Source organism: Streptomyces nitrosporeus, from assembly GCF_008704555.1.
Classification (GTDB): Bacteria; Actinomycetota; Actinomycetes; order Streptomycetales; family Streptomycetaceae; genus Streptomyces; species Streptomyces nitrosporeus.
Genome location: NZ_CP023702.1, coordinates 1,026,489 through 1,084,159 on the forward strand (window position 1 = coordinate 1,026,489; position 57,671 = coordinate 1,084,159).

The following is a 57,671-nucleotide window of genomic DNA, read 5'->3' on the forward strand; positions in this document are numbered from 1 at the left end:
GGACACGTGCCGCGGCGGCGTGGGCGCCCGACTCGGCGTACGTGTCACGGGCGCGGGTCAGCGCGGCCACGGCCCGCTGCTTCCGGCCCGCCGACAGCAGTGCCCTTCCGAGGTCCGCGGACGCGGCCGCGCGGACCAGCGCGCGGGGGCCGGCGTCGAGCAGTTCCACGGAGCGTTCGAGCATGGCGAGATCGTTCTTCACGAGCCCGAGGGCTTGTGCCGCGATACCCGTGGCGGTCGGCACGGCGGGGTTGCGTCCGGCATGGGCTTCGGCCTGTGCGGCGAGGTCCTCGGCAAGCTCGTGGTCCCCGGCGCTCAAAGCCATGCGTACCGCGGCGTCGACCCAGTCGCGCAGGAGCCGCCAGCGCATGAAGTCCCCTACCTGCTGCACCTGCCGGACCTTGGCGGCGGAAAGGCCCGCGTCCCCGTCCGCCTCGGCGTGGACCGCTTCCAGAAAGAGCACCGCTGCGGTGTTGCCCGGGTTCGGCTTGGCCCCCAGCCTTTCCCGCGCCGCGTTCAGATGCTCCCGCGCTGCTTCCCGGTCACCGCGCAAGAGCGCGATCCGCGAGCGGATCACGCGTCCGTTCACCTGCTGGACGGGGACCCGCACCTCGTCCTCCAGGTGTTCCATGGTCAGGAAGCCGGCGTCGGCGTCGTCGAGCCGGCCCAGGCCGAGATCGTGCTGTCCCTGGGCCCACAGCATCATCGCCTGACGCGGCGCCCCCGCTTCCGTCGCCTTCAGGAGCAGTCGTCGCCCGGTCTCGAAGTCGTCCATGTGCAGGTGCGCGACGATCTCCTCGGGCAGGAAGGCGGAATCGACGGCGCTCAACGCGGCGAAACGTTCCAGTGCGAGCGCGTTCTCACCGGCGTTCTGCGCGATCTCACCGAGCGCGGACAGGGCCAGGACACGCGCCTCCCGGTCACCGGTCGCGGCGGCGTCACGCAGTGCGGTCTCGCCGGCCTCGCGCGCTGCGGCCAGGTCGTACTCACGGGACAGAGCGAGGGTGCGCAGGGCGGCCAGCCTCGCCGCGATCTCCGGGAGGGCGCCGCCCAGGGCGAGGGCGGCTTCGGTCCGGCGGCGCAGTTCGCCGGCGAGGTCCATGCTCCACAGAGTCCCGCCGAGGGCGGCCTGCAACCGGCTGAACACCTCCAGCGGGGGCCGGGCGGCCAGTAGCTCGTCGCCCGTGGACAGGGCGTCCCGGCTCCTGCCGGCCCGGGTCAGGACGAGTATCGCCCGCTCACCCACCGCGAACCTCAGTGGCCGTACCGACGGCACCAGGGCCAGGGCACGGGTCATGAGGTCGGCCGCGAGCTCGGGGGTGACCGCCAGTACGTCATCAGCCGCGCGCTGCAGCAGCGCCACGGCCTCCTCGTCTCCGGGCAGAGCACCCCGTAGAACGTGGGGCACCGCGTCGATCGGCCGGTGCCCCGAGGCGACCAGGACACGTGCGGCTTCCCGGTGCAGTGCTCTGCGGGCCGACGGCAGGATGTCGGCGTAGACCGCCTGGCGCAGGAGATCGTGCCTGAAGACCAGGTGCTCACCGTCGTCGTCGAGGAGCCCCGCGCGCACGGCTTCCTCAAGCGCTGGGATGAGCACGGCGGGCGCCCGGCCGCAGAGTGCGGCGGCGTCCTGCAAGCCGAAGGCGCGTCCCAGGACCGCGCCCATCCGGAGGAAGCGCAGTGTGCCGGGATTCATGGACCTGAGTCTGCTGCGGACGCCCACCACGAGTCCCGGGGGCACGGAGTCGTCCGTCGCCTCGGCGGTGCGCAGGCCCGCGAGCATCTCGACGGCCAGGAACGGGTTCCCGCCCGCTCCGTCGAGCAGTTCACGGACCCGCTCGTCGACCGCTGCCCCGAGTGCGTCGTCGGCCAGTTGGGCGATGGCCTCGCCGGTCAGGGGGCCCAAGGGCACAGTGGCCGTCGTGAAGATTCCGGCCGCGGCCGCGACGATCTCCTCCGCCGGGCCCGCGGGCTCCCGCCGCCCGGCCAGTACCCACAGCACCGGCGAGGTCCGCAGACGCGCCGGAAGCTGCTGCAGGGCGAACCGGCTCAGCGGGTCGGCCCATTGCACGTCGTCCAGACCGATCAGTACGGGTACGTCGCCCGCTCTGGCCTCGATCACTTCGGCGAGGCGTTCCACCAGCCAGATCCGCTGGTCGTGGTTGCGGGCGAGGTCGGCGAAGACATCACCGGACAGCAGCGGCTGTTCACCTTGCAGGAGGCAGGCCGCCAACGACGACAGCGGCACGATGTGATGCAGTTCATCGGCCTTGCCGGCGCTGACGGAGAACCCTGCGGCCCTGGCCTGGGAGAGGACTTCGGCCAGCAGCGTGGTCTTGCCGATACCGGGTTCGCCCTGGATGAGCGCCATCCCGCCGCTTCCGGTGCGGGCCACGGAGTTGATCAGTGCCTGGAGCTCTGCGAGCTCGGCCTCCCGTCCGCGCAGACCGCTACGGGACAGTGGACTGCCCGCTCCTGCCATCCTCGAACCCACTCTGTGCGCACCCGCCTGCCGAAGCCGGCCTTCCACCACGCCGACGGGCGGCCTCGTCCTTCCGCAGGCCACGGCTTCCGGCCGCCCGGCCCCGGGTGACCGCAGCCCCGTCCGAGGCATTGGCCGGCTCCGCGGGCGCGGCGAGAGATCGCGTCCTGCGGCGACCTGCGCCCCCACCGGCCGGGAACCGGACCGCCTCGGTCACAAGGGCCGCAGGCGCCTTTGGCCGGTCGCGTGCCGAGACCGACGGCCACCGCACGAATCGCCCGGGCCGGCACCGCGTCCGGCCAGGCACACGGGACGCCTCACGCTGTCGCCACGATGACCGCAGAGCGACCGCAGGCACGCGCTGTCCCGGTGGACACTTGTCTCTCCGTGCACTCTAACTGTTCCCGGTGCGCACCCGGACGGCTGTACCACCGCGGTTTCTCCGCCGGCGTCCGGGCAGCGTGGGAGGCGAGGGGGCCCGGCTGGTACACGGTGTCCCGGCCGAGGACCGGCACGGCCCGTACCGCCGTGCCGACGGGCCCGCGCCCGGGGCGACCGGTACGACGCCGTGTCCGCCGGCCCGGCGAGCGCGGGAGCCGGGGCAGCGCACAGGAGCACAGCGAGGACAACGAGGTTCGGCGTACCAGGGGTTGGCGTGCGCCGTCCCGGACGCGGCGGTCAGGAGTGCGATCGGCCGGTCCGGTACGGGAAGGGCCGTCGCGGTGGCGGCTGACGCGATGCCCGGGAACCGGGACGCGGACATGTGCGGTTCGGAATGCCGGCCGTCCTCATCGGAGCGCCGGCGGCGCCGGAGGGAGGGCCGTCCATTTCGAAGTGGCGGAAGACACAGGGGTCGTCGTGGCCGGTCCCTCCGCGCACGGCACGGGGACGGTCGAAGACCCGTGGAGCCTCGTCGGGAAGCAGGGCCCGGAGGGCGGCCGCGGTGGCCGGCGGCCGCTCCGGCCACGACGGCCACGACGGCCACGACGGCAGCAACGGCCCGATCAGCGCCCGCGAGTCGTCGTCCGCGGTCCATGACCGGGCACCCGCAGCGGCACGGACGGCCAGACCGGCACACCGGTCGCGCCCGCTCGGGGCACCTCAACGAGATCGCGCCACGAACTCGTGGGAGCCTCGCGCAGCAGTACGTCAAAGAGCACCCTCCTCCCCGCACTGTCAGGCAAGAAGCGGTGCGCTAGAGAACAACACGGGACGGGACGCCCTGGCTAGCGTGATGCCGTCCCGTGCCGCGCATGCCGCAAACGTCCGGGCGTCGGCCGCCGAAGAGCCGGTCCCATCCGCACGGCGCCCCGCCTCATCGAGTCGGAGCACGTCTCCGCGCGCACCAGTCACACCGAACGAAGGAAAGACCTTGCCTCACATCACCGTAGGTCGGGAGAACTCCACCAGCATCGACCTCTACTACGAGGACCATGGCACCGGACAGCCGGTCGTCCTGATCCACGGCTTCCCACTCGACGGGCACTCCTGGGAACGGCAGAGCGCCGCGCTGCTGGACGCGGGCTACCGCGTGATCACGTACGACCGCCGCGGCTTCGGGCAGTCCAGCCAGCCGACGACCGGGTACGACTACGACACCTTCGCGGCCGACCTGAACACCGTGCTGGAGACGCTCGACGTGCGGGACGCCGTCCTGGTCGGGTTCTCCATGGGCACCGGGGAGGTCGCCCGGTATGTGTCCGCCTACGGTTCCGCGCGGATCTCCAAGGTCGCCTTCCTCGCCTCGCTGGAGCCCTGCCTGCTCAAGACCGACGACAACCCTGACGGAGCCGCTCCGAAGGAGTTCTTCGACGGCGTCGTCGCGGCCGTCAAGGCGGACCGCTACGCGTACTACACGGACTTCTACAAGGACTTCTACAACCTTGACGAGAACCTCGGCTCGCGCATCAGCGAGGAGGCCGTGCGCAACAGCTGGAACGTCGCGGCGAGCGGCGGCTTCTTCGCCGCCGCCGCCGCACCGTCCACCTGGTACACCGACTTCCGGGCCGACATCCCGGCCATCGACGTGCCGGCCCTGATCCTGCACGGTACGGGCGACCGGATTCTGCCGGTCGAGGCGACAGGACGGCCGTTCCACAAGGCACTGCCGTCCGCCGACTACGTGGAGATCGAGGGCGCCCCGCACGGGCTGCTGTGGACCCACGCGGAGAAGGTCAACAGCGCGCTCCTCGCCTTCCTGAGGAAGTGAGCCCGCCGCAGGCCCGCCCGGCGGTCCTGCGGATCGGGAGCGCCGTCGTGGTCACTGGAGACAGGGACCCCGGCGGCGCTCCCGCGCGTTCGGGTGAACGCACGGCCCCCGCCCCGCGGTGCGCCGCACCCGCCTTCCGTACGTGATGAGGCCGGAGCCGGTGCACAGACGCGCGACGGCAGGCGGCTTCACCGCTCCGGCGTGGCCGGAGAGGGCCAGGCACCATCGCGGAGCCGGAGCATCACGCACTGCCGGGCGCGCTTGCGGGCTCGGTCTCCGGGTGCCGCGTCCATCGTCGACGGCACCGTCCGTGACGCGGTGCGCGCGACCACCTGACGGGGTCCCCGTCGGTATCGCGCAGCCGCGCGGACCTCCCCCTCCGGGATGGCCCGCGCGGCTTTCGCACAGGGGGAGTTCATCGCCGCTGCCGCACGGTGACCACCGTGACCAGCCCTCCCAGGAACACGCCGGCGACGAGTGCGGGCGCCGGCGACCATGCCGCCAGCAGTACGCCGGCCGCGGTGACGGCGAACGGGACGCGGTCGGCCACCCGGCGCTGGTGCGGCCACAGGTGTACGGCCCAGACCGTGATCAGGAAGAAGGCGGCCGGGACGGTGACCGCCATTCCGGCGCCTACCGACGGTGCGCCGGGATGGCGGGTGACGTGATCGGCGTAAGCGGCCAGGCCCGCCCCCTCCGCGGTGGCCGAAGCGAAGATCAGGTAATGACCGTAAGCCCAGGTGAACCGCCTGCGGTGAGCCTGATGCGTCGTCGCGAGCAACACGTACGCGGGCTTGGTGAAGTACAGCCACCACATGGCGTAGGCCATGAGCAGACCGCCGGCGGCCAGCGTGTACAGCGCACCGGTGCCCTGGTTCCGTTCGAACGCCCCCCGTACCGCGACGGTGGCAGCCGCGACGGACTCGCCGAGCACGATGAGGGTGAACAGCTCGTAGCGTTCGGCGATGTGGTGCGGATGCCACGGGGTCATTCCCGCGGACTGCGCCCAGACGGGGACCAGGACCTCCGCGAGGACCATCACGGCGACTCCGGGCAGCCGGGCCCCGGCGGGAAGGAACAGCAGTGCGACCCAGCCGAGTTGGCAGGCCGTGATTCCGGCGGCGAAGCGGAGGGTGGCTTTCCGCCGGGCAGGGTCGGAGAACGCGGCCCGCAGCCACAGCGAGGCCAGCGCCGTACGCAGCACCACGTATCCGAGGGTGATGACGAGCAGGTCCCCTTCCTCGAAGGCGCGGCTGACGCCGGCGGCGAGGATGAGGGAGCCCGTGATCTGTACCAGTACCGTCAGCCGGTAGGGGGTGTCGTCGGGGTCGTAGGCGGAGGCGAACCAGGTGAAGTTCATCCAGGCCCACCAGATGGTGAAGAAGACCAGCGCGAAGCGCAGGGCACCGGCCAGGTGGTGCCCGTGCGCCAGCGCCTCGTGGAGGCCCTCCGACGCCTGCGCCACCGCGACGACGAAGCACAGGTCGAAGAAGAGTTCCAGTGGGGTGGCGGAGCGATGCGGCTCTCCGGGGTCGCGGCCTGCCATGGTGCGCCGCAGCCGAGCGGCGGGAACGGTCCGGGGCACCTTCGTGAGGCTCAACGGAGACCTCCCAAAGCCGCCCCGGCCGCCCGGTGGAGGGCGGGAGGGGCGCAGATCACGTGCCGGAGACGGACGGCGGGCTCCTCGGCGTGAACGGCGGCGTTCAGCCCGTACGGCACCTCACCGTCTGCGGGCCCGGCCGGTGCCGCCCCGGCCGGCACGCCGCGGTCGGTGTCCTCGGCCGGCTCGATGGACCCCTCACCGCCGGGCCCATGGAGCCGGCCGCGTGTGGAGGAGGCCGGGGGCAGCACACGGGTGGCTCCCCGCGGTCCCCGCCCCCTCGTCTGTCGCCCGGTGAACCCCACGGCTGCGATCCCGGGATCCGTGAAGGCGGCCCGGAGCAGCGCCCGGTGGCCGGGAGCGGACCGTCCGAGGACGCCCCGGACGGCGGTCTTCGCCCGGTACGCCGGCACGCGGGTGGGGGTGCCCCGCCCGGTGATGCAGCCGACAGCCCACAGCCCCTCCACGACCGGTTCCCCTGCTACCGGCTCCCCTGCTTCCGGCTCCTCCCGCGACAGCAGCCGGTCCTGCTCCTCGATCACCGTGACGGCGCATCGGAACCGGGCCCGCGCCTGGGCCGTCTCCACACCGGCGGCACCTCCCCCGGGGGCGTGTCGCGAAGACCCCGTCTTCCCGGCGACCACCACATCCACCTGCTCGTCCATGCTCACCGCCCTTCCTCGTTCCGCCCGTCCCCGGGCGTAGTCGTCCGGCGAGGTTAGAGAGCCCTGGGGGAAGGGATGAGTCCTCCGGTGCACGGAGACCGGCCCGAGAGCGAACACCCGCGGCGGGCGGCGGGCGCCGTGCACCGGCGGACTCCACCGCATGCGCTGCCGGGCAAGGCGATCCTGTCGCGCCGCCTAGCGTCATTCGGGTACACACAGCACGGCACCGCAGGAGGCGGACCATGACCACCAACTCCCATAACGTGAGCGGCAGCCAGCCATGGCTGCATCAGAAGGGCGAGGTGATCCAGGACTTCGGGACCGTCAAGCAGTTCCCGCTCGGCCTGTCGTACGAAGCCCGCATGTACTCCTGCCAGCGTCTGAACAAGGTCCTGGCGGACACGCAGATCCTCTACGGCCTCTACAAGAAGCACCACTGGCTGATGCGCGGCGCAACCTTCTACCAGCTGCACCTCGTGCTGGACAAGCACGCCGGCGAACAGCTGGAACTCGTGGACACCATCGCCGAACGCGTTCAGTCCCTGGGCGGCGTCGCGGTGGGGGATCCCCGGCACGTCGCGGAGATCACTTCCATTCCGCGGCCCCCGGACGGTGTGGAGCAGGTGCCGGCGATGCTGTCACGGCTGCTGGAGGCTCACGAAACCATCCTGGTCGAGGCCCACGACGCCGCCGCACGCACCGTCGAGCTGGGCGACGACGGCACCAATGACCTGCTGGTCTCGCAGGTGGTGAGGACGGGCGAACTTCAGGCATGGTTCCTGGCCGAGCATCTGGTCGACACGCCCCTCGTCCGCTCCTGAACCGGTGGGGACGCCCGCCCCGCTGCCCTGGCGAGCCCACGGCGCAGCGGTGGCGGGCGTCTTCGTGTCGGGGCACCCCCGCTTCACATGCTCGCGTCCTCTTCGGCAGGCGGTCCGGGGGCGGCACGGCGGAGGTCATCGGCCGCGGCCCGGTATCCCTCCGCGGTGAGGCGCTCGGCGAGGCGGATCCGGGCCTCGTGGTACCCCTTGGAGAACTGCGCGGGCATGGTGCCGTGCCGTTCAATGACCGCTCCGGCCTCGGCGAGCAGGACGACGGCTTCCTCCAGCATGGAGCCGCCCGCATCGGTCCGCAGGTTGACGGCGAGGAGCAGCACGACGGCGAGCCTCGCCTCGAATCCCGGGTCGGACCCGGCCATGCGGCGGCGTATGGCCACGGCCTCGTCGGTCACGGCGATGGCGTCGTCATGGCGGCCGACGGCCAGGAGCACGATGCTGAGCGAGGCCAGTGCCTCGGCCAGTACGTTCGCGTGGACTTGCGGTTGGCGTCCGGCCAAGCGCCGCAGTATGGATACGGACTCGTGGGCGGCGGAGAGCGCCTCGGATCCCTGCCCCGCGTAGAGCAGGTGCACGGCGCTCCCGGCCAGGACGTTCGCCAACTCGCTCTCGTACGAGACGGGATGGACCGCGGCGAGCCGGCGGAGGAGAGCCACCGCTTCCTGCGCCACGGAGATCCCGGGTTCGCCTGTGCGCCACAGTGCCTTGGCGAGGTTGGACAGGGCTTCCGCCAGGGCCTCGGTGTGCGCTGCCGCGTTCGTTCGCGAGAGCCGCCGCAGGATCGTGATGCCTTCCTGGAGCGCCGCCACGGACTCCCCGGGGGTGGCGGTGAATCCGAGGCACAGGCCGAGCGCCACCAGAGACGCGGACAGGTCCGGCTCATGGGTCTCGGGGTCTCCGGCGGCCAACTCCCGGAACAGGGCCACGCACTCCTGTGTCGTGACGGTCGCGTCGGCCCACCGGTCGGCCTGGCACAGATCTCGCCCGCGGTTCAGCAGCGCGCTCGCGAGATCGGACCGGTACCGCTCGTCCCGTCCGGCGAGTCCGCGCAGGATTCCGATGGATTCCTCGGTGGCCGCCAGTGCGTCGGCACGGCGTCCGACCGCGGAGAGTCGCGTGCCGTAGGCCGTCAGCGCGGTCGCGAGGTTGCGTTCGACCAGTTCCGCCTCGGCGGGGTACCGCAGTTCGACGCGGTCCAGCGCTCGGTAGTCCCGCACATTCTCCTCGGCCGCCGCCAGTGATTCCTCCAGTAGCCCCGCGCGGTAGAGGCGGACGCCGTGCTCGTGCCGGACGACGCCCGGGTCGTCGAGGTGTCCGGCCCGTGAGAGGCGGTGCGGCAGTAGCCGGGTGCTGACGGCCGCGATGCCCGGGTCGAGGTTCGGGTGGGGCTGCTTGAACGGCGGGAAGTGGGCCGCAACAGCTTCGAGGAGCTCGGGTGCGATGTCGTCGAGCCGGGCCAGCGTGGTCAGGGCGGCGCTGCCGGCGGCGACCGCGACCTGGGGGGCGGCCGCGAGGAGCGGGTACAGGTGCCGTGGTCCGACGTGCGGCCAGCGCTGGGCGGCCGATGCCAGGAAGGTGACGGCGCGGGGGGCCCACAGGGGTGTACCGGGGCCGGTGGTGCCGGTGAGCAGGGCGGCGACGGTCGCTCGGGCCCATGGCTGGGCCGGGTACTCGGCGTGGTGCCCGGGGAGGGTGAGCGCCAGGAAGTCCTCGCTGAGGCGGTCCGGGTACAGCGGTTCCAGGACGGTCTCCTGGGCCGGGTCCGCCGGTGGGTAGCAGACGGCGTGGTCGGCGAGCACGCGGTGCGCCGGGAGCTTCAGGTCCAGCCCGGCGACGACGTCCGACCCCGGAGCGGGCGCCATCGGCCCCGTGAGCGCGGCGGTGAACACGGTCCGGTTCATCGCGTCGGGCGGGGTGGTGAAGGTCCGCGCGGTCGGGTCGATCTCGTGGCCGCCCTCTCCGTGCAGCCGTGCCCAGTGCAGGTGTTCACGGTCCAGGAGGTAGCAGGTCAGCCCGGCGAGGTCGGGCGGCGGGCGGCGGCCCGTGACGTGTGCGTCGACGGCGACCAGGGCCGCGAGGTGTACCGAAAGGGTCAGCCCGAAGTCGTCCCCGGCGAGGGCGGCGGGTGTTTTGGCACGGAGGGACGGGACGCCGTACCGGGCGGCGAAGCTGCCATGGGCGACAGCGAACATCTCCGTCCGCGGCGACCCGTCGCCCTCCCTCTCCTGCGTCCCGTCGGACAGCGGAGGCAGGAACTGCGTGGACGTTCCGGCCTGGAGGTTGGCAACGGAGGCGCGGACGGCGGGCCAGCTGTCGTCGCCCCGGGCCAGCAGCAGGATGCGCGCGGGCACCTCGGGCCGGTGCAGCAGGGCGTTGCTGAACAGCCACAGCAGGTGCGACAGCGGCCAGCGGTCGGCGTAGTCGACGACCAGCAGGGTGCCGTCCGCAGCGGCGCCGAGATCCTGGCTGCCGGGCGGCGGAATTACGCTCCCGGGGCCGTGGGTGGCGGTGACCACTTGCCAGCCGTCGTCCGCCGACTCACACGCGAAGTGGTCGGCGAGCCGGGTTTTCCCCTGCCCGCCCGGTGCGTGCAGCCACCGCACGGCGAGCTGCGGCCCCTCGTCCCGCCAGTGCCGCAGTGCCGCCAGCTCCGCCGTGCGGCCGGTGAACTCCACAACGGCGAAGCGGGCGTTGAGCATGCGGCTCGGCACCTCGCGCAGGAACGAGTCGTCGGCGGCGGGCGGCGGGCGCCACCGCTGGAGCAGGTACACCGGTATGCCGTCACCGAAGACGTGGATGTCCGCGCCGACAACGCCATAGGCGAAGCCGTTCTCGGCGCGGACGGACTGGGTCACGGCGTGTCTTCCCCGGCGCCGGCTGAGCCGGCCGGTGGCGGGGGGTGCGGCGAGGCACGATGGTGGACGTGCACGCTGCTGCCCGGCCCGAGCGCGCCGTACGCCGACCCGCCGCCGGTGGCGTGCACGCTCTGCTGCCAGACGTTCTGAGCCGTCGGCAACAGAGCACCGACCTCGTCGATCAGCGCGGTCACTTCGCCGGAGAGCTCCGGGGCGCGGCGCAGCAGATCCTCCAGGTTCTCCTGCCAGCGCTGCACCTGCCTGTTCCGGGCGGCCTCCACCTCGGCCGCGTCCCGCACCCGGGCCGCGCTCGCCTCCAACTCGGCCCGCACGGAGCCGTCCTCACCCTCCGTCATATCCTCGCCACGCCGCCTGAAGAGCGCCACGGTCCGGTCGCGGGCCACCTCCCACGCGGAGGTGGCCATGGCGGAAACGACGGTGGTGGCGCCGGCCATGGCCAGTAACGTCAGCGGGTCCGACATGGGCATCCCCTTTCAGAGTCCCGCGCCTCTGGTGACGGAGGCCATCCAGGCGGATGCGGGAAGTGCCGATACGAGCCGTCCGGTTTTCCGAGTCCCGGACGGAGACTACGTCGGGACGGCCGGCAGCGGCTTCGGAACAGTCAACTCCGCCCATCGCATCCGGCTCACCGCTCCACCGGCACACGCCCCGCCGGAGCACCGCCGTTCGCGGCCGGCGGGTGACAGCGTTCCTGCCGGACCGCCTCATCCGCCTCGGCTCCCGCTCGACCGCACCCGCGTGGGCCGTCTCGCCCGCTCGACCGCACCCCGCGTCGGCCACCTTGCCCGCCTCGGCCTCTCCCCCGCCGCGTGCCCGGACGAGCCGGCAGGACCGGTACCGGCCGCAGACGCGTCGTCGTCCGGAACCCAGCCGTTCGGGAGGCGCTCCTCCCGTTGAAGAACCGGGAGTTCCTGCGGACGCGCCGGTGCTGTGGCGGTGTCCGCCCGGTCCGCGTTCCGGACGGAACGCCGGTGTTGCCGGGGCCGCTCGCCCCGGCGGTGTGGGGTCGCTCACCCCGGTGCTGCCGGGGCCGCTCGCCCCGGAGGTGTTCCGTGCGCTGTCAGGCACATCGCAGTGCGCTCACCGGAAATCGGATCGGGGCCGACCGGCATAGCGTGGCCGGCGAAGCAGCCGCGGCACGTAGTACGTGCACCTCGCCGGTGTCCGCACCCGGCTTTCGCGCGGTCTTGACCCGAATCCCACGCTGTACGCCCCGCAGGAGGTTGTCCGAAGGTGTCCACGATGCCGGTAGGTGGGCTGGTTCCCCGCGCCACCGACGATGCGGCGGACCTCGTCGTCCGCAATGCCAAGATCCATACCGGTGACCCCCGTCTGCCGCAGGCCGAGGCGATCGCCATCCGCGACGGCGTCATCACCGTCGTCGGCGGTGACAAGGACGTGGCCGGACAGGTCGGTCCCGCCACGAGGGTGGTCGACGCGCTCGGCCGCAGGATGATCCCCGGTCTCAACGACGCTCATCTGCACGTGATCCGCGGCGGCCTCAACTACGTGCTGGAACTCCGCTGGGACGGTGTCCGCACCCTGCGCCAGGGCCTGGCGATGCTGCGGGAGCAGGCGGCCCGCACCCCGGAGGGCCAGTGGGTCAGGGTGGTCGGTGGCTGGTCGGCCGAGCAGTTCGCCGAACGGCGGCTGCCCACGGTCGCAGAACTCAACGCCGCTGCCCCGGACACCCCGGTCTTCGTCCTGCACCTGTACCAGTCCGCGATCCTCAACCGTGCGGCGCTCAAGGCCGCGGGCTACGGCAGGGACACCCCCGATCCACGGGGCGGGCAGATCATGCGGGGGCGTGACGGCGAACCCACGGGCATGCTGCTGGCGGCTCCGAGCGCCCTGATCCTCTACTCGACCCTGGCCAAGGCGCCGGTGCTGGACGAGGAACACCGCAAGACGTCCACCCGGCACTTCCTGCGGGAGCTGAACCGGTTCGGGCTCACGTCAGCGATCGACGCGGCGGGCGGGTTCCAGAACTTCCCCGACAACTACGAGACGGTTACGGAACTGGCCAGGGAGGGGCAGCTCTCCCTGCGCATCGCCTACCACCTGTTCCCCCAGACCGCCGGCCAGGAGATCGACGACCTCACCCGCTGGATCGGCATGGTCCGGCCCGAGGACGGAGACGAATGGCTCCGCCTCAACGGCGCCGGCGAGAACCTCACCTGGGCGGCGGCGGACTTCGAGAACTTCGCCGAGCCGCGCCCCGAACACACCCCCGACTACGAGGTGGAGTTCGAGAAGGCCGTACGCCTCCTCATGGAGAACGGCTGGGGCTTCCGCCTGCACGCCACCTACGACGAGACCATCCGCCGTGACCTGGCCGTGTTCGAGAAGCTCGCCGCTGAAGGTCTCTTCCCCGGCGGGAACCGGTGGCTGTTCGACCACGCGGAGACCGTGTCGGCCGACAGCCTCGACCGCATCGTCTCCCTCGGCGGAGCCATGTCGGTACAGAACCGGCTGTCCTTCCAGGGCGAGGCGTTCGTCCGCCGCTACGGAATCGGAGCCGCCGCGGACGCACCGCCGGTCCGGGCGATGCTGGACCGTGGCCTGACCGTGGGCGCCGGCACCGACGCCACCCGTGTCTCCTCGTACAACCCCTGGATCGCACTGCACTGGCTGGTCACCGGCCGTACGGTCGGCGACCTGACCATCCACCCGCCGCACAACAGGGTCGACCGGGAGACGGCACTGGGGATGTTCACCACGGCCGGTGCCGCGCTCACCGGCGAGCAGGACCTCAAGGGCGTCCTGCGCCCGGGCTTCCTCGGAGACCTCACCGTGCTGTCGGAGGACTACTTCACGGTTCCCGACCCGGAGATCGCGCACATCGAGGCCCTGCTGACGGTCGTCGGCGGCCGCATCGTCTACGCCGCAGGCGCATACGAGGGCATCGACGAGCTGCTGCCTGCGGTGACACCGGAGTGGAGCCCGGTGGCGCACTTCGGCGGCTACCAGGCGACACCGGCCCGGGGCAGGTCGGGAGTCCGCCAGGCCGAGCTCCTCGGCGAGGCCGCCGCCGAGTCGGAACTGCACCGCCGGTGGCGCGCCCGCCGCGGTCCCGTCCCCGAGACCGGCGGCCCGGTCCTCGACCCCTGCTTCTTCTGAGCCGGGCCTACGCGACCGCCTGGCCCCAAGATCTTCTTTCCCTGGTCGCAGACGACCGTCCGCGACCGCCACCCTTCGAAGGAAAGGCATTCCCATGGTCAACACGGCCGAGGTCACCGCTGCTCCCAGCCCTGACCTGCTGACGCCCGACAACTGCGCGGTGCTGTTCGTCGACCACCAGCCGCAGATGTTCTTCGGCACCGGCAGCGGCGACCGCACCGCGATCATCAACGCCACGGTGGGTCTGGCGAAGGCCGCCAAGGTCTTCGACGTCCCCACCGTCCTGAGCACCGTGGCCGCCGAGTCCTTCTCCGGCCCGCTCATGCCGCAGCTCGCGGACGTCTTCCCCGGTCAGGAGATCATCGACCGCAGCACGATGAACGCCTGGGAGGACGGGGCCTTCGTCGAGGCCGTCAAGGCCACCGGCCGCAGGAAGCTGGTCATCGCCGGCCTGTGGACCGAGGTCTGCGTCGTGCTGCCCGCCCTGTCCGCGCTCGCCCAGGGCTACGAGGTCTATGTCGTCACCGACGCCTCCGGCGGCGTCAGCCCCCAGGCTCACGAGCACGCCGTCCAGCGGATGGTCCAGGCCGGCGTGGTGCCGGTGACCTGGGTGCAGGTGCTCCTCGAACTGCAGCGTGACTGGGCTCGTACGGAGACGTACATGCCGGTCATGGACGTCGTGAAGGAGCACGGCGGCACCTACGGGCTCGGGGTCGTCTACGCCCAGGCCGTCATCGGCGAGCACGCCGCCGGCTGACGCGCTCCACACGATCGACAACGGACGTCAGGGACGGGCACAGCGCGATGGACAGCGGACTGTTGGTCCTCCGGCTGGTGGTGGGGCTCCTCATCGCCGGGCACGGAGTGCAGAAGGTCAGTCACCGGCTGGGAGGCGACGGCCTGGCCGGCGGAACCGAGGAGTTCCGCCGGGACGGCTTCCGCGGCGGAAGGCTCACCGCTCTCGCCGCGGGCGGCAGCCAGATCGGTGCCGGCCTGTTCCTGGCGGCCGGCCTCCTCACCCCCCTGGCAGCCATGGCCGCCATGGGAGTGATGACGGTGGCCGGCACCGTCAAGTGGCACAAGGGGCTGTGGGTGCAGAACGACGGCTACGAGTACCCGCTGGTGCTCGTCGCCGCCTCTGCGGCCGTGGCCCTCACCGGCCCGGGACGCTGGTCCCTCGACCACCTCCTCGGGCAGGCCCCCTGGCCGCTGTGGGTCTCGGTATCGGCGATCGGTATCGGCCCGGTCAGCGGACTGCTCACCCGCACGTTGCTGAACGGTCCCGCGATGAACGACGGGACGACGAAGGAAAGGACGCGACATGCGAAGGCTGCTGACTGACGCCGCCCACACATTCGTCCCCCCGAAGGACGACAGGCACGGCCCGCTGCCGCCTCTGATGCTTGTGCTGACGGTGGTGACCGGCCTCATCGATGCCGTGAGCTATCTGGCTCTCGGGCGGGTCTTCGTCGCCAACATGACCGGCAACGTGGTCTTCCTGGGCTTCGCCCTGGCGGGCGCGCCCGGCCTGTCCGTAGCGGCGTCCCTCGTCTCGATGGGGTCCTTCCTCGTCGGAGCACTGGCGGGAGGGCGGTTCGGCACCCGGTTCGCCGCACACCGGGGCCGGCTGCTGGCCACGGCCACCGCCCTCCAGGCCGTACTGGTCGCCGGGTCGGTGGGCGCGCTGGTCCTCGCACACGGCGAGGTGACCGGCCCGGCCCGCTACACCTTGATCGTGCTGCTCGGCATCGCCATGGGCATGCAGAACGCCGTCGCACGACGTCTCGGGGTCCCGGACCTGACCACCACCGTCCTGACCCTCACCCTGACGGGACTGGCCGCGGACTCCTCCCCTGCCGGCGGGCCCACCCCCCGGCCCGGCCGGCGCGTTCTTTCCGTGCTCGCCATGTTCCTCGGAGCCCTTGCCGGAGCCCTGCTCCTGGGGCACGCCGAACTCCTCCACATCCTCGTTCTCGTCCTGCTCCTGCTCGTCGCCGTCTCGGTGGCCGCCTACCGCCTGTCGGCCTCCGGCCCCGCCTGGACCAGGCCCGCCGGGTGAAGCTCCCGGCCGGCTCGGTTCGGGCGCCACTCGCGGTGCGTGTCCTTCGCGCGCCGTGGACCGCACAGCGTGAGGTCTTACCCGTCCCGGCGATCCTCGAAGTCAACCGCCGGCAGCGGCTCTCCGGCGTCCGTGCGTGGAGCGAGCCGCAGGGCGAACCGAGGGGGGCGAACAGGGGAGGGCGAGCCGGGGGAGCCTTCGCCGTCACATCTTCCTGGCACCGGCCCTGATGGCTTCACGGATACGGACGTAGGTGCCGCAGCGGCAGATGTTGCGGATGCCGTCGAGGTCGGTGTCGGTGATCTCCCGGCCTTCCTCCGCGGCTCGGCGCACGAGGGCGACGGCCGCCATGATCTGGCCGGGCTGGCAGTAGCCGCACTGGGCGACGTCCTGGTCGAGCCACGCCTGTTGCATGGGGTGCAGGTCTGCGCCCACCGTGCCCGGAAGCCCTTCGATCGTCGTGACTTCGTCGGCCGGGTCCAGGTCCCCTACGGAAATCGCGCAGGGATTGACCGCCCTGCCGTTGAGATGGCTGGTACACGCTTTACAGACGTTGATGCCACAGCCGTACTTGGGGCCGGTGACACCCAGGACGTCGCGCAGCACCCACAGCAGCCGCACGTCACCGGCGATGTCGACGGTCACCTGCTCACCGTTGAGGCGGAATGTGTGTTCGGGCACGGGGGGCTCCTCGTATCAGAAGGCGTGGTCCAGACCGTCGGTCGGGGACTGGGGAACGGGCGGGACGGCCGGCTTGGGGTCGAAGGAGAGCGTGCCGTGGTTGATGGGAAAGGTGGTGGGCATCTTTCCGGTCGCGCGGCCGTACGCGCAGGCGACCGCGGCCATGGACGCGGCGACGCCCAGCTCTCCCGCGCCGCCGGGCTTGCCCGTGGTGTCCGGCATGATGATGACGTCCAGCTCGGGTGGCGTGTTCCACTGCCGGGTGTAGAAGTAGTTGTCCCAGCTGGCTTCCAGGAAGTACCCGTCGCGCAGATGCAGGCTCGAGGTCAGGGCGAGCGCGATGCCGTCCATGGCGCAGCCCATCATCTGCGCCTCCAGTCCGCGGGGGTTGACGGTGAGGCCGGCGTCCACCGCGATGACGACCTTGGTGACGCGCGGTCCTGCGACGCCGTCGCGGATCGGCCGGCTGACCGTCTCGGGCCGGCAGTCGATCTCCACCAGGACCGCGCTGACGGAGTGGTATTCGGAGTGCAGCGCGATGCCCTGCGCCGTGCCGTCGGGCATGGGCCGGCCCCAGCGTCCCGCATCGGCGGCCTTCTCCAGAACCGCGATCGACCGGTCGTCCTTGAGGAAGTCGCGCCGGAGGCGGTACGGGTCCCTTCCCGTCTTCGACGCCAGTCTGTCGATGACGAGTTCCCGGGCGCACGTGACGTCGGGAGAGTAGACGTTGCGCATGCTGCCGGTGTTGAAGCTCTTGTCGGTCTCGTTCAGGAGCCGGCTGTTGACGCCGAAGTCGTACGGCATCGACTGGGAGAGCTGGAAGAACGTCTCGGAGAACCCGAGGCCGGCCACGGGGAGTTTCGCCGCCAGGGCGGTGAAGATCTCTCCGAAACCGTGGCTGAGGTCGGTGGCCACGCTGGTGTGGCGTTGCCGGTAGCTGAGGACGGTGTTCCCGGCGTAGGCGATGCGGACGCGTGAGGTGGCCATGGGGTGGGTGCGCCCCTGGCGGGAGTCGTCAGCCCGGTGCCACATGAGTTTGACCGGTTTGCCGATCTTCTCGGAGATCTCGACGGCTTCCAGGGCCGCGTCGAAGAAGAGCTTGCGTCCGAAGGATCCGCCGCCTTCGGTGACGTGCACCGTCACCGCGTCCAGCGGCAGTCCGAGTCCGGCCGCGATCGTCTCCTTCGCGACGATGGGCGCCTTGAGACTGGACCAGACCTCGGCACGGTCGGACCGCACGTCGGCGATGGCGCAGTTGGTCTCCAGCGCGCTGTTGCTGCGGAAGTGGAAGGTGAACCTGCCCTCCACGCTCGGGGTCAGCGGCAAGGACCCCAGGGGAAGCTCCGCGCTCGCCAGTTCCTTCAGTACGGACTCGTCGGACTTGCCCTGCGCGCTGCCGGGCTTCCACGACACGCGGAGGGCGCGTACGGCGTCGATGCACTGGCCGAAGGTCCGGGCCCGCACGGCCACGCCCGTCGTGATCACAGCGATGTCGGTGACACCCGGCATGGCCCGGACCTCATCGGCGTTGGCGACCGACCCGACCCTTCCGTTGATCGTCGGTGGACGGCACACCATGGTGGGGGCGGCGCCCGGAACGGTGAGGTCCATCGCGAACTTCTTGCGTCCGGTGACCGCGTCGAGGGCGTCGATGCGGCGCTGCGGAGTGCCGATGACCGTGAACCGGCTGGACGGCTTGAGTTCGGTGCTGACCTGCCGCGTCCGCAGGGCTGCGGCCCTCTCGGCCAGCTCGCCGATGCCGATGCTCCTGCCCGAAGGACCGGTGACCACGCCCGCTCTGATGCCGACTTCGGTGAGCGCGGCCCCGAGGACGGCCGCCGCGGCCTCCAGCAGCCGCCCGCGCGCGATGGCGGCGGCGACCCGGACGGGGGTGTAGGTCGCAACGGTCGTGTTGGACCCGCCGGTGAGCTGGTTGAACACGAGTTCCGGCCGTGCGTCGGCCAGGGTGACCCGTACCTTGTCGAGGGGCACGTCCATTTCCTCGGCGATCAGCATGGCCGTCGAGGTGGTGATGCCCTGCCCCACCTCTGCCCGCGGCAACGCTAAGGACACCGTGCCGTCCGTGTGGACCCGGACCGTGATCAGGCCGGAGGTCGGCAGGGCCGCCAAGGTCATGACGTCGTTGAGGTCGATCAGTTCCGTGATGTCGGGCGAGGGCACGTCAGCCCTGGCCTGTCCGGCCGGTACGAGTTCGGCGGCAGTCACCAAGGTCGGTGCTGCCAGGACGAACCCCAGAAACCGGCGCCTCTCGAAGGCGCGGGTCGTGGCGGGCTGCTGAGCCGCGACGTCATCACCGTGCACCGGCTCTCTCCTCTCCCTCGTGCCTTTCAGCAGGCAGCACATGGCCGGGCGACCGGGCGTCCGGGTGGCCGGCGGAGGACTCGTCCCGGCGTTCCGGTCCGGCGCGTTCCTGTCCGGCGCGTTCCGGTCCGGCGCGTTCTTGTCGATGGCTGCGTGGTGCGGATCGGCTCCGACTGTGGTGGTGGGGGCTGCCAGGGGCGGCGGAAGGTGCCGCCCCTGGCAGGGGTGGTGGCTCGGTGCACCGGCGGTGGATGCCCGAGCCGTTCAGAGCGGCCGGTTGACGTCCGGGATGTCGATCGCGATGGGACGGCCTTCGGAGAGGAAGAGCAGGACGAACTTGCGAATCGCTTCCTCCAGCGTCCACAGGACAGCCGGGACCGCGGGCAGGGGGACCAGACCCTCACGGAAGGCGACCAGCAGCGGCCACGCGGACGCTATCAGCTTCTCCAGGACCGGCTGCTTGGACAGGCCGATCATGTCGCCGATGTCGCTGCCCAGCGTGTAGCGGGTGAACGCGCTGATCAGAGGGCGCGTCAGACCGGCGTCCAGTTCGGCCACTATGCCGAGGAGGACGTTGGTCAGCGCCTCCCCCTCGGGGCTGTGCGCGAGGATTGGGTCGAGGACCTGCTTGGACTGGGCGTAGGCCGCGTCCCAGGTGGCGGGGATGTACTCGTCACTGACACCGAGCATGTGCGCACTCACCTGCCACACGTGCAGGTACGCCTCCGAGTCGGCGGCGTTGATCCGGACCCCCCACTCTTTCATCCTGCGCATGACAAATGTGGCCAGGCTGTGCCAGGTGACCATGATGTCGGCCTGGCTGATCGGGATCGTCTGGCCGCCGCTCGTCCCGGACCAGCCGGGCGACTGCGGCAGCAGGTGGCGCACGGCGGCGTGCACCATGCGGGTCTTCACGGCCGTCACGGTCATCGAGCCCTGGGGCAGGTAGGCGTCCAGGTCCCCGATGTCGTAACCGAGCCGCGCGGTCTTGGCGATGCGGTCCTTCATGTCGGCACCGCCCTTGGAGTAGTAGACGGCGCGCGCCTCCCTGGGGATGGCCGTGCTCATCAGGCCGCTGCCGAGGCCGTACAGAGCCCCGACGTAGATGCCTTTGGTCTTGCTGAACCGGGCGGCACGGTCGAGTTTCGCCCTGTCGGCCCAGGACGGCATCTGACGGGCGTGCTCCATGAACTCCTTGAGGTCTCCCGGAAGTCCGGCGGGCAGCGCCTGGTCGTTCCGGGTCCACCGTTTCAGCAGTGTGTTGACCCTGGCCACGTCGCCGCGCTCGATCACCGCGGCGAGTACCGGATCGGCTTCCTCGTCCCACACCCATTCCGGGTCGAGGCCCTTTCCCGTACCCGCGATCGACGCGCTCGGGGCCCACGTCCACAGGGGCCGCGCGCCGGCAGGCGAAGCCGCCCCCAGCGCTCCCACGACCCCCAGGGCCCCGCCCGCCATCAGCATCTTGCGCCTACCGAGTCCCTCCATAGCCCTGACTCCTCCTTGAGTCCTTCAGCGCTGCGGTCTACGGCTTGGTACAATGAAACAACTTCTGCGTCTTTGTGTCTCCAGGGGAGCACAGTCGAAGTGAGAACGCCAGAGCCCTCGCGAAATCAGGAGACGCCTTCGGGATCAGGAGGCGCCGGGAGAACCCGTCGCGCCGGGCCCCGCGGAGCCTTCCGCCGCCCGGCGGGATGTACGCACGCTTCCGCACCGGCGCAGGATCCCCACCGCCGGCGCCACCGCCGCCGAGAGTCGGCTCCCGGCTCCCGGCAGATTCCCTGGTCGCCGTCGGCCTTGCGGTCAACTCCGTTTGTTTCATTGACATTTCACTTGGAAGTCGTACCGTTGGGAGCGCTCCCATAACAGTCTTGCAACTGGAAGGAGTTCCCCCCATGCGCAAACAGAATCCGTTGGCCGGGCGTTCGCGGTCGTTCCTCCGCAGGCCCCTCCAGGCACTCGTCATGCTGTTCGCCCTGATCGCCGGCGCACTGACCTGGTCGGCCCCCGCCCAGGCCCACGGCACCATCGTCGAGCCCGCTTCCCGCGCCTACCAGTGCTGGAAGACCTGGGGCAGCAACCACACGAACCCGGCCATGCAGACCCAGGACCCCATGTGCTGGCAGGCCTTCCAGGCCAACGCCGACACCATGTGGAACTGGATGAGCGCGCTCCGCGACGGACTCGGCGGTCAGTTCCAGGCCCGGACCCCCGACGGGACGCTCTGCAGCAACAACCTCTCGCGGAACGCCAGCCTGGACAAGCCCGGACAGTGGAAGACCACCACCGTCGGCAACAACTTCTCGGTCCACCTGCGCGACCAGGCGTCCCACGGTGCCGACTACTTCAAGGTCTACGTGAGCAAGCAGGGCTTCAACCCCACGACCCAGACCCTGGGCTGGGGCAACCTCGACTTCATCACGCAGACCGGCAGCTACGCCCCGGCACAGGACATCACGTTCCCCGTCCAGACCTCCGGCTACTCCGGACACCACGTCCTGTTCGTGATCTGGCAGGCCTCGCACCTCGACCAGGCCTACATGTGGTGCAGCGACGTGAACTTCGGCTGAGCCGGGGAGCACCGCACGCACCGGCCTCGGCCGGGCGCCGGTGACCCGCCGCCCGGCCGGCCGAGCCCCGTCGGGGCAGGGGACCCATGCGGTCGTCCTGTCCCGACGGGGCTTCCCGTGCTCCTGATGCCGTGACCGGAAACCTTTGCCGGGCCGTTCGCCGTGCTGGATGGCAGGGCGGCGTCCGGCTGGGGCTCACGGTGATGTGCCTGTGGGTGCACCGGCGTTCCTTGAGCTCGGTGGCGGTGACGCCCGGGACGGAGTCCGGCGCGGCACCAGGACCGCCTGGCGGAAGGTGCCCAGGGTCCGTGACCCGCGCGGGGTGTCGGGACGGCGACGCCGCGCGGCCGGGGTCCGGCTTCCGGGCCGGACGACGTGACGGCGGTGGTGCCGGTACCGGCAGCGGTCACCTCGTCGTCCCACCGCTCGTTCCCGGGCCGTCGGGTCCGGTACCGGTCTTCGGGGACGGGGCGCGGCCCCGGACGTAGACGGTGACGCGCGCTCCGTTCACACGGGTTGTTCCGTACTCGTGGAAGTGGCGCCGCAGGGTGCTCGTCTTCGCTTCCTCCCGCGGGTCGGCCGACGGGTGCGCACCTGCCGCGCGGACCGCGACGATCCGGTCGAACTCCAGCATGCGCGCGGCGATTTCCCGGGCGGGAAGCTCGATGCCCGCAAGTGTGTGCGACGAAACGGGATCCTGTGCCAGGGCGAGGTCTGTCAGGGAGCGGGTGTCCTCGGGATCGGCCCCGGTCAGGATCCGGTGCCGGCCGGAGAGATAGAGCAGCCCGTCGCCGGGACGGCCTTCCTCGCGTACGGTGGCGCCGATGGCGGTGACGTCGTCGCTTCGGCTCTGGGGAGTCCTCAGCGACATGCTCGGCGGGACGAGGGCGGCCAGCACGGCCACCGCCGCGGTCCACGTGAGAAGGGGAGAGCGCCGCCGCCGGTGGAGGTGGTCCAGCAAAGCACCCAGCAGCAAGGCCGCTCCGATATTGCTGTAGACCACGTACCGGTCGACGAAAAGAGGCTTGACCAGGGAGGCGAGCAGCAGCAGGAGCCCCGGGAGCACAAGAATCGGCACAGCCAGCGCGGAAAGCCGCACGGGCCGCCGCACCTCCAGGGGTACTCGGGCACACACCAGGCCCAGGACCGCCACGACCAGGAAATAGTGGAGCCGCACCGGCCCCTCGATCCAGGACACCTGCTCCGACTGCCCCGCGCTCCGGACCGCCAGCGGCAGCAGCCCGGCCACCACACACGCGGCGGCCGCACCCCAGGCCCTCAGTACCGGTCGCGGAACACGGGAGACGGCCAGTGTGACGCCGTGGGCGACCAGGGCGAGGACGGCGAACTCGTGGAGCAGACAGGCCAGCAGCATGGTGGCGCCGTAGACCGCCCACCGCCGGCGGGCGCGGTGCGGGACGCCGGCCACGAGCGCGTAGGTGGCCCAGGTGACCAGGGCGCAGACCATGGCGTACGAGCGGCCTTCCTGCGCGTACTTCTGTACCTGGGGAAGGAGCGGGAACACCAGCCCGGCCAGCAGTCCGGCGCGGGGCCCCGCCAGGCGCAGTCCCAGGAGCCCGATGCCGCTCGCCGCCACGGACATGGCAAGCACGGACGGCATCCGCAACGTCAGCAGCCCGCCGCCGAAGAGTCCGTACATCCCGTGCATCACGGTGTAGTAGAGGGCGTGGACCAGATCGACGTGCCGGGCGGTGAGCCATATCTGCGAAAGGTCGCGGTGCGCGAGCTGATGGGTGACGGACTCGTCCCCCCACATGGTGTCCTCCCTGCGGATGCCCCAGAGCCCCAGCACGAGGGTCAGCGCCAAGGGGGCGAGGACGACGACGGCCCGGGCCGGGCCCGGGGAGCGCCGATGGGCGGGCACGGGAGGGGGAACCGTCCTGAGTACGGCGGGGGCACGTTCGTCAACGGGCATCGGCGGCAGGGCCTTTCAGCAGCGGCGAAGAGACTCCGCCAGCGTGCCCGGACCTCGTTGACCGGTTGCTGACCCGACCTGACCGGCCGATCAGGAAGCCGGGCCGGCGCTGTGCGAGGCTGCACCACATGCGCATCCTGGTGGTCGAAGACGAGGTGGACCTCGCCCGCACCCTGCACACCGGTCTGACCGCCGAGGGGTACAGCGTCGACCTCGCCCATGACGGCCGGCAGGGGCTGTGGATGGCCCGGACCGGCGAATACGCCCTTGTGGTACTGGATCTGATGCTGCCCGGACTCAACGGCTACAAGGTCTGCGCCCAGCTGCGCCGGGAGAACAACGCGACCCCCATCCTGGTGCTCACCGCCAAGGACGGGGAGTGGGACCAGGCAGAGGCGCTGGACACGGGGGCCGACGACTACCTGGTCAAACCCTTCTCCTACGTGGTGCTCGTCGCACGGCTGCGGGCCCTGGTCAGACGGGCCGCCACGGCCGCCCCGCCCGTCCTCGCCGTGGGCGACCTCTCGTTGGACGTCGCCGGCCGGGTCTGCCGCCGGGCCGGGGCCCGGGTGGAACTCACGCCCAGGGAGTTCGCCGTGCTGGAACTGCTGGCCCGCAGAGCGGGCCAGGCGGTCTCCAAAACGGATCTGCTCTATCACGCGTGGCCCGACGAAGCACAGGATCCCAATCTGGTGGAGGCGCGCGTCAGCGCCCTCCGCAAGAAGGTGGATGCCGCGTTCCACCGGCAGTCCCTGCAGACCGTACGGGGCACCGGCTACCGATTGGTGGACGACCGTGAACGCGACTGAACCGCGACGCCTCTGGTGGCCGCGTTCGGTACGAGCCCGCACCGCCCTGGCCACCGCGGCAGCCTCCGCCGTGATCCTGGCCGGCACCGGCTGGTGGGTACACCGCGACGTCTACCACGAGAGCTCGCGGATCGCCGAAGGGCAGGCGCAGGAACGGCTCCTGGCTCTCGTCGACCAGTTGGAGGACGGTGTGGTCCCCGTTCGCCGGAGCACTGTGCCGTACGAGGTCGTCGCGACCGGCCGCCGTGCCGCTGTCGCCTACGGCGGAGGCATGGAGGAGTTCGGTCCCGGCGCCCGCCATGTGCTGCCCGCCCCGCCGAAGGCCGTGTTGCCCGCTCCCCCACCGGACGACGGGACGGGCTGGGGCTACGCGACCCGCCCCATGCGCATACCGGCGCGCCCCGGCGCCGAGCCCGGGGACCTGTTCGGCGAGGACGGCGGGACCTACCCGGTCATGTACGACGATGTCAGGGCCGATGAGCTGAGCAGCGACAGAGTGGCCGCTCTGGGCATCGCCTCCGACGCCCAGCTGCGGGTCTACGTGGTGGTGCTCCCGCACGCGGCCGAGGACATCGCCGGGGCGATCACCGAGGCCACCGACCGCCGTCTGCTGCGGGCCGGGCTCGTCGGCCTCGTACTGATCGCCGCCGTCACCTACTTCGCCGTCCGTATCGCGCTGCGACCGGTCGAGGCCATCCGCGTCCTCACCGCCTCGGTCACCCCGAGCGATCCTCGCGAACGTGTCACCGTCCCCGCCACGGGACACGAGATCACCGCCCTGGCCACCACCATCAACACCACCCTCCAGCGCCTCGACAACGCCGCCGCCCGGCAACGCCGCTTCGTCGCGGACGCCGCCCACGAACTGCGCAGCCCCCTCACCACCCTGCTGGCCAGCCTGGAGGTCGCGCTCGCCTATCCGGAGCGCACCGACTGGCCCGCCGCGGTCACCACCGCCGCCCGGCAGACCCGCCGGCTCCAGGCCCTCACCGAAGACCTGCTGCTCCTCGCCCGCCTCGACACCCGCGCCCCCGCGGCCGGACCCGAAACCGTCGACCTGGCAGCCCTCGCCTCCCGGCTGACCGAGCAGTACCCGCTCACCGAAAGGCCGTTGACCCTCACCTGCGACAGCACCGCCCCCGCACACGTGCACGGGAACCCCGGCGCATACGAACGGCTGCTGCGCAACCTCATCGACAACGCCGCCCGCCACGCCGCACACCGCATCCAGGTCACGGTCCAGAACCAGGACACCTGGGTCGTCCTCACGGTGCACGACGACGGACCGGGCGTGCCCGCCGAGGACGCCGAGCGCGTCTTCGAACGCTTCGTCCGGCTCGACGACGCCCGTTCCCGCGACCACGGCGGCACCGGCCTGGGCCTCGCCATCGCCCGTGACCTGGCCCACCGCAACCGGGGCACCCTCACCCTCGTCCCACAGACCCTCGGAGCTTGCTTCCGGCTACGCCTCCCCCGAGCCCTCGCCCCGGCCGGGAGCTGACGCACTCCACCACGGCAGCGCCCCGTGCACCGGCCCCGTGCCGTGCCGGCTCGCCGGGACCGGACGCCCCGGACCGGCGCCGGCGCCCGCGGACGGGGGCCGCGATCCGCACTGGGCGGTACCCGGGGAAGGGTCCGGGCCCCGAGGGGCCCAGGTGCGGGTACACCTCCGGCGCGTACCGCGCTGATACGCCGTCCGGTCAGGCCTGCGCCGGGTTGTCCCGCAGTTTGCGGCGTTCCCAGCGGTTGGGGTGGCGGACGACGACACCGCCCATGCCGCCGGTGCCGGTGAGACGGATCAGCGGGGTCCCCGGGGACCGGTCGGTGGTGGTCCTGTCCTTCAGGCCGCCGACGCCCGGGTCCATGCCGCCGGTCTCCACGGCCCAGGAGTCGGGGAGGACGATCGTGACGCCGGCCATCTCTCCGTACGCCTCCACCAGGACCTCCGCGAAACGGCACTCTGCCCGGGTGAAATCGATCTTCACCCCGCCCATGCCTCCGTGCGCGATCACGTGCCCCGGGACCTCCCAGCGCCCGGGGCCCCGGGACGTGCCGTGCATACCGCCCTTGAGCAGCAGGGGCGGCAGGTCCTTCGAAGGCTGGGCGCCGGGCAGGTCCGCCGGGAGCCGGGCGCCGGGCAGATCGGCGGTCAGGGCGGCCAGTTCGGCATAGGTCTTGGAGGTGAGCGCCTGCCCCACCCGCGTGTCCAGCTCGTCGAGGTCGATGCGCCCCTCCGCCGCCGCGTCGCGTAGCTGTTCCACCACCGCGTCCCGGTCGTCGTGCGAGGCGCGGAGCTGTGCCGAGGGGGCGGGCCGGGAAGCCGGCTCGGGAAGCGGGGAGGTCATGCCGTCAGGATAACCAGCCGCCAAGGACGCTTGCACGGGGCCGGGTTGGGCCGGAAAGCTCATGTCTTCCCGGCCCGGCCCGGCCCGGCGGCCGTGCGTGAGGGGGGTGCCGCCGTCGTCGTTGCCGGTCCCGGTGCCGCGTCAGGTGCGCTTGAAGTACGCGATCTCGCCGACGGCGATCGGCCGCCCGTCGCCCTCGCCGGCGGCCTCCCGCAGGACGATCCGGACGGAGACGACGTCGCTGATGCCCATCCGTACCGTCTGGGGGCCCGGTTTGTCGCTGAGTTTCATGGTCTGCTCGTGGGTCTTGCCGTCCTCGGTCGTGATGAGCAGTTCGGCCCGGGTGGGCCTGGCGCCCTGCCGGAACTTCTCGGGTTTCGCCGAGACCCCGGGGCGGACGGTGACACCGACCAGCCGGAACGGCTTGTCGAAGGCCGCGGTCAGCGAGGCGCCGGTACCGGGCGCTCCCCAGTAGGTGTTGGAGAGACCGTCCACGGCGTCATCCGCGGGGTGCCCGGGGGTGACGGCGCTCGCGGTGACGTTCTCCGGGCCGATCTCCGCCGTGCCGCCGAGCTTGTCGCGCACGTCCTCGAAGACGAAGCGCCCGGCCGGTACGAGGAGGAAGCCCGCGACCAGGACGCCCACGACCACCAGGGCCAGCAGGCTTCCCCGCAGCAGACGCCCCGAGCCCGCCCGCACCCTGCGCCGGGCGAAGGGCCACCTGGTACGCCACCAGGGCAGCGCCTCCGCCTGCGGGCGGGGCTTGAGCGGAGCCGCGCAGCGGCGGCAGAAGGTGCGCTCCGGCCCGTTCGGGGCACCGCATGCCGGGCAGGGCGGACCGGCCGGCTCGTCGTCCGCCGCCACGGGCCGGACGACAGGACGCGGGGCGACCGGAACGGCGGGCCGTACGGCGCCCACGGGTTCCTCCTCCGCCTGCGGACGCGGTCGTACCGGTCCGGGCGGCGCCGGACGTACGGGAGCGGGCGGCGCCGGCCGTACGGGGGCAGGCCTGGCCGGGCCCGGGTCGCGGGCCGGAGGGGGCGCCTGTTCCGGCGTCCCCCGGGACGCGGCGGGGCCGGATGTACCGGACGCGCCCAGCCTGTTCGGCGTCCCGCCCGCCGGTTCGGTCCGGGGGGCAGAACCCGGCGCGGGCGGGGTGCCGGGGGCCTGAGGCGGTGCGGTGCGGATCACCCTGGAGGCCGGGGCCCCGGAGCCCCTGGCGGAACCGGAAGCGGAGGTCCCTGCTCGTTCGGGGCGGGCGGGTGGACCGGCCGGTTCCGGCTGCCCGGTCTCGGGCGGGGTGGTACCGGCTCCGGCGGCGGGCGTCCCCGCCGGAGGGGCCGGGGGCCGGGGTGGAGTACCCGTGCCCGGAGCAGGCGGAGAGGCCACCGCCGGAACGGGGGCCGGGGGGTGCGCGCCGGGGGCCGGGGCATGGATGTCCGGGGCCGGTGAAGGTGGCGGTGACGGTGGCTCGCCGGACTCCGGGGCCGAGGGCCCGTTCGGGGTCGGGGCCGGGGCCGGAGGCGGAACGGGACGCGCCCCGGAATCCGAAGCGGAACCCGTGCCCGGAGCGGAACCCGTGCCCGGAGCGGATCCCGGGTCCGGGGCTGAACCCGCACCCGGAGCGGGCCCCGTGGCCGGGGTGGAAGCCGTACCCCCGCCTGTGGCCGATCCCGTGCCCGGAGCGGATCCCGCGCCCGGGGCTGAACCCGCCCCCGGAGCGGGAGCCGTGGCCGCGCCCGGGGCGGCGGATGTGCCCGAGTCGGGCCGTGCGGAGGCCGGTTCCCCGGGCCGGGGGCCGCCGGTGTCCGCGGCCGGACCGTCGTCCTCCGCCACCGGCCCGTCGGGCCCGCTGCCGGGCTCCTCCGCCGTCGCCTCCGACAGAGATGACGAGGCATCAGGTATGGGGGCGGGAACTGCCGGTGCCGGCCTGGCCGAGGACCAGCCCAGGTAGGTGCCGCAGCTGACGCAGAAGTCCTCGTCCTCGCCGTTGGCGGCGCCGCATGCCGGACATGAGCGCGTCACGTCAGTCTCCTGTCTCGTCCGGTGTGCCCGGCAGGATCTCCACCCGGCAGGTGAGGTGGGCGGGGCACGAGGCCCGGACGACGCCCAGGACGCGGGCCGCGTCCACCGGGCCGCCGTCCAGTGCCCGGACCCGTACCAGCAGTTCTCCGGTCGGGGCCGGGGGGAGTTCGGCTCCCGGCTCCGAGGACCAGGCGGCGCCGCCGCCGTCCTGGATGTCGGCCTCCACGCCGAAGCAGAGCCGGAGGTGTTCGGTGAGACCGCGGCGGGTCCCGCGCCACCGGTGGAGTTCGACGGCGCGGGCGACGACGGCCCTCTGCAGTTCCACCGGCCATGCGGCGTCGGCGTCGGCCCCCACCCAGGACGACAGCCAGGGCAGGAAGTCGTCCGGGGTCAACGCGGGCTCGAAGTAGGCCGGGAGGTTGTCGAGGGTGGACAGGACGGGCGCCAGGACGGTGTCGAGGCCCGCGGTGAACCGCTGGGCGAGGTCGTCGTCGGCGTACAGCGCGGGCAGCAGCCCGCCGATCGGGTACCGGCTGGGGAGGCCGGGGACCGCGGCCCTGGTCATGCGCCCTCCCCCGGCCCGCCCGCGGTGACGACGACCTGGTGCTGGTGGGAGAAGACCAGCGCGCTCGCCGCGACGTCGATCCTCTCCGCCGCCGCTCCCCTGCGTCCGGTGATGGGGTCGGCGGGGAACAGCCGGACCTCCTCCACCAGGCCGACCCCGCGCACGTTCTGCAGTACGGCGAACACCTCGCCGTACTGCACCGGCCTGCCGAAGGGCCAGCCCGTTCCGTCCGCACCGCCGTGCAGCGGGTCGATGTGGCGGAACAGGGCGTCGAGCGCCTCCGCGCGGACGCGGTCCACGTCGCCGTCGGCCGCCACCAGTCTGGCGACCACGGTGACGCCCTGGTAGGCGGGCGGTTCCACGACCAGCCGGGTGCCGACCAGCCGCCGTTCGTCGAGCCGTTCGGCGACCGTCGCCAGTACCTGGTCGGGCGGGATCAGCTGCTCGAACCGCAGCCGGCCGCCCGGGTCGGCGACCGCGTCGGGTACCACCAGGACCCGCACCGCGCCGCCTTCACCGGCGACGGCGGGCAGGCAGCGGACCCTGCGCAGCGAGGGCGCGGCCTCGCGGGCGATGACCTCGTAGTCCCCGGCCGTGACCGCCCGCTCCTGGACCCGGAGGATGTGGGGGGCGCGCGCCTTGGCGTTCTCGACGCTCTCGCCGTCCACCCCTCCGCGGGCCGCCTCCCGGTTGTCGACGCCGGCGACGTACGGCACCGAGCTGCGCAGGACGCGGATGGCGCCGCGGGCGACGTTCCCGGCGGCCCCGCCGCCCGTCCGGTAGCGGGGGACGCGGAGCTGGGCGCCCTTGGGGGGTACCGCCCCGTAGGCGCGCATCGTTCCGTCCGCCTCGCGCACCTCCGGCGGGAAGGCGAACTCGCCGGTGACCGCGTCGATCAGCACGTGCCGGTCGTCCGGGGACGAGGCCCCGAAGTGTTCCACCGGGGTCCAGTCCTGCCAGCCCTGGGCGGAGGACGTCTGGACGACCGGCGGCTCCCCGTCGAGCAGGATCGGCACCCGGCGTACGGAGAACGTCTGCCCGGCGACCCCTTCGGAGACGCCGAGCGGCACGTCGTGGACGGTCTCGGCGTGTTCGACGCCGGCGGTGCCTCCGACGGTGAACACCTCGGCCTCCCGGATCGTCGGCGACTCCGAGTAGAAGGGCTGGCCCGGTTCGGGCGCGGTGACCCGGCAGCGCAGCCACCCGGCCCGGATCCCGGCCGTCACCGATTCCGTGTGCCCGGCGGGTACGAACACGGTCACCTCGCCGGGCCTGTTCAGCCCGCCGGTGCTGTCGGTCCCGGTCAGGCAGGGCACCCAGCGGGCGCCGTCCCACGCCTCCCACACCAGCGGCGGCTGGCGGGGGTCGACGCCGATGCCTTCCACCCTGCTGTCGAGGCGTACGGCGACGATGCACCGGGGTACGGCGGTGGGCAGCCCGAACATCAGGGCGTCACCCGGTTCCGGCCTGGACTGGAAGCAGGGGATGTCCTTGCCCGCGCCGAGGGGCGCGGTGCGGTCGGTCCGGTCGCCGGACGCGGGCGCGGTGACCAGGCCGGCCAGGGAGCTCGGCACGATCGCCAGGTCCTCGGAGGTCGAGAAGACCACCGCCTCCTCGGTCTCGCCGCGGGCGGTGGCGACCTCCGTGCCGGCCGGGAGGAGCACGGTGTCCGGCTGCGGGGCGGACAGCCAGAAGTCGACGTCGGCGCGGGCGACCGTGGGCGGGAACAGCCGGACGCCCAGCAGGTCGAGGAAGGCCGCGTAGTTCCTGTCCGGTACCCGGTTCAGCCGGTACAGGAGCTGGTCGACCATGTAGGCGAACGTCTCGATGAGGGTGACCCCGGGGTCCGAGACGTTGTGGTCGGTCCATTCGGGGGCGCGCTGCTGGACGTAGCGCTTGGCCTCGTCGACGAGTTGCTGGAAGCGCCGGTCGTCCAGGTTGGGTGAGGGCAGGGCCATCAGTGCGCCTCCGCTTCTTCGGAACCGCCGGAGGAGGGGATGGTGTAGAAGGGGAAGACGAGGTTGCGCAGGTCGTTGGTGGACCGCACGGTGTAGTGCACGTCGATGTAGAGGGTCCCCTCCTCCACGGTGTCGAAGGCGACGACCACGTCCCGCACCTCGATGCGCGGTTCCCAGCGTTCGAGCGAGGTGCGCACCTCGTGGGCGATGCGCCCCGCGGTGGACCCGTCTCCGGGCGCGAAGACGTAGTCGTGGATGCCGCAGCCGAACTCGGGCCGCATGGGCCGCTCCCCCGGCGCGGTGCCGAGCACCAGGCCGATGGCCTCCTCGATCTCCTGGTCCCGCCCGACCAGGCCGATGCCGCCCGTGGCGCCGACCCGCAGCGGGAAGCCCCAGCCGCGGCCGATGAATCCGCCGTCGCTCACAGCGGGCCTCCGATCAGGACGTTCGGCGCACCGCTCACGATGCGGGCGCCGCAGGTGGTGGAGTCGCCCATGCGGGCGGCGGGCAGCCCTCCGATCAGCACCACGCCGGACACCGCGGCGGCCGGGGAGGGAAGGACGAGGTTCCCCGGTCCGAGTGCGGCGTGCGGGGGGAGGGCACAGACGTGCAGGCTGCCGGTGACGGCGGCGGGCCGGCCGCCGATCAGCACGGTGGCGACGGCCACCGCACCCGGCGGCGGGGTGCCGATGAGTCCTCCGTGGAGGGTGGAGTCGCCCGTGCGGGCTGCGGGGGGCATGGCTGCTGCTCTCCTTGCTGGGTGAGGGACGTGTGCCGTCTCCGGCGCGGTCGGGGGTCAGTTGATCCGGATGAGCTTGGCCTTGAGGACGGCGAGCAGTCCGCCGTCCACGGTGACTCCGGTCTTGCCGTTGACGGTCACCGAGGCCCCCTTCACCTCCACGTTCCCCGTACCGGCGTCGAGCGTGATCCCGGACCGGCCCAGGGACAGGGAGCTCAGCACCCGGGAGGTGCCGCGGGCGAACACCTTCAGCGCGATCTCGCCCCGCCGCTCGTCCAGGGTGACCTCCAGTTGCCTGTCGCCGGTGGCGAGCCGTACGCCGGACGGACCGCGCGGGGTGTCCAGGAGTTCGATCCGGTTGCCGGAACGGGAGACCAGCGAACGGCGGTTGACCTTGCCGCTGGTGGCGTCGACCAGGGGCACGTCGTGGGGTGACGGCTTGTCGACGCCGTTGTACAGGCCGCCCAGCACGTAGGGGCTGTCCAGCAGTCCCTGCTCGAAGCCGACGAGCACCTCGTCGTTGACCTCGGGGCTGAACACCCCGCCGCCGCCCTGGCCGCCCCACTGCACCGTACGGACCCAGTCGGTCACATAGGTGTCGTCGAGCCAGGGGAACTTGAGCCGGACCCAGCCGCGTTCGTCCTTGCCCTCCCGGATGTCGGTGACCACTCCGATCGCGAGTCCCGGCACGCGGGGGCCGCGTGCGGGCGCCTCCCCGCCGGTGAGCCCGGTGAGGGAGCGGTCGGGGGCGGCGCTGACGAGGACGGTCGTGCGGTAGCCGCCGTGGGGGTCCAGGACGTGGTGGGCGGCGGTCGCCGTGTAGCGTCCGGCGAAGGCGGGGCCGACGTTGCCGAGGGCGACGGGTTCCCCGGCCCGCAGCCGGGGGTTGCCCTCGGCGACCGCCTCGATCTCCCCGAAGCCCGAGCTGACCTGCGCGGCCACCGCCCCGGCGACCGCGCCGGCCTCGGCCTGGGAGCGGTAGGGGGTGTCGGCGACCGTCATCCGGGCCTGCGCGCCGAACGCCCCGGCGGCGGTGGACGGGCTCATCCCGGGGACCACGGTGGTGCTGCGGACGGACTGCTCGCGGGCCACCAGACGTGTCTTGGTCTCGACGTCCCAGCCGCGCACCTCGACGCTGCCCGCGCCGTCCGCACCGGTCAGCACGGCCCTCAGGGCCAGCAGGTTGCGTCCGTACTCCAGCACCATCGGATGCCGGGTGGCGGAGGTGGAGGGGGACGGCGCCGATGCGGCGGGCTTCGGCTTCACGAACTGCAGCAGGCCGTTCTCGTCCACCCGTACGTGCGCGCCGCTCTCACCCGCGAGGTACTGGAGGAACTCCCAGTCCGAGACGTTGGGCTGGGTGAGCTGCTTGTACATGACGGGAGCCGCTTCGACCTTCCCGCAGGCGAGGCCGGCGCCGGCGGCGACCTTGCGGACGATGTCGGCGGCCTTCATGTTGCGGAAGGCCACCACCTTCCGTCCGCGCTGCAACCGGTGGGCCTTGGAGAAGGCCCGCACGACGGTGAACGAGCCGGTGGTGTCGCTGTCGAGTTCGAGGGCGGTGACCTCACCGGTGAACAGCCGCTCACGCGCCCGTTCCTGGACGGTCACCACCGAGATCTTCAGCGGGGTGCCGATGGTGATCCCGGTGGCGGTGAGCAGGGTGTGGTAGGGGTCCCGGTACGTCAGTACGGCGGTGTCCGGGAGGCCGACGTTCTCGTCGACCGCGCAGCTCACCAGCTGGGCCGCCCATGCCTGGGGGAGCTCTCCGGGGGCCTCGACGATCGGGTCGGCGGCGAAGGAACGGGCGGGTGCGGTCACCGGTTGCCCTCCGGGGCGTGTTCGTCCAGTGCGGGTATGAGGAGTTCGCGGCCCGGGGCCAGGTGCATGGGGTCGTCGATGTCGTTGGCCTCGGCGATCGTGCGCCACGCGGTGGCGTCACCGTATTCGCGCCAGGCGAGCAGGGGCAGGCTGTCCCCCGCGACCACCCGGTGGGTACGGCGTGCTTCCCGGGACCCGGACGTGGGGTTCTGGCCGGCCGGGTCGACGCTCGCCTCCTCGATCGAGAGGGAGCAGGTGGCGCGCAGCGGCTTCCCGTCGACGTCGAACAGCGTGTACGAGACGGAGAGGCTGGTCAGTACGCCGTCGAACGACGTCGTCTTGGACGTCCCCCAGTCGAAGCGCACCCAGGGGCTCGACGGCTTCTTGCGGCCGAGGCTGCTCGGGGTGGGCACACAGGCCGTCATCAGCTGTTCGACGGCTTTCTCCACCGAGTCGTCGTGGGTGGCGGTGGCGTCCAGGAAGACATCCAGGGACAGCGACCGGGGCCCGCTGCCGACGAATTCCGGCAGCGCGGACTCGCCGGCCGTCCGGGAGGGGGTGCGCCGCCACTCGGTGCTCTTGGACAGGGAGAGGGTCGCCGGGTTGAACTGCAACGTCAGCTGGGCGAGGGTGCCGGCCGGTTTGGCGCCCACGTCGGCCGGCGGTTCCATGATGGTCAGCTGGGCACGGGCCCGACTCGTGCGGGCAGCTCCTGGCATGGTGTCCCTCCTTCCCTTTCCACTCTGTCATCGGTTGCTGCGTACGGAAATCGACGGCACATCAGGAAGGTGTCAGGCCCTCGTGAGCGATCTCCAGGGTCTCGATCGCCGCCTCGGAGTTGGCGGGGTCGAAGGACGGCCCCTGCCACCGCACCGGCACGATGCCCTGTACCTGCCAGCTGATGATCCGGCTGAGGTCCGGCCGGAGGGCGACGATCTCGCCGTCCTTGCGTTCCACCCGCTGGGTCGTCTCGTTCAGCCAGCGTGCGATCTTCAGCGTGTCGGCGGTGACCGGGCGGGTCAGTGTGATGTTGGTCCAGGTGATCCGTCCCGGCAGCTGCCAGGTGAAGCCGTTGTTGCCGCCTTCGGCGTACTGCTCCAGCTCCACCTCGGCGCCCAGACCCGAGCAGGTGTGGAAGGCCCCGAGGTCGCTCCCCCCGATGGCGAGGGTGAAGAACACGCTCGTCGCGAAGATGTTGTCCGTCATGTGCTTCTCTTCATTCTCTGCTGTCCGTGGGTTGCGTGGCGGGCGGGGCCGTGGCGTCAGCGGCGGCCGTCGTAGGGCCGCCCGGAACGCTCACGTCCTCTGCGCAGATCCGCCCGGATCAGCCTGCTCACCGGGTCGAGCAGGCGGCGGGCGAGGTCCTCGACGTCCACACCGGGGGCCTGCTCCGCGTGCGGCGTACCGGTGGTGGCCGGTCCGGTCCCGGCCGGTGTGCGGGCCGGCTTCGCCTGGGTGACCCGTACCGGGACCCCGGCGAGCCCGGCCTCGTTGACCGCCCGCTGGAGCGCCTGCGCGCGGGAGTCCGGGGTGCGCGGGTCCGGGGCGCGGTTCCGTGACGCGGTGGTGTGGGGCGTACGGCCCTGGGCGCCGTCGCCTCCCGGGTTCCCCCCCGCCCGGACGGGTGCGGGGCGGGGCGCGCGTACGGTCAGCCCGGGCGGCCCGCCGGGCAGGGTGCCGCCGCCCGGCGCGGGTCCGGTCGCGGTGGGGCCGGCGGATTCGGGCGCCACGGGCATCGAGAGGCGTTGTACGGGCACGGCGGCCGGACCCGGCCGCGTGGACGCGGGCGGGTGCGGGCGCACCACGGGGACCAGCCGCGCCGTGGAGGGGGCGCCCGTGGCACGGGGGGTGCCCGGGGTGGACCCCGGTGCGGAGGACGGGAGTCCGGGGGCGCGGGCGGCGGGAGGCCCGGCCGGTTCCGTCGCTGCCGGGCGGTGGCCGGACGGCGGGAGCGGCACGGCCGGGCCGGCCGCGCCGCGCGGGGCGCGCTGGACCATCCGCACGAGGGAGCGGACGGACGCACGACGGGGCCGGGCCGCCTCCGCGGGGCCGCCGCCGGTGCTCGCGGTACCCCCGGGGCTCACCCGGCTTCCGCGGTTCGCGGTGCTCGTGGCGGTTCCTGTACTTCGGTGGTCCGTGGTGCTTCTCGCGCTTCCGCGGTCCGTGGCACTTCCCGGGTGTGCCTGGCCGCCCGGGCTTCCGGTGCTGCCGGTGCGGGCGACGCCCGGTGCGGGGGCGACGGCCGGTGCGGGGGCGCCCGGCACGTCGCGTCGCGGCGGGGCGGATACGACGGGGTGGGCGTCGCGCCGGACGGCGGCCGGGCCGGGCGGCGTGCCCGGCACGTCCCGGCGTGCCCCGGTGCGTGCGCCGTCATGGCCGGGGCGCGGCGCGGCGGGTGCCTGCTGCGGGGCGTCCCGCCGCCAGGTCGCCGCCACGACCGGCCGGGCGGAGACAGCGGAGGCGGGGGCGGAGAAGCCCTCCGCCGACCCGGTACGCACGGTCAGCGACCGCCCGGACAGCAGGGCGCGCGACCGCTGCACCACCGGTGTCACCGGTCCGGAGCGGCTGATGGCACCGGCGGTTCCGGTGCCCGTGATGCCCGTGCCCGTCGTGCCCGTGGTGCCCGTACCCGCGGCACCGGCGTCCGGGGCCGGGGTACCGGTGGCGGGTCCTGGCGTCCGCGCGCCCGGCCCTCGCCCGCCGATGCGCCGTACACGTACCGGACCGGCCGGACCGGCCGGGGCCGGGGCGGCGGTCGCCGCCGGAGCGGACGGGCCGGTGGCGGACCCGGGCGTACGGGCGGTGTGCGCCGCGCGCTGGATGCCGGCCTGCTCCCGGAAGGGGGTGTCGGGCCGGACCGGAGAACGCACCGGCATACCGGGAGGCGCGGACACCGGCGGCGCGGGGCTCGGTGATACGGGGCTCGGTGACGCGGATGCCTGTGGCGCGCCGGCGGGTGTGCCGCCGGGGTTCGGGCCGGTGGTCGCGGGGCGGGTGCGGCGGGGGTCGCCGAGCAGGGGGGCACCGTTCCCGGTCGCCGCGGTCGGCGGGAGCGAGGGCAGGGGCGCGCCGATCCCGCCCCGGGCGCGGGCCTGCGCGTCCGGTGCTCCGGGCCGGACGGCGGGTGTGCGGTGCGCCGGGGTGTGGCCGTCGCCCGCAGGCGGGTGCGGGGGCCGGGGTGAAGCCGGTGCCGGCTGGACGGACGCCGGAGCTCCGGGCGTGCCCGTCCGCGCGGCCGGCCCGGGGGGCGGGGTGGTGCCGGAAGCCGGCTGCTGACGGGTCGTCCGGTGCCGTTCCGGCGGCTTCGGACCCGCTGCCGTGGGCCTTGCGGGCCCGGCCTGTCCGGGTCGTCCGGCCTGTGCGGGTCCGGTGGTTGAGGGCCCTGCCGCCGGGGAGGGGGCAGCCGGGGAGGAGGCGGTGTCCGGTGTCTGCCGCTGCACGACGGGCAGGCCCGCCGCTCCGGACGGTGCGCCCTTCCCCGGGCCCGCCGGGTTCGCCGGGCCGCCGGGGGTCAGGGGTACCGCGCCGGGAGGCAGGTGCCGCATGGGTTTGCCCAGAGCGGGGCGTGCGGGCGGTGCGGAGAGCAGGCCGGCGGAGCGGTCCGGCGGGGTCGCCGGGCCCGGCTCCCCGGAGGCGGTCCGGCCCCCCTCCGTACGCCGTACGTCCGTGCCGCCCCTGCCGTCGCCGGTACTCGCGGCGGGCACGGGTGCGGGTGCCGGGGGCGGAGCGGACGGTGCGATGCCGGAAAGGCTCCGCAGGACCGTCACCGGCCGGCGGGCGACGGTCAGGGGCGGCGCGGTGCGCCGGGGGCGGACGGCGGCCGGCCGTGCCCGCGGCACCCCGGTCGCCGCCTGCCCGCTGTCTTCGGTGGTCCGGGCCGCCGTGGTGCCGGAGGGTTCCGGCGCCTGTGCGGGTCCCGGGCCCTGGGCGGGGGCCGGTGCGGACGGGGCGGCGGCCCCGTCCGGGCGGGGCCGCCGGGCCACCGGGGTGAGCCCGGCGGAGTCCCTGGGCGGTGTGCCGGCCGGCCGTCGGCCGGGCGCGGCCGGCCGGTCCGGGGCGGCGGACGGCGGGTCCTGGAGCTGTTCCGTGCCCCCGCCCGCGGCACGCAGGAGCAGGGGGCCGCCGGGAGAGGCGGAGCGGGCGGCGCCCGGCCGCGCCACACCGTGGATGAGGCCGACCGGTGCGGTGGGCATGACGGCATGGCCGAGTTCTCCGCCGAAGGAGACGTTCTGCCAGGAGGCGAGCTGGGACCGGAAACGCAGTCCGTCGCTGACCCCGATCGAGGAGCGGGCGATCGTCACGACCGGCGGCGCGACCCGCCGCCAGCCGCCGTCCCAGGCGGTGTCCGGGCCGGCCGGGCGGGCGCCGTCGTTCCCGGCCGCCGCTGGCGGACCGTTGTCGGCCGCCGATGACGGACCGTTCCCGGTACCGCCCTCGGCCGTGGCCGGGGCGGGCACGCCGGCCGGCCTCCGGTCTCCCCTGCGGAACCAGTCCCTGAACTCCACGCCTTCACCCGCTCTCGTCGACGCGGGCCCACCCGCTTCCGTTCACGCGGGTTCACCCGCTCTCGTTCACCCGGGTGTTGATCCGCGCGATCTCCCTCACCCACTCCTGCCGCTCACCATGGGTGAGGTCGAGGATGTCCTCACGCTGCCAGTGGAAGTGGTAGGCGATGTACGCGAGCTCCTCCCGCAGCCGGGAAGGCGCGTACGTCACGATTCCCCCAGGCGTTCACCCGAGAGGTCCACCTCGAACGACCCGTGGCACAGCGGACATGTCACCGCGGCGTGGGTGTGGCCCTCGCTGTTGATGCGGCGATAGAAGTCCTGGAGGAACGCCACGTCCGTGGCGTACATCCGCTCGACGACCCCGGCGTGCACATCGGTGACGGTACCCAGCCGGGTGATCACCTGGCTGAGCAGCACCACGCTGAGGTACGCCGGGTTCTCCTTCACCCGCAGGTCGATCTGCGGACGCAGTTCGTCCCGCGCGGTGGCGAGCCGCATCGATCCGCGCCGGTGCACCTGCCCCTCGTCGTCGACGTAACCGCGCGGGAGCTCGAACTCGAACTCCGTACGCAGTCCCTGCCGTTCCGCCTCCCGGACGGGCGGCGGCGCGGGGGCGTCCTCGCGTGGGGCGGGCGCGGCGGCGGCGAGGCTGTCGAGGACCTCTTCGAGCCCGCCGCCGGTAACGGTCCTGCGCCTCATTCGACCACGATCTCCTCGAAGGTGATGGTGACCGTCTCCGTGGCCGCGCTGGACTCACCGGCCTTCAGCGAGGGGCCCTCCCACTTGCTGGCCCATCCCTGCATCAGCTGGATGCGCCGGACCGTCGCACCGGTCGAGTCCTTGATCTCGATCGTGAGGTTCTGGCGGGCGGTGTCGACGGCGCCGTTGTTGAGCGTCTCCTTGATCCATTTGGTGAACTCGCTGCTCTTGTCGAGCCCGCGGGTGATCGTCACCTCGCCGGCCTGGCGTGCGCCGGGCTGCTTGCGGATGATCTGCTTGCCCTCGGCGGTCACCTGCCGGACCTCGACGACTTCTTCCTCGACGGTCAGCCCGCTGATCTCCTGGATCGACTCCACGAGATAGCCGCCGAGCTGTACGCCGAAGACGTGGGTGGAAAGAGCGTCGCCCTCTGCCATGACTCTGTGTCACCTGTTCCGTTCGTTGCCTGCTGGTTCGGTCCTCGACGAGGACGGGTCACTCGTCGACGAGGCTGGTGCTGTCGGAGAACTGCGAGAGGCGGAAGATGACGAACTCCGCGGGCTTCACCGGGGCGACACCGATCTCGCACACGACCTGGCCGAGGTCGATGGACTCCTGGGGGTTGTTGTCACGGTCGCACTTGACGTAGAACGCCTCCTCCGCCGTCCGGCCGAAGAGCGCGCCCCGGCGCCATTCCTCGGTGAGGAAGGCGGTGACGTTGCGCCGGATGCTCGACCAGAGGCGGTCGTCGTTCGGCTCGAAGACGACCCACTGGGTGCCCAGGAGGATGGACTCCTCCAGGTAGTTGAAGAGGCGGCGTACGTTGAGGTAGCGCCAGGCCGGGTCGGACGAGAGGGTCCGCGCGCCCCAGATGCGGATGCCCCTGCCGGGGAAGGCGCGGACGCAGTTGACGCCGATCGGGTTGAGCAGGTCCTGCTCGCCCTTGCTCAGGCGGAGTTCGAGGTCCAGGGCGCCGCGGATGACCTCGTTGGCGGGCGCCTTGTGCACCCCGCGCTCGCCGTCGCTGCGCGCCCAGACCCCCGCGACGTGACCGCTCGGCGGCATGAGGGTCTGGTGGCCGGTCGCCGGGTCGAGGACCTTGAGCCACGGGTAGTACACGGTCGCGTAGCGCGAGTCGTACCCGGCGTCCTCGTTGCGCCAGGTGCGGACGCGCTGGGCGTTCATCCCCGGCGGGGTGTCCAGGACGGCGACCCGGTCGCCCATCTGCTCGCAGTGCGCGATCACGGCCAGCTGTACGGCGCGCACGCCCTCGGCGTCGATGTCCCCGCGCCGGTGGGCGCTCATCAGGTCCGGGACGGCGACCATGGTGATCTCGTCGATCGCCTCCAGGGCGGCGACGCCGGTGCGGGCCGACGCGTCACCGACGTACTCGCTCGGGCCGGTCCGGGCGGTGGTGCCGGGGTCCTGGGCGGCGGGCGCGAGCGAGAGGCTCTGCTTCTCGGGGCGGGTCTGCGCCGCGCCGGGCTGCTCGGTGACCTCGATGAGCTTGGACTGGCGGGCCTGGGTGACCAGGTAGCCCTTGACGTTCTTGCGTACGGAGGTGTCGTACGTCTCCACGACCTTGCCGCCCTGCCGCACCAGCAGGCGGAACCGGTCCTCCGGGGGGTTCTCGCCCTCGGAGTCGGTGACCTCGACGGAAAGGCCGTCACCGGTGCCCGGGCGGGCCGAGATCAGGAAGCCGCCGAGGGCGACGGACGGGGCCGACGCCGGGGCGGAGCCCTGCGGGGCGTCCTCGGCCGGGCCGCCGATACGCACGATGTAGGCCGCGCCGCCACCGTTGCTGAAGTAGCCGTGGACGGCGAGCGTCAGATAGGTGTCGGGGGTGAAGGTACCGAAGGTCGATACGTACTGGTCCCAGCTCGTCACCAGCGTCGGGCGGTGGAAGGGGCCGGTCTCCGCGAACCCGACGAAGGCTGCGACCGCGGTGCCGACTCCCTCGATGGGCCGTGCTCCGGACTGCACCTCCTCCACGTATACACCTGGGGTGAGGTACGACGGCATGCTCGCTCCTTCGGCTGGTCAGTCGTTCGCCTGTTCAGTCTTGCCTGCGGGTGTCCGCCGGCAGTAGGACTCAAAGTCCTGGGCACGGGGCAGGATGACTGCCTTTCCGGGCACCCGTCCCGCCCGCCGGCCCCTCCCCGGGTGCGCCGTCCGGGTCCTGGGCCCGCGCCGCGCGCGGGGGTGTGCCGGCCCCCGGGCGCTCGGCCGGATGTACGGCCGGGGCGGGGCCGGTAGTGCCGCGCGGGCGGGGTGCCGGTGGGAGCGGAGCCGCCGGGCGCCTCTTCGTCCCGGGACTCCGGCGCCCACGGAAATCACCGCGTACGGACACCGGGCACGCCCCCGAACCGGAATGCACCGGAATGACCCGCCGTGAACCGCTGCCCACCCCACCGGTACAGGGGCGAATTCCGGCCAGAATCGGGCCGGACCGGGAGAGCGCATCGGCCGGATTCCCACGGTCGTCGCGCAGCCGTGGAGGCCCCGCCCTCTCCTTCCGCCTCCCGCGGACGGCGAACCGTCATGGTCCGGGCGGATCCCTCCCCCGTGGAATGCCCGTGGAGAAACGGGTGTTCACCGGTCGGCGGGCCGTTTTCGGGATTCCGGAACCCGGCCGTCCCGGTGTGTGGAGAAACACACACCGGCCGAGCACCGGGGAGGGGGTTTCCGCTGGTGGGGACCCCGTTTGTTCACACCCCCGGAACCGACGGAAAGGAATCCGGCGCTATCGTTCGTCAGGATTGCTCGCGCGACGTCCTCAGGGCGCGATGTCGCTCAGCACACCACTGACATTGAGTACTTGATGGCATCCGGAGGCCTGAGTTCCGGTCGCCGGAGTCCCGGGTTTGGAACAGGTCACCGAAGCGGTGACCGTGGCGTTCTCCGGTATCTGGATGGGGGTGACCCAGTGGTAGTCCTGGTTGCGGAACGTCTCCAGCGCGATGGTGGTGATCTTCCGCTCACCGAAGGAGATGGTCAACACCCCTTCGTCGCCCTGGAAGTTCGCCACCACGATGTCGGTGACGCCGAACACCTTCCCCTGCGGAACCTTGTATGCCTTGTCCCTCGTGGCTCCGGCGTTCGTCTGCACGTCGATGGTCTGCGAGCTCTGTTCGGGGTTGATGCCGCCGAATCCACCCGTCGAGCCGGAACCGCCGGTGCCGGCACCGCCGTTGCCGGTCGCCCCCGCACCGGGAGCCGTCCCCTGGCCCTGCCCCTGCTCCTGCCCGCCGGCCGGGCTTCCGGTGCCGCCGTCCGTCGCCCCGGCCTGCTGCCGCTCCTGCTCCGCCTGCTTCTCCTGCTGTTCCTGCGCGGCCTCGACGGCCTCCTCCGCGGTGCTGCGCACCGCGGGCCGTACCAGGGTGAACCACGCCAGCAGCAGGGCGAGCAGAGCCGCCAGGACGATCAGCAGCCACTTGGGCAGCAGGGGGATCTGCGCGAACTCCCCGGGCAGGGGCTCCGGCCCGCCGGGCCGTTCGTCCTCGGTGCCGGTGTCGGTGCCCGTGCTCTCCGCGACCTTGACCTCGAACGGCCAGGAGGCGGGCTCGCCGAACCAGATCAGCTTCCGGGCCCGCACCCGCAGACCCGTCTCGGCGGACTCACCCGGCTGCAGGCTCAGGCGTTCCGGCGTGAAGGCGAGACGGAGCTCCTCGCCCTCCTGCTTCCCGGTGAACACCACGTCGACGGGGGTGTTGCCCTGGTTCTGCACCGCGACCCGGAACCGGGCACCGAGCCAGCCCCGGCGCCGGCCGGGCTCCAGCTTCGTCCGGAGTTCGTGGAAGGGCTCGACGATCACGGTCGTCTCGGGGACGGAGACCGATTCGGGGTGCTCCACGGGCAGCACACGTACGCCCAGGGGCACTTCTCCGGCCTTGACCTCAGGGGACCGGGGCGGCGCGAGCCGCACCGTCACGGTCTCGGAGGTGCCGGGGTAGAGGGAGACCCGCGCAGGTTCCACCGTGGCCCACGCCGCACAGTCGCCGATCACTTCGAAGGTGTACGCCTCGACGATGTCACCGTCGTTGCGCACGGTCAGCGTGGTCGTCGCTTCGGCACCGGGCGACACCGTCACCGTGGGCATGTCGAGTTCGGCAGATGTGGTCACGATGCGACGTTAGGCCGCGCCGCCGGACCGGGAGGAGAGGCGGGAGGGCAACGTGCAGGCAGGGACGGTGCCCTGGCGGCACACCCGCGCGGTGCCCTCCCGCCCCACCCCCGGGCCCGCTCCCCCTGCGCCGGCCGGGGCCGGGCGAGCGGGACGGCAGACGTGACGGGCACGGGCGGAAGCAGTTGAGGAAGACGAGCACACAAATGACCATGACCATGACAGATATGACGAAGCCGGCGGCGCCGGACCACAGCCGGTCGGCGGCGCCGCAGCGCCCCGCGGAGGGCGCGCCTCCCCGGCCCCCGGCGGGAAGGGTCTCCGTGGCGGTGTACGCGGAGGACCTGATCCTGCGGACCGGCATGGTGCACCAGTTGCGCCCACGGCCCGAGATAGAGCTGATACAGGATCAGGAGGCCGACCGCGCACAGGTCTCCCTGGTGGTGGTGGACGTGGTGAACGAACCCACCGTCCAGCTCCTGCACCGCCTTCAGCGCAACAACTCCACCCGCACCGGGCTCGTCGTCGGCTTCTTCGAGCCGGGCGCGCTCCAGACCCTGATCGAGTGCGGTGTCGCCGCCGTACTGAGGCGCGGGGAGGCCGATCAGGACCGTCTCGTCCATCTGGTCACGGCGATAGCGAAGGGCGAGGGGGTGCTGCCGGGCGATCTGCTCGGGAAGCTCCTCGACCACGTCAGCAGTCTTCACCGCACGGTGCTGGACCCCCGGGGGCTGTCGCTCTCCACCCTCACCCCGCGGGAGGCGGAGATGCTCAGGCTAGTGTCGGAGGGCTACGGCACCGCGGAGATCGCGCAGAAGACGTCGTACTCCGAACGGACCGTCAAGAACGTGCTCCACGAGGTGGCGACGCGGCTGGAACTGCGCAACCGGGCCCACGCGGTGGGGTACGCCATGCGCCACGGCCTCATCTGAGAAGCCGCCGCCCGGCGCGCCCCGCCGTGTGCGGGAGGGCCCGTGAGGGCAACTCCCGTTGCCCTCACGGTGATTCCCGGTCCGCGGTACGGGCCCGCCCGGCCCGGTCCGGGCGGTGCCCCCGGGCCCTGCCCGGGCCGGGAACGGCCGGCGGCACGTACGCCGCCGCCGCGGGGCGCCCCTCGGGCCGCACCCGGCCGGGCCGGGTGCGGCGGCCGGCAGCCGCAAAGGGCATCCGTGCCTTCCCCGCTCCGGGTACTCCGGGCCCTGTCCATGCCACCCGGCAGCCATGATGCTTGAGGTGGAGAGCTGTCAACCAGACTGTGAGGTGGACCGTGAGCGGTCCTGCTGGCCCGGCGAGGCATACCCGGCTGCGCCGGCTGAGCGGTGTCGTGGTGCTGCTGACACCGCTGCTGGTGGCGGGTTCGGTGTCGGTCCCGCAGGCGGTGCCCGCGGCCGTCGCGGCCTCGGACGAGGCACTGGCGGACACCGGGCGCATCGCCTTCGCCGGCTCGGGGCACCGCAGCCTCGGGCGTGCGGCCTCCGCGGACGCCACCGAGGACCTGTTCGGCTCCGGCCCGGCGCACTACGACCAGGACGCCTCCGGCCGCGGTGACGTGCTGGTCTTCACCAGCCTCCGCGACTCGGCGCGTCCCCAGGTGTACCTGCGCGGCGCGGACGGCACCGTACGCAAACTGACCTCGGACCGGGACGCCGCGCACCCCGAACTCTCCCCGGACGGGAAGACCGTGGTGTTCGACTCCGCCGAACCGGGGCCGGGGGGATCGGTCCAGCGTGACCTCTGGTCGGTCGACGTGGGCGATTCCAGTCTGCGGCGGCTGACGGACACGGACACGGACGAGACCTCCCCGACGTTCTCCCCGGACGGCGAACGGATCGCGTACGCGGGTGACGCGGGGCCGGGCAACGGCCTGCGGATCCTCGAACGGAAGCTGTCCGGCGGGCCGGTGACCCGGGTCAGCGACGTCCTGGAGGGCGACGCGACCGAACCCGTGTGGAACCCGGTGGCCGACGGCACCCGCCGTTCCTCCATCGTGTACACCCTGCGGGTGGAGCCCGAATCGGAGACCGACACCGGGCACCGGCTGCGGATCACCGAGGGTGCCGGGACCGACCGCCCCCTGCTGACCGGCACCGCCGCCGGCTGGGGCACCCGCTCGGCCGCCTGGACACCGGACGGGAACGGGCTGGTCTTCCTCAGCCCCAACACCGGCTGCACATGCTCCCACTACGACCATGTCTACCGGATCCGCTCCCTCGACGACCCGAAGCCGGAGGCGGTGCTCTCCGAGGACCGTCTGGTCGATACGCCCGCCTGGCTGGGCCCGGCGGACGGAGGGACGCTGGTCGTCACCCGCAGGACCACCGCCGAACCGGACATCGTCACGCTCCAGGACATGCGGCCGGACGGGTCGGACCCCCGGGACCTCCGGCTCGACGTGCTGCGCGAGGACCCGCGCGCCTGGTCCAACACCAGTTACGACCCGGCAGTCGATCCGCTGTTCCACCCGGAGAAGGGCTTCGACCCCTGGACCGAGCGGCAGACCTACACCCCGGACGGCCGGCGCATCGCCGTGACCCGCTTCGAGGACCTGGACGGCGAGCGCGTCCAGCGGATCTGGCTGGCCGACGCCGACGGGAGGAAGGCGGCGCCGATGCCCCTGGCGGGGCGCGGCGCCCGGGACCGGGACACCGATCCCTCGTTCTCGCCGGACGGCACCAAGCTGGCGTTCACCCGGGTCTCGCCCGGCAGCGGCGAGGGGGTGTGGACGAGCAAGGTGATCGTCGCCGACGTCGCCACGGGCAGGATCCTCGGGGAAGTGGAGCCGCCCCGGGGGGAGGTGGCGGGCAGCGACGCCCAGCCGGCCTGGTCGGCCGACGGCACCGTGCTCGCCTTCACCCGCAACCAGGTGATCCGGGGCCTCGGCGGGATCAAGCACGTCTGGACCGCACCGGTGAACGACCTCGACGACCAGGAGGACCTCAGCGCCTTCGGCTGCCCCGGCGAGTGCAAGGTGATCGACGACAGTCCCGCCTTCTCCCCCGACGGTTCCGCGATCGCCTTCAACCGCAAGGACCGTGCCGACCAGATCAACCACCGGGCGAGCGTCGTCGTCATCGCCCCGGACGGCACCGGCTGCCGGGTCGTGCTGCCCTCGCAGCGGCGTAGCGACGCCGGCGCGTGCCGGGAGCAGATCCCGGACGTCGAGGCGACCGGCCCCTATCAGCCGCGTGACGTGGCCTGGTCCCCGGACGCTAAGCGGCTGGTGTTCACCTCCCGCCGGGACGTCGCGGCGAACTCCCCGGAGCAGCTGTCCGAACTGGACCTCGCCACGGGCGCCGTGACCGAGCTGAGCGCACGGCTGCCGGGCCGTCAGAAGGAGCCCGCCTTCCAGCAGTCCGTCGACCTGAAGCTGACCGCGCCGGCCACCGGGCCGCAGGTGGACACCGGGTCCTCGGTGACGGTGACCGTCACCGTCACCAACCGGGGCCCCGCCTCCTCCCCCGGCACCACGTTCGTCGCCGACCCCCCGCCCGGCGTACGGCTGGAGGAGCTCACCACCACCGCCGGTTCGTGTGCCGCAGGTTCGCCCAGCTGTGACCTGAAGGTGCTCGCCCCCGGGAAGAAGGTGGAGATCACCGCACGGCTGACGGGCGTGGCGAGGGGCCCCTGGCGGACGGGCTGGTCGGTCACGGGGACCGTGGTCGACGCGAACCCCACGGACAACGCGTCCGGAACGGTCGTGCCGGTCCAGGAGACCCCGCGGCAGCCCGTCCCGTCGCCCTCACCTCCCGTCACCCCCGCGCCGCCGTCCTCCCCGCCGGCCGCCGAGCCGCCGCCCGTCGAGCCGCCCGCGCCGCTGCCGCCCGCGCCCGAGGCGGGCCCCGGGGTCGTCGTACGGGCACAGCCCAGCCCCGGGTACGTCGGCGGCCGGGTCGTGGTGACGTACACCGTGCGCAACGGTGAGAACGCCCTCGCCACCGGTCTGCGGCTGCGGCTCGGGCTGCCGTCCGGGATCCCGGTGACCACGCTCCCGGCGGGCTGCACGGCCGGGGTGTGCACCCTGTCCGATCTGGAGCCGGGGGCCTCCACGGTCCTGCGGGTGGTGCTCGCCCCGAAGCGGGCGACGCAGGCCAGGATCACCGGGACGCTGACCACGACCGGTACCGACGCCGACCGCGGTGACAACGTCTCCCGGATCCCGCTGCGCATCCTCCAGCCCCGGATCGTCTCGGTACCGGAGGTCGGTGAGCCGGGGTTCGTCACCTCGGTGCGGGGCAAGGACTTCCCGCCCGGGGCCCCGGTGGAGCTCACCTGGAAGCCCGGGATCACGGCGACCGCGCCGCCGGCCCGGCCGGGCCGCGACGGGACGTTCATCGCCCAGCTGCTGATCCTGATGAAGGACCAGACGGGACCGCGCACCATCACCGCTTCGGGGCCCGGGTTCAGCCCGGTCACCACACCGTTCCTGGTGGTCAGCGGCACCGTCGTCCCGCCGGACGAGATGGGGCGCAGGTGATCCACGAGGTCGACGAGGGCCTGCGGCTGCTGCTGGTGGACGCCGGCCTCCAGGGGAGCGGGGTGGACCTGGTCTTCGACGCCCCGACGAAGGACTGGTCCGCCCGGCGCAACGCGCCCACCGTCAGCGTCTTCCTCTACGACATCCGTGAGGACGCGGCCCGGCGCCGCACCGGCACGAGCGAGGAGTACGACGAGCAGGGCGTAATGACGGGCCGGCGGACGCCTCCGCGCTGGTTCGAGCTGTCGTACCTGGTGACCGCCTGGACCAACCGCCCGCAGGACGAGCACCGCCTGCTGTCCGAGGTGCTGCGCTCCCTGATACGCACGGACGCCCTGCCGGGCCGGATGCTCACGGGGAGCCTGGGCGAGCTGGGGCTGACCGTGGAGATCGAGGTGGCGGCCGCGGGCTCGGCCGGCCGGCCGTCCACCCTGGACGTGTGGTCCGCGCTCGGCGGTGAGCTGAAGGCCGCGATCGACCTGCGGGTGTGGGCGCCGCTGTCCGGCGAGCTGACGCCCACCGGTCCGCCGGTCACCGAAGGCCTGCTGGTGCGGACGGCGACCGCACGGGACGGCGAGATGACCGGACCGGGACGGCGGTTGCGGTACGAAGGGGCCTCGGACCCCGGGGAGCAGGGTTTCGCCGCCGGACGTGAGCGCCGTCTGCCTCCCGGCCGGCGCAGGCGCGGAGGTACGGTCCGATGACCACGGCACAGCACGGTCCCGCCGCTCCGGAGCGGACCGGTGCCGCACCGACGGCCGTGGAGGAACTCTGGGAGCGGCTCGGCCGCGTCGAGCTCCGGGTACGGCACGCGGTCGCCCTCCGCCGGGAGGCGGACCCGGAACCGGACGATCCGTACCGGGGGCAGTACCTCACCCCGGCCGCGGCCGAGCGGATCCTGGAGTCCCGTGACGCCTTCCTCCCCGTCCCGGACCACGGCCCCGGTCCGGGTGCCCCGCAGCCCCTCCCGGCCGGCGGACGGATCGCCCGGCTCGCGGAGAACTTCGGGCTGACCCCACTGGACGTCGAGCTCCTGCTGGTCGCGACGGCCCCGGACATCGACGCGCGGTTCGAGCGGCTGTACGGCTACCTCAACGACGACCTCACCCGTCGCCGGGCGACCGTGGGTCTGGCCCTCGAACTGTGCGGGCTGCCCGCCGCCGGCTCCGGGCGCTTCCGCTTCACACCGTCGGCCCCGCTGGTCGCGTCCGGTCTGCTGGAGGTGGTGGAGGCCGGACGCCCGCCGCTCTCCCGGGTGCTGCGCGTCCCGGACCGGGTCACCGCGTACCTGCTCGGGGACGACGGGACGGACGGGCGGCTGCACGGGCTGGTCCGGGCGGCCGGGCCGCAGGAGGAACCGGACCCGTGTCCGGAGAGCCTGCGGATCGCGGCTGCGCTGGGCACGGGCAGCGGGCTGGTGCATCTGCTGGACCGGGGCGGGGACCCGGGCCGGCTCGCCGTCGACGCGCTCCTCCTGGCCGGCCGGCGGCCACTGGTGGTGGACGCCGCGGCCCTGGCGGCCTCCCCCGAACCGGCCGTGGCCGCCCGGATCCTGGCGACCGAGGCGCGGCTGACCGGCGGCGGGCTGGTGCTCGGGCCGCTCGAAGCGCTCGCCCCCGAGCGGCCCGAGGGCGCCCGGCTGCTCGGCCGTCTCTGCGAGGCGGCCGGCGGCTCCCCCCTGGTCGCGTACGGCAAGAAGGCATGGGACCCGCTGTGGGCGGCCGAGAGCCCGGTGACCCTCCCGGCACCGCCGCCCGATCCGGCGGTCTCGGCGCGGCGGTGGCGCCTGGCGCTCGCCGAGGCCGGCGCCGGGGACGGCCTCGCCGCCGGGACGGCGGCGGCCGAGGAGCGGCTCGTCGAGGCGATCCGCCCCTACCGGCTGGACTCGGGCCAGATCCGCCGGGCCGCCGCCGTCGCCTCCCGGCTGGCCGTGCTGGAGGGGCGGCCGGTGGAGGCGCGGGACCTGCGTACGGCGGTACGGGCGCAGAACGGGGCGGGGCTCGCGCGGCTCGCCCGCCGCATCGAGCCCACGGTCGGCTGGGACGACCTCGTACTGCCTCCGGCGACCCGTGACCAGCTGTCCGACCTGGCCCTGCGCGCACGCCACCGCGAGCAGGTGCTCGGCCGGTGGCGGATGCGGCCGGGCGGGGGCCGGGGCCGGGGGATCGTCGCCCTGTTCGCCGGGGAGTCCGGCACCGGGAAGACGATGTCGGCGGAGGTGGTCGCGGCGGATCTGGGCATGGAGCTCTACGTCGTGGACCTGTCCTCCGTGGTGGACAAGTACATCGGTGAGACGGAGAAGAACCTGGAGAGGATCTTCGTCGAGGCGTCCGACGTCAACGCGGTTCTGCTGTTCGACGAGGCGGACGCCGTCTTCGGGAAGCGCTCGCAGGTCAAGGACGCGCACGACCGGCACGCCAACGTGGAGTCGGCGTATCTGCTCCAGCGGATCGAGTCCTTCGACGGCATCGCCGTGCTCACCACCAACCTGCGGGCCAACCTCGACGAGGCGTTCACCCGCCGCCTCGACGTGGTGGCCGACTTCCCCGTGCCGGACGAGCAGCAGCGTCTGGCCCTGTGGGAACGCTGTCTGGGCACGGAGATCCCCCGGGCCGCGGATCTCGACCTGAAGACCTGCGCGGAGCGCTTCGAGCTCACCGGCGGGTCCATCCGGGCCTGTGCGGTCACCGCCGCCTACCAGGCGGCGGAGTCGGGCCGCCCCCTCGGGACGGAGCAGCTGGTCTCGGCCGTCCTCGCCGAGTACCGCAAACTCGGACGGCTGGTCCTGGACAGCGAGTTCGGCCCGTGGCTGGAGCGTGCGCGGCGCGGGGACTGACGGTCCCCCGCCCGGGCCCGCGCGGCGGGGGCGTCTCCACCGGACCATGGGCCGTTTTCGGACAGTTGTGGGCAGGTGGCCGGGACGGGGCACACGGGCGGTCTTCCACCTCATAAACTTCTACACACGTGTAGATATTCAACGCGTGCGGACGTCCGGTGCGTGGACGACCGCTTCCGTGAACCTCCGAGAGGACCGCTGTGGCTTCGATCGACCTGGACAAGGTGCTGGACAAGGCGTGGGCCGACAAGGAACTGGCGGAGATCCTCGCCGCTCCGGTCTCGGCGCTGAAGGGCGTGTCCGACAAGGACGGTGAGCATCTCCAGCAGGCGTTCGGCGTCAGGACGGTCGCGGACCTGGCCGGGCTGAAGTACGTGCGCTGGGCACAGGCCCTGGCCGCGCTCGACACCACCGCGTAACCACCCCCGGCCGCCGCCCGTCCGCCACCACCGGCCGTGCGGCGGCCTTCGCCGGTCACCGGGCGCCGCCCTCGTCGCGGCCGCCGGCGAGCGGCCACGGCCGGCCCTTTCACGATTCGGCCGGGGAGCACCGCCGGGCCGCGCCCGCCCAGGAACCCGCCGTGCTCCAGGACGTCCTGCGCGAACTCGCCGGCGCCCTGCCGTGAGACGGCCCCGGCACCCGGGGCCGGGAGCCGCCTCCGGGCCCCCTCCCTGCGCCCAGGGGCTCCGCCCGTCGGCCGGGGGCTCCGTCAGGGGGCTGCCGAGGAGACGACGTACACGACGGGGGCCGCCGGGTCAGTCATGTTGACCGTGATGTCCTGGGTGGGGCGCGGGTCCTTGTTCCGGTGGACCGTGCCGGCCCAGTCGACACCCGGCCCGAAGACCCATCCGGTGATCTTGATGTCCCGCTCGCTGATGGTGACCTTGCCGGTCTCCAGGGCTGCCCGGCCCGTCCCGACGCCGCTCAGGAACCGGTCGAGGCCGGCCGAGGTCGTACGGAACTTCAGGTACATCCGGCTGACTTTCCAGTTGTTCGTCTCGTAGTACTGGACGCCGACCGCGTTGCCCGGCACCGGCAGTTCGAAGATCCGCCGCTGCATCCCGGAGGGCCAGTCCTCGCGGAGCCCCTGGGCCGCGGCCTCCGCCTCCTTGTCCATGCCGGAGCGGCGGCTCTGGCCCGCGGAGATCGCCAGGTAGCCCGCCGGGATGCCGATGAGCAGCACGATGATGGTGAGGGTGATCAGCCGCCGCCGGATCACCCGCCGCCGGTCCTGCGGCGGAGTGCTGTCGCCGCCGCCCGAGGGGCCGCCCGGCCCGCCGCCGGAGGAACCGCCCGACGAGCCGCCCGAGGGTCCCCCCGCGAAGGGCCCGTCACCGGGGTCCGAGGGGCGCTCGTGGGAGTCTTCCGGGGTGCCGGGGTGCGGTGTCTGGCGCGGCACGACGTCGTGCCCGGCTGCGGCGGTCATGGCTGGTTACCCCTCGGAGCTGCGGTGCGGTGTGCGATGGCCGGGTGGTCGGGTGGTCGGGCCGGTTCAGTCGGCGGTACGGGTGCCGCGGATGGTGTTCGCGGCCTGGTCGTAGATCTGGGCGTAGCGCTCGTACCGTTCGACACGGCGGCGGTTGGTCCGGCGGAACCTGCGGGCGACCAGCCGCGCCAGGTCAGCGGCGCCGACCATGCCGGCCTCGGGGCCGAGCTGGGCCTTGGCGATCCGGGCCTCGGGGCGGTAGCCGCGGCCGGTGAGCTGGCGCTTGAAGGCGTCGCGGGCCGGGCCGATGAGCAGGTCGTCGGCGGCGCTGACGCCACCGCCGATGACGAAGCAGGAGGGGTCCAGCGCCGCGGCGAGGTTGGCGATGCCGACGCCGAGCCACTGGCCGATGTCCTGGAGGAGTTCGACGCACATCGCGTCGCCCTCGCGCGCCAGCTCGGTGATCAGCGGGCCCGTGATGTCGGGGATGTTGCCCTTGACCCGCTCGATGATGCCGTGCGCGACCGGTGAGTCGGCGGCGGCCAGCTCCTTGGCCTCGCGTACCAGGGCGTTGCCCGAGCTGTACTGCTCCCAGCAGCCTCGGTTCCCGCACGGACAGCGGTGCCCGCCGGGCACCACCTGCATATGGCCGAACTCGCCGGCGACACCGTACTTGCCCCGCTTGACGTGCCCGTCCTCCAGGATCGCGCCGCCGATGCCGGTACCCAGCGTGATCATGACCAGGTGGTCCTCGCCGCGGCCGGCGCCGAAGCGCCACTCCGCCCAGGCCGCCGTGTTGGCGTCGTTGTCGACCATGACGGGGACGACGAGGCGGGATGCGAGGGCGTCCCGCAGGGGTTCGTCGCGCCAGGCCAGGTGCGGGGCGAACAGCACCTTGGAACGGTCGGCGTCCACCCAGCCCGCCGCGCCGATGCCGACGGCGTGGACGTCGTGCCGGTCGGAGAGGTCCAGGACCAGTTCGACGATGGTGTCCTCGACGACCTTGGGACTCTTGGACTTGTCCGGCGTCTCGGTGCGCAGGGTCTCCAGGATGTTGCCGTCTGCGTCGACGACTCCTGCCATCACCTTCGTCCCGCCGATGTCGATGCCGACGGTGGGGACGCGTGGGGCGGTGAGGTGGGAGCGCCGCTCCCTCGTACCGACGGTCCGCAGGACGGTGGCGCGGGCTGAGCCGCGGTGGGTGAAGTCGCGGTACGTGCTCATCGTCCCTGCGGCAGATCGGGGGGCCGGGAGGTGTTCCTCCGGCGGCGGACGGCGCCCGCCGTGCTCGATTCTGCCATTCCCGCGCCCCCGGGTCCGGTGGACCGGCCAGGGGGCGCGGTGGAGGAGGGCGGTCTACGGGGTGTCGTCGCCCGCCGTCCGGCCGCCGAGGAGGTCCGGCCCGGGGGACCGTTCCAGCTCGTGGCTGAGCTCCTCCAGCTCGCTGCCGCCCGCCATCTGGCGGGTCAGTTCGTCCAGCGTGACGCTGTCCTTGGTGTGGGCGGCGGACATCGCCCCGCGCTTGAGGAGGACGAAGCGGTCGCCGACGAGATAGGCGTGGTGCGGGTTGTGCGTGATGAGGACCACTCCGAGACCGGCGTCCCGGGCGGCCGCGACGTACTTCAGCACCACTCCGGACTGCTTGACGCCGAGTGCCGCCGTCGGCTCGTCCAGGACGAGGACCTTCGCCCCGAAGTGGACGGCTCGGGCGATGGCCACGCACTGGCGCTCGCCGCCGGACAGGGTTCCGATCGGCTGGTCGACGTCGCGCAGGTCGATGCCCATGCGCAGCAGTGCGGAGCGGGTGGTCTCCCGCATCGCCGCCACGTCGAGGCGCTTGAACGGGCCCTTGCCCTTCGTCGGCTCGGAGCCGAGGAAGAAGTTGCGCCAGACCGGCATCAGCGGGACGACGGCCAGGTCCTGGTAGACCGTGGCGATGCCCCGGTCCAGGGCGTCACGCGGGTTGGCGAGGTGGGTGTCCTCACCCTCGATCCGGAAGGTGCCGGCGTCGTGCCGGTGCAGACCCGAGATGATCTTGATGAGGGTGGACTTGCCCGCGCCGTTGTCGCCGAGGACGCAGGAGATCTCACCGGCGTGGACCTCCAGCGACACGTCCTGCAGGGCCTTGACGTTCCCGTAGTACTTGCTGACGTGGTCGAGTTCGACGAGTGCCCGGTGGCTGTCCGGGTCCTGGGTGGCCCGGGCCTCGGTGGCCGTCATGTCGTCGCCTCCGCGCGCTTGCGCACCCATGCGTTGAGCAGGGTGGCCAGGAGCAGCATCGCTCCCAGGAAGAATTTGAACCAGTCCGGGTTCCACTCCGCGTAGACGATGCCCTTGCTGGTCATGCCGAAGATGATCGCGCCGACGGCGGAGCCGATCGCGGAGCCGTAGCCGCCGGTGATCAGGCAGCCGCCGATGACGGCCGCGATGATGTAGATCAGCTCGTTGCCGACGCCCTCGCCGGACTGCACCACGTCGTACGAGAACAGCAGGTGCTGCCCGGAGACCCAGGCGGCGAAGGCCACCCCGAGGTAGAGCCCGATCTTGGTGCGGACGACCGGGACGCCGACCGCGCGGGCGGCGTCGGCCTCGCCGCCGACGGCGAAGATCCAGTTGCCGAAGCGGGTGCGGAGCAGGATCCAGGTGGCGAGCGCGACCAGGCCGATCCACCACAGGATGGTGACCTTCAGTTCGACGCCGCCGATGGTGAGGTAGGAGGCGAAGAGCTTGCGGGCGGAGGCGAAGCCCTCCATGTCACCGATGCCCTTGGTCGACACGGTGCCGCTGATCAGCTTGGTGAGGCCCAGGTTCAGCCCGATCAGCATCAGATAGGTGCCGAGCGTGATGATGAAGCTGGGCAGTTTCGTCCGGGTCAGCATGAAGCCGTTGAAGGCCCCGAAGGCCAGGGTGACCAGAAGCGACACGAAGACGCCGACCCAGACGTTGGCGGTCATCTGGTAGCTGAACATCGAGGAGACCAGCGCGGAGCTGGTCACCATCACACCGGCGGACAGGTCGAACTCGCCGCCGATCATCAGCAGCGCCACCGGGGCGGCCATGATCCCGATCGTGGAGGCCGCGTAGAGCACGGTGCCGAGGCTGGACATCCGCAGGAAGCTGTCGGCGACGACCGCGAAGAACAGGAAGACCGCCACGGCCCCGACGACCGAACCGAGCTCGGGGCGGCCGAGCAGCCTGCGCAGTGGTGAGGTGCGCAGCAGCCGTTCGTCGGCCCGGTCCGGGGCCGTGGCGGAGCCGGGCGCCGTCATCGGGTGCCCCGCTTCGTGTACTCGGCGAGTTCGTCGGCGTCGTCGGCGGTGATGATCTGCGGGCCGGTCAGGACGGGCCGGCCGCCGCCCAGCACGTTCTGGTTGTAGCGGTGGAGCCAGAGCAGGTCGACGGCCTCGTACCCCTGGAGGAAGGGCTGCTGGTCGACGGCGAAGCCGAGTGTCCTGTCCGAGAGGCCGGCGGCGACGCTCGCGTTGAGGTCGAAGGTGTCGATCTCGGCGTCGCTGCCGGAGGTCTTCTTGGCCTTGACGGCCGCGGCGGCGAACGGGGCGCCCAGGGTGACGACCGCGTCGATGCTCTTGTCGGAGTCCAGCTTGGCTTCGATGGACGCCTGGACGTCGGGCATGTTGGTGCCGTCGACGTACAGGTTCTGCATGGTGCCGTCGAAGGTCTTCTTCGCTCCGGCGCAGCGCTGCTCGTGGCCGACGTTGCCCTGTTCGTGCAGGATGCAGAGGGCCTTCTTACGGCCCCGGGCGTCCAGCTCGTCGCCGACGGCCTCACCGGCGATGGACTCGTCCTGGCCGATGTGGGTGAGCGCGCCGAACTCCGCGGACTCGGCCGAGCCGGAGTTCACCGTGACCACGGGGATGCCCGCCTTGACGGCCTTGGCGACCACGGCCTTCATCGAGTCGGGCTTGGCCAGCGACACGATCAGGCCGTCGACCTTCTTGTCGATCGCGGTCTGGACGAGCTCGGCCTGCTGCTGGCCCTCGTCGTTGTGGGAGTAGAGGAAGTTGATGTTGTCCTTGCGGGCGGCCTCCTCGGCGCCCTCCTGGACGATGTCCCAGAAGGTGTCGCCGTCTCCCGAATGGGTGACCATGGCGAACGTCCAGCGGGGCGTGGTCACCGCGGACCGGCCCTCGGCCGCCTCCCGTGCCGCGCGTTCTTCCGCCCGCTTGCCGCCGGTGCTGCTGCATCCCGCGAGGGACGCCCCCAGCACCGCTGCGAGCACGGCGCCCATCACGCGTACCCCTGTCCGAACCCTTGCCACGACGCCGTGCCCTTCTTGTGCTGCTCGCTGTACTGCCTGGTCGGCCGGATGGCGCTGAGCCCCGGCCCGGCCGCCCAAGTATCCCCGAGTCCGGCCCGGTGCTGCCCGGCAGGGGCGCGGCGGCGGTCCGGCGCCCTTGCCGGGCGGCCGGTCGCCGGGCCGCGCGGACACGGTTTCCGGGGCCGCACGGGCCCCGTCGGCCGGGGCGGCGGACGTGCGGTTGCAGGAGTTCTAGCCTCCCCTCATGTCCGCGTCAACACTTTGTCCGTACATCCTTACGTGACGCGGCTCTCCGGCCGCGGCGGCCCGGGGCTCCGGGCCGAAGGGGGCGTCCGGCCCGCGGTGTCCGGGCTCCCCTTGTGCCCGGAATCCTTTTCCGCCCGGAGCCCTCTTCCGCCCGGAGTGCCCTTCCGTCCCGAGTTCTCAGGGGCGGGCCAGCAGCTGGAACTCGAAGGCGTACCGCGAGGCGCGGTAGACGTGGGAGCCGAATTCGACGGCCCGGCCGCCGTCGTCGAAGGTGGTCCGCTCCATGGTCAGCAGCGGGGCCCCGGCGGGCTCGGCGAGCAGTGCGGCCTCCTCCCCGGTGGCCGTGCGGGCGCCGACGGCCTGGCGGGCGCTGTGCAGGGTGAGGCCCGAGGCGCGCATCATCCGGTAGAGCCCGGTCGCCTCCAGGGCCACCGTGCCGAGGTCCAGCAGTCCGGGGGGCAGGTGGTTGCGCAGGAGGGCCATGGGCTCCCCGTGGGCGTAGCGCAGCCGCTCGACGAGATGCACCTCGCTACCCGCGGCGACGTGGAGGGCGGCGGCCACCTCCGCGCTCGCCGGCTCGACCGTGTTGCGCAGGACGCGGGTCTCGGGCCGCCGGTCCGCCGCGTCCAGGTCGTCGTAGAGGCTGCTCAGCTCCAGCGGCCGCCGGATGCGGCTGTGGACGACCTGCGTCCCGACCCCGCGGCGGCGCACCATGAGGCCCTTGTCGACAAGTGACTGGATCGCCTGGCGGACGGTCGGCCGGGACAGCCCGAGGCGCGCGGCGAGCTCCAGTTCGTTGCCGAGGAGGCTGCCGGGGGCGAGGCGGCCCTGTTCGATGGCCGCCTGGAGCTGCTGGGCCAGCTGGTGGTAGAGCGGTACGGGGCTGGTGCGGTCCACACCCAGCCCCAGGGTGGCCAAGTCGGCGGTGGGTTTCGGCACGGACGGGAGCGTACCGCGTGGAGCGGAGCCGTACCCGGCCATTTGTCAGGACATATAGTTGACAGGGCAGCGGGCGGGCGGCACGTTGAGTCCATGCGCATCGGACTCATCGGCACCGGCCGGATCGGTTCCTTCCACGCGGACGTCCTGGGACGTCATCCGGGCGTCGGCGCACTGGTGGTGACGGACCCCGACACCGACCGGGCGGAACGCGTCGCGAAGCTGACCGGTGCGACGGCCGTCGCCTCGGTCCCGGACGTCCTGGCCTCGGGGGTGGACGCCGTGGTCATCGCCTCGGCCACCGCCGCGCACGCGGAGCTCATCGCCAGGGCGGCGCGGGCGGGACTCCCGGCGTTCTGCGAGAAACCGATCGCCCTGGACCTGCCGGGCACCCTGGCCGCGCTGGCCGAGGTCGAGCGGGCGGGCAGCGTGCTCCAGCTGGGGTTCATGCGCCGGTTCGACGCGGGTTACCGCGCGGCGCGCGCCGCCGTACGCGACGGCCGGCTGGGGCGGCTGCACACCG

At 72.7% G+C, this 57,671-nt stretch carries 45 protein-coding genes (2 of these 45 cut by a window edge); 15 read left to right on the plus strand and 30 right to left on the minus strand.

Annotated elements, in window-relative coordinates:
- Nucleotides 1-2,482, minus strand: partial view of a helix-turn-helix transcriptional regulator gene (locus CP967_RS04495; protein ID WP_150486684.1) — the 5' portion only. 263 nt of this gene lie to the left of the window's left edge; the window shows 2,482 of its 2,745 coding nt (coding positions 1-2,482); the start codon lies at nt 2,480-2,482; the stop codon falls past the left edge of the window.
- Nucleotides 2,483-3,854: 1,372 nt separating this feature from the next.
- Between CP967_RS04495 and CP967_RS04500 the strand changes: the two genes are divergently transcribed.
- The gene (locus CP967_RS04500; protein ID WP_150486685.1) at nt 3,855-4,691 is read left to right on the plus strand and encodes an alpha/beta fold hydrolase; all 837 of its coding nucleotides are present in this window, start codon (nt 3,855-3,857) and stop codon (nt 4,689-4,691) included.
- A gap of 415 nt (nt 4,692-5,106) precedes the next feature.
- Here CP967_RS04500 and CP967_RS04505 read toward each other — a convergent pair whose 3' ends face one another.
- Together CP967_RS04505 and CP967_RS04510 are read right to left on the minus strand one after the other, a co-directional pair.
- Nucleotides 5,107-6,291 carry a low temperature requirement protein A gene (locus CP967_RS04505; RefSeq protein ID WP_229888376.1) on the minus strand — a complete coding sequence of 395 codons (1,185 nt, stop codon included), beginning with the start codon at nt 6,289-6,291 and terminating at the stop codon, nt 5,107-5,109.
- Complete coding sequence (locus CP967_RS04510) at nt 6,288-6,956, minus strand: NAD-binding protein (RefSeq protein ID WP_167535326.1); 669 nt, start codon at nt 6,954-6,956, stop codon at nt 6,288-6,290. The genes CP967_RS04505 and CP967_RS04510 overlap by 4 nt, the downstream gene beginning before the upstream one ends.
- 242 nt (nt 6,957-7,198) lie before the next feature.
- Here CP967_RS04510 and CP967_RS04515 point away from each other — a divergent pair, with 242 nt between their 5' ends.
- The gene (locus tag CP967_RS04515; protein WP_150486687.1) at nt 7,199-7,777 is read left to right on the plus strand and encodes a Dps family protein; all 579 of its coding nucleotides are present in this window, start codon (nt 7,199-7,201) and stop codon (nt 7,775-7,777) included.
- 83 nt (nt 7,778-7,860) lie between these two features.
- Here CP967_RS04515 and CP967_RS04520 read toward each other — a convergent pair whose 3' ends face one another.
- Entirely contained in the window at nt 7,861-10,647 is a 2,787-nt protein-coding gene (locus tag CP967_RS04520) for a tetratricopeptide repeat protein (RefSeq protein WP_150486688.1), read from the minus strand.
- A complete protein-coding gene (locus CP967_RS04525) occupies nt 10,644-11,129 on the minus strand; it encodes a hypothetical protein (RefSeq protein WP_150486689.1) in 486 nt (161 codons plus the stop codon). Before CP967_RS04525 ends, CP967_RS04520 begins: the two co-directional genes overlap by 4 nt.
- Nucleotides 11,130-11,910: 781 nt before the next feature.
- On the opposite strand from CP967_RS04525, the gene CP967_RS04530 reads away from it, so the two are divergent.
- The 4 genes from CP967_RS04530 (at nt 11,911) to CP967_RS04545 (ending at nt 15,847) form a co-directional block, all read left to right on the plus strand.
- Nucleotides 11,911-13,788: an amidohydrolase gene (locus CP967_RS04530; RefSeq protein WP_229888375.1), complete on the plus strand. Its 1,878-nt coding sequence runs from the start codon at nt 11,911-11,913 to the stop codon at nt 13,786-13,788.
- Nucleotides 13,789-13,882: 94 nt separating this feature from the next.
- Nucleotides 13,883-14,545 (plus strand): hydrolase, encoded by a 663-nt coding sequence (locus tag CP967_RS04535; protein WP_150486691.1) that lies wholly within the window; start codon nt 13,883-13,885, stop codon nt 14,543-14,545.
- A 47-nt stretch (nt 14,546-14,592) separates the two neighbouring features.
- Nucleotides 14,593-15,129, plus strand: a complete 537-nt coding sequence (locus CP967_RS04540) for a DoxX family protein (RefSeq protein WP_150486692.1) — start codon at nt 14,593-14,595, stop codon at nt 15,127-15,129.
- A complete protein-coding gene (locus CP967_RS04545) occupies nt 15,110-15,847 on the plus strand; it encodes a YoaK family protein (protein WP_150486693.1) in 738 nt (245 codons plus the stop codon). Before CP967_RS04540 ends, CP967_RS04545 begins: the two co-directional genes overlap by 20 nt.
- Before the next feature lie 204 nt (nt 15,848-16,051).
- On the opposite strand, the gene CP967_RS04550 is transcribed toward CP967_RS04545, so the two are convergent.
- The 3 genes from CP967_RS04550 to CP967_RS04560 all read right to left on the minus strand — a co-directional run bounded on the left by CP967_RS04550 (nt 16,052) and on the right by CP967_RS04560 (nt 20,338).
- A complete protein-coding gene (locus CP967_RS04550; protein ID WP_150486694.1) occupies nt 16,052-16,528 on the minus strand; it encodes a (2Fe-2S)-binding protein in 477 nt (158 codons plus the stop codon).
- A 15-nt stretch (nt 16,529-16,543) separates the two neighbouring features.
- Nucleotides 16,544-18,892, minus strand: a complete 2,349-nt coding sequence (locus CP967_RS04555; protein WP_150486695.1) for a molybdopterin cofactor-binding domain-containing protein — start codon at nt 18,890-18,892, stop codon at nt 16,544-16,546.
- Between the two features lie 222 nt (nt 18,893-19,114).
- Entirely contained in the window at nt 19,115-20,338 is a 1,224-nt protein-coding gene (locus CP967_RS04560) for an oxygenase MpaB family protein (RefSeq protein ID WP_150486696.1), read from the minus strand.
- A 407-nt stretch (nt 20,339-20,745) separates the two neighbouring features.
- Here CP967_RS04560 and CP967_RS04565 point away from each other — a divergent pair, with 407 nt between their 5' ends.
- Nucleotides 20,746-21,420 carry a lytic polysaccharide monooxygenase auxiliary activity family 9 protein gene (locus CP967_RS04565; protein ID WP_483030201.1) on the plus strand — a complete coding sequence of 225 codons (675 nt, stop codon included), beginning with the start codon at nt 20,746-20,748 and terminating at the stop codon, nt 21,418-21,420.
- 406 nt (nt 21,421-21,826) lie between these two features.
- Here the strand turns inward: CP967_RS04565 and CP967_RS04570 are convergent, their stop codons facing one another.
- Entirely contained in the window at nt 21,827-23,356 is a 1,530-nt protein-coding gene (locus tag CP967_RS04570; RefSeq protein WP_150486697.1) for a glycosyltransferase family 39 protein, read from the minus strand.
- Nucleotides 23,357-23,484: 128 nt separating this feature from the next.
- On the opposite strand from CP967_RS04570, the gene CP967_RS04575 reads away from it, so the two are divergent.
- Nucleotides 23,485-24,165, plus strand: coding sequence for a response regulator transcription factor (locus CP967_RS04575; RefSeq protein ID WP_150486698.1), 681 nt, complete (start codon nt 23,485-23,487; stop codon nt 24,163-24,165).
- Nucleotides 24,152-25,666, plus strand: coding sequence for a sensor histidine kinase (locus CP967_RS04580; RefSeq protein WP_150486699.1), 1,515 nt, complete (start codon nt 24,152-24,154; stop codon nt 25,664-25,666). Before CP967_RS04575 ends, CP967_RS04580 begins: the two co-directional genes overlap by 14 nt.
- A gap of 199 nt (nt 25,667-25,865) precedes the next feature.
- Here the strand turns inward: CP967_RS04580 and CP967_RS04585 are convergent, their stop codons facing one another.
- The 15 genes from CP967_RS04585 to CP967_RS04655 all read right to left on the minus strand — a co-directional run bounded on the left by CP967_RS04585 (nt 25,866) and on the right by CP967_RS04655 (nt 42,924).
- On the minus strand, nt 25,866-26,510 hold the full coding sequence (locus CP967_RS04585) for a DUF1707 SHOCT-like domain-containing protein (RefSeq protein ID WP_150486700.1): 645 nt from the start codon (nt 26,508-26,510) through the stop codon (nt 25,866-25,868).
- Nucleotides 26,511-26,651: 141 nt separating this feature from the next.
- On the minus strand, nt 26,652-27,428 hold the full coding sequence (locus CP967_RS04590; protein WP_150491701.1) for an NADase-type glycan-binding domain-containing protein: 777 nt from the start codon (nt 27,426-27,428) through the stop codon (nt 26,652-26,654).
- Nucleotides 27,429-28,536: 1,108 nt separating this feature from the next.
- Complete coding sequence (locus CP967_RS04600; RefSeq protein WP_150486701.1) at nt 28,537-29,100, minus strand: phage tail protein; 564 nt, start codon at nt 29,098-29,100, stop codon at nt 28,537-28,539.
- Nucleotides 29,097-31,058 carry a putative baseplate assembly protein gene (locus tag CP967_RS04605; protein ID WP_150486702.1) on the minus strand — a complete coding sequence of 654 codons (1,962 nt, stop codon included), beginning with the start codon at nt 31,056-31,058 and terminating at the stop codon, nt 29,097-29,099. Before CP967_RS04605 ends, CP967_RS04600 begins: the two co-directional genes overlap by 4 nt.
- Nucleotides 31,058-31,483, minus strand: a complete 426-nt coding sequence (locus CP967_RS04610) for a GPW/gp25 family protein (RefSeq protein ID WP_150486703.1) — start codon at nt 31,481-31,483, stop codon at nt 31,058-31,060. The genes CP967_RS04605 and CP967_RS04610 overlap by 1 nt, the downstream gene beginning before the upstream one ends.
- A complete protein-coding gene (locus CP967_RS04615) occupies nt 31,480-31,797 on the minus strand; it encodes a PAAR domain-containing protein (protein WP_150486704.1) in 318 nt (105 codons plus the stop codon). The genes CP967_RS04610 and CP967_RS04615 overlap by 4 nt, the downstream gene beginning before the upstream one ends.
- A 57-nt stretch (nt 31,798-31,854) precedes the next feature.
- Complete coding sequence (locus CP967_RS04620; protein ID WP_150486705.1) at nt 31,855-33,618, minus strand: VgrG-related protein; 1,764 nt, start codon at nt 33,616-33,618, stop codon at nt 31,855-31,857.
- Nucleotides 33,615-34,337 carry a CIS tube protein gene (locus tag CP967_RS04625; RefSeq protein WP_150486706.1) on the minus strand — a complete coding sequence of 241 codons (723 nt, stop codon included), beginning with the start codon at nt 34,335-34,337 and terminating at the stop codon, nt 33,615-33,617. The genes CP967_RS04620 and CP967_RS04625 overlap by 4 nt, the downstream gene beginning before the upstream one ends.
- Nucleotides 34,338-34,398: 61 nt before the next feature.
- A complete protein-coding gene (locus CP967_RS04630) occupies nt 34,399-34,824 on the minus strand; it encodes a phage tail protein (protein WP_150486707.1) in 426 nt (141 codons plus the stop codon).
- 56 nt (nt 34,825-34,880) lie between these two features.
- Nucleotides 34,881-35,354, minus strand: a complete 474-nt coding sequence (locus CP967_RS04635) for a hypothetical protein (RefSeq protein WP_229888373.1) — start codon at nt 35,352-35,354, stop codon at nt 34,881-34,883.
- A 2,821-nt stretch (nt 35,355-38,175) separates the two neighbouring features.
- Nucleotides 38,176-38,334, minus strand: coding sequence for a DUF6760 family protein (locus tag CP967_RS33850; protein WP_167535327.1), 159 nt, complete (start codon nt 38,332-38,334; stop codon nt 38,176-38,178).
- Nucleotides 38,331-38,825, minus strand: coding sequence for a hypothetical protein (locus tag CP967_RS04640; protein ID WP_150486708.1), 495 nt, complete (start codon nt 38,823-38,825; stop codon nt 38,331-38,333). The genes CP967_RS33850 and CP967_RS04640 overlap by 4 nt, the downstream gene beginning before the upstream one ends.
- Nucleotides 38,822-39,262 (minus strand): phage tail protein, encoded by a 441-nt coding sequence (locus tag CP967_RS04645; protein WP_150486709.1) that lies wholly within the window; start codon nt 39,260-39,262, stop codon nt 38,822-38,824. The genes CP967_RS04640 and CP967_RS04645 overlap by 4 nt, the downstream gene beginning before the upstream one ends.
- A gap of 58 nt (nt 39,263-39,320) precedes the next feature.
- A complete protein-coding gene (locus CP967_RS04650) occupies nt 39,321-40,847 on the minus strand; it encodes a phage tail sheath family protein (protein ID WP_150486710.1) in 1,527 nt (508 codons plus the stop codon).
- Nucleotides 40,848-41,601: 754 nt separating this feature from the next.
- A complete protein-coding gene (locus CP967_RS04655; RefSeq protein ID WP_150491703.1) occupies nt 41,602-42,924 on the minus strand; it encodes a COG1470 family protein in 1,323 nt (440 codons plus the stop codon).
- A 230-nt stretch (nt 42,925-43,154) separates the two neighbouring features.
- Here CP967_RS04655 and CP967_RS04660 point away from each other — a divergent pair, with 230 nt between their 5' ends.
- The 5 genes from CP967_RS04660 (at nt 43,155) to CP967_RS04680 (ending at nt 50,677) form a co-directional block, all read left to right on the plus strand.
- The gene (locus CP967_RS04660) at nt 43,155-43,880 is read left to right on the plus strand and encodes a helix-turn-helix transcriptional regulator (protein ID WP_229888372.1); all 726 of its coding nucleotides are present in this window, start codon (nt 43,155-43,157) and stop codon (nt 43,878-43,880) included.
- Between the two features lie 335 nt (nt 43,881-44,215).
- Entirely contained in the window at nt 44,216-47,422 is a 3,207-nt protein-coding gene (locus CP967_RS04665) for a DUF11 domain-containing protein (protein ID WP_229888371.1), read from the plus strand.
- Nucleotides 47,419-48,126 (plus strand): Pvc16 family protein, encoded by a 708-nt coding sequence (locus CP967_RS04670; RefSeq protein ID WP_150486711.1) that lies wholly within the window; start codon nt 47,419-47,421, stop codon nt 48,124-48,126. The genes CP967_RS04665 and CP967_RS04670 overlap by 4 nt, the downstream gene beginning before the upstream one ends.
- Nucleotides 48,123-50,258 (plus strand): ATP-binding protein, encoded by a 2,136-nt coding sequence (locus CP967_RS04675; protein WP_150486712.1) that lies wholly within the window; start codon nt 48,123-48,125, stop codon nt 50,256-50,258. Before CP967_RS04670 ends, CP967_RS04675 begins: the two co-directional genes overlap by 4 nt.
- 200 nt (nt 50,259-50,458) lie before the next feature.
- The gene (locus CP967_RS04680; RefSeq protein WP_150486713.1) at nt 50,459-50,677 is read left to right on the plus strand and encodes a hypothetical protein; all 219 of its coding nucleotides are present in this window, start codon (nt 50,459-50,461) and stop codon (nt 50,675-50,677) included.
- Between the two features lie 290 nt (nt 50,678-50,967).
- On the opposite strand, the gene CP967_RS04685 is transcribed toward CP967_RS04680, so the two are convergent.
- The 6 genes from CP967_RS04685 to CP967_RS04710 all read right to left on the minus strand — a co-directional run bounded on the left by CP967_RS04685 (nt 50,968) and on the right by CP967_RS04710 (nt 57,148).
- On the minus strand, nt 50,968-51,684 hold the full coding sequence (locus tag CP967_RS04685; protein WP_229888370.1) for a hypothetical protein: 717 nt from the start codon (nt 51,682-51,684) through the stop codon (nt 50,968-50,970).
- Between the two features lie 66 nt (nt 51,685-51,750).
- Nucleotides 51,751-52,908 (minus strand): ROK family glucokinase, encoded by a 1,158-nt coding sequence (locus CP967_RS04690; RefSeq protein ID WP_150486714.1) that lies wholly within the window; start codon nt 52,906-52,908, stop codon nt 51,751-51,753.
- Nucleotides 52,909-53,040: 132 nt separating this feature from the next.
- On the minus strand, nt 53,041-53,904 hold the full coding sequence (locus CP967_RS04695; protein WP_150486715.1) for an ATP-binding cassette domain-containing protein: 864 nt from the start codon (nt 53,902-53,904) through the stop codon (nt 53,041-53,043).
- Nucleotides 53,901-54,953, minus strand: coding sequence for an ABC transporter permease (locus CP967_RS04700; protein WP_150486716.1), 1,053 nt, complete (start codon nt 54,951-54,953; stop codon nt 53,901-53,903). The genes CP967_RS04695 and CP967_RS04700 overlap by 4 nt, the downstream gene beginning before the upstream one ends.
- The gene (locus tag CP967_RS04705; protein WP_444545660.1) at nt 54,950-55,963 is read right to left on the minus strand and encodes a substrate-binding domain-containing protein; all 1,014 of its coding nucleotides are present in this window, start codon (nt 55,961-55,963) and stop codon (nt 54,950-54,952) included. The genes CP967_RS04700 and CP967_RS04705 overlap by 4 nt, the downstream gene beginning before the upstream one ends.
- A gap of 423 nt (nt 55,964-56,386) precedes the next feature.
- The gene (locus tag CP967_RS04710) at nt 56,387-57,148 is read right to left on the minus strand and encodes a GntR family transcriptional regulator (RefSeq protein WP_150486717.1); all 762 of its coding nucleotides are present in this window, start codon (nt 57,146-57,148) and stop codon (nt 56,387-56,389) included.
- Nucleotides 57,149-57,241: 93 nt separating this feature from the next.
- On the opposite strand from CP967_RS04710, the gene CP967_RS04715 reads away from it, so the two are divergent.
- Nucleotides 57,242-57,671: the 5' portion of a Gfo/Idh/MocA family protein gene (locus tag CP967_RS04715; RefSeq protein WP_150486718.1), read on the plus strand. 575 nt of this gene lie beyond the right edge of the window; the window shows 430 of its 1,005 coding nt (coding positions 1-430); it begins with the start codon at nt 57,242-57,244; its stop codon lies off the right edge, out of view.

Excerpts from the sequence above, each read along its gene's own strand:
- CP967_RS04510 (WP_167535326.1), bottom strand. The coding sequence starts at position 6,956 with ATGGACGAGCAGGTGGATGTGGTGGTCGCCGGGAAGACGGGGTCTTCG.
- CP967_RS04515 (WP_150486687.1), top strand. The coding sequence starts at position 7,199 with ATGACCACCAACTCCCATAACGTGAGCGGCAGCCAGCCATGGCTGCAT.
- CP967_RS04525 (WP_150486689.1), bottom strand. The coding sequence starts at position 11,129 with ATGTCGGACCCGCTGACGTTACTGGCCATGGCCGGCGCCACCACCGTC.
- CP967_RS04530 (WP_229888375.1), top strand. The coding sequence starts at position 11,911 with ATGCCGGTAGGTGGGCTGGTTCCCCGCGCCACCGACGATGCGGCGGAC.
- CP967_RS04535 (WP_150486691.1), top strand. The coding sequence starts at position 13,883 with ATGGTCAACACGGCCGAGGTCACCGCTGCTCCCAGCCCTGACCTGCTG.
- CP967_RS04540 (WP_150486692.1), top strand. The coding sequence starts at position 14,593 with ATGGACAGCGGACTGTTGGTCCTCCGGCTGGTGGTGGGGCTCCTCATC.
- CP967_RS04545 (WP_150486693.1), top strand. The coding sequence starts at position 15,110 with ATGCGAAGGCTGCTGACTGACGCCGCCCACACATTCGTCCCCCCGAAG.
- CP967_RS04555 (WP_150486695.1), bottom strand. The coding sequence starts at position 18,892 with ATGTGCTGCCTGCTGAAAGGCACGAGGGAGAGGAGAGAGCCGGTGCAC.
- CP967_RS04560 (WP_150486696.1), bottom strand. The coding sequence starts at position 20,338 with ATGGAGGGACTCGGTAGGCGCAAGATGCTGATGGCGGGCGGGGCCCTG.
- CP967_RS04565 (WP_483030201.1), top strand. The coding sequence starts at position 20,746 with ATGCGCAAACAGAATCCGTTGGCCGGGCGTTCGCGGTCGTTCCTCCGC.
- CP967_RS04570 (WP_150486697.1), bottom strand. The coding sequence starts at position 23,356 with ATGCCCGTTGACGAACGTGCCCCCGCCGTACTCAGGACGGTTCCCCCT.
- CP967_RS04575 (WP_150486698.1), top strand. The coding sequence starts at position 23,485 with ATGCGCATCCTGGTGGTCGAAGACGAGGTGGACCTCGCCCGCACCCTG.
- CP967_RS04585 (WP_150486700.1), bottom strand. The coding sequence starts at position 26,510 with ATGACCTCCCCGCTTCCCGAGCCGGCTTCCCGGCCCGCCCCCTCGGCA.
- CP967_RS04600 (WP_150486701.1), bottom strand. The coding sequence starts at position 29,100 with ATGACCAGGGCCGCGGTCCCCGGCCTCCCCAGCCGGTACCCGATCGGC.
- CP967_RS04605 (WP_150486702.1), bottom strand. The coding sequence starts at position 31,058 with ATGGCCCTGCCCTCACCCAACCTGGACGACCGGCGCTTCCAGCAACTC.
- CP967_RS04615 (WP_150486704.1), bottom strand. The coding sequence starts at position 31,797 with ATGCCCCCCGCAGCCCGCACGGGCGACTCCACCCTCCACGGAGGACTC.
- CP967_RS04625 (WP_150486706.1), bottom strand. The coding sequence starts at position 34,337 with ATGCCAGGAGCTGCCCGCACGAGTCGGGCCCGTGCCCAGCTGACCATC.
- CP967_RS04630 (WP_150486707.1), bottom strand. The coding sequence starts at position 34,824 with ATGACGGACAACATCTTCGCGACGAGCGTGTTCTTCACCCTCGCCATC.
- CP967_RS04635 (WP_229888373.1), bottom strand. The coding sequence starts at position 35,354 with ATGCCCGTGGCGCCCGAATCCGCCGGCCCCACCGCGACCGGACCCGCG.
- CP967_RS04640 (WP_150486708.1), bottom strand. The coding sequence starts at position 38,825 with ATGAGGCGCAGGACCGTTACCGGCGGCGGGCTCGAAGAGGTCCTCGAC.
- CP967_RS04645 (WP_150486709.1), bottom strand. The coding sequence starts at position 39,262 with ATGGCAGAGGGCGACGCTCTTTCCACCCACGTCTTCGGCGTACAGCTC.
- CP967_RS04650 (WP_150486710.1), bottom strand. The coding sequence starts at position 40,847 with ATGCCGTCGTACCTCACCCCAGGTGTATACGTGGAGGAGGTGCAGTCC.
- CP967_RS04655 (WP_150491703.1), bottom strand. The coding sequence starts at position 42,924 with ATGCCCACGGTGACGGTGTCGCCCGGTGCCGAAGCGACGACCACGCTG.
- CP967_RS04660 (WP_229888372.1), top strand. The coding sequence starts at position 43,155 with ATGACCATGACCATGACAGATATGACGAAGCCGGCGGCGCCGGACCAC.
- CP967_RS04675 (WP_150486712.1), top strand. The coding sequence starts at position 48,123 with ATGACCACGGCACAGCACGGTCCCGCCGCTCCGGAGCGGACCGGTGCC.
- CP967_RS04685 (WP_229888370.1), bottom strand. The coding sequence starts at position 51,684 with ATGACCGCCGCAGCCGGGCACGACGTCGTGCCGCGCCAGACACCGCAC.
- CP967_RS04690 (WP_150486714.1), bottom strand. The coding sequence starts at position 52,908 with ATGAGCACGTACCGCGACTTCACCCACCGCGGCTCAGCCCGCGCCACC.
- CP967_RS04695 (WP_150486715.1), bottom strand. The coding sequence starts at position 53,904 with ATGACGGCCACCGAGGCCCGGGCCACCCAGGACCCGGACAGCCACCGG.
- CP967_RS04700 (WP_150486716.1), bottom strand. The coding sequence starts at position 54,953 with ATGACGGCGCCCGGCTCCGCCACGGCCCCGGACCGGGCCGACGAACGG.